Genomic DNA, 47,492 nt, shown 5'->3' with positions numbered 1-47,492 from the left:
TGCCGGGCGACAATATCGAAATGAATGTCGAACTGATCGTACCGATCGCCATGGAAGAGAAGCTCCGCTTCGCTATCCGTGAAGGTGGCCGCACTGTCGGCGCCGGCGTCGTGTCAAAGATCATCGAATAGACTACGCAATCCGATCGGGGCGGTGGCTGAACCTGCCGCCCCGGTTTGCTCTTTTTGAAAGTTAAGAAACGGGATCGGTTTGATGGAACGTCAAAACATCCGCATTCGCCTTAAGGCGTTCGATCACCGGGTTCTGGATAATTCCACCCGGGAGATCGTTTCGACAGCCAAGCGCACGGGCGCCAACGTCCGTGGCCCGATTCCGCTGCCGACGCGCATCGAGAAATTCACGGTGCTGCGCTCGCCGCACATCGACAAGAAGTCGCGCGAGCAGTTCGAAATCCGGACGCACAAGCGCCTTCTCGACATTGTCGACCCCACCCCGCAAACCGTGGACGCGCTGATGAAGCTCGACCTGTCGGCCGGTGTGGACGTCGAGATCAAGCTGGGAGCGTAGGATTATGCGCCAGGAAGATCGCAGAACAGGCGTGATCGCCCGCAAGCTGGGCATGACGCGTATTTTCGCCGAAGACGGCTCGCACGTGCCCTGCACAGTGCTGCACATGGACAACGTCCAGGTCGTGTCTCACAAGACCGCTGAGCGGGACGGCTATGTGGCGCTCCAGCTGGGTGCCGGGGAAGCCAAGGCCAAGCGGACGCCGAAGGCGCTGCGCGGTCACTTCGCCAAGGCCAAGGTTGCGCCCAAGCGCAAGATGGTCGAATTCCGCGTCGCCGAAGACGCGCTGATTGAAGTCGGCTCCGAGCTGACCGCGGACCATTTCGTCCCCGGGCAGAAAGTGGATGTTGCCGGCATCTCGATCGGTAAGGGTTTTGCAGGGGCCATGAAGCGCCACGGTTTTGGCGGCCTTCGAGCCACGCACGGTGTGTCAATCTCGCACCGTTCGCATGGTTCGACCGGCCAGTGTCAGGATCCGGGCAAGGTCTTCAAGGGCAAGAAAATGGCCGGTCACATGGGCGCTGTCCGCGTGACCACGCAGAATATCGAAGTCGTTCGTGTTGACGTCGAGCGCGGCATTGTCCTGGTCAAGGGCGCCGTTCCCGGATCAGCTGGCGGCTGGGTCGAGCTTCGCGACGCGGTCAAGGGTCATGGCGATGCTGAACTCCCGGTTCCGGGCAAGTTCCGTACGCTGGACGAGCTGAACGCGCCGGCGCCGACCGAAGTGGTTGGGAATGAGGCTGCTCCGGCTGACGCCGACAACGCGGCCCCGGAAGCTGCGGCTGACGGTGAAGAAGGAACGCAAGCATGAAGATCGAGGTCAAAACCCTCGCGGCGAAGGACGCCGGTGCCATCGATCTCGACGATGCCGTCTTCGGCATTGAAGAGGTGCGCTCCGACCTCCTGCAGCGCGTTGTGAAGTGGCAGCTGGCAGCCCGCCAGCAAGGCACGCACAAAACGCTCGGCCGCTCCGAGATTGCCCGCACGAAGAAGAAGTTCGGTCGCCAGAAAGGCGGCGGCGGGGCCCGTCACGGTGCCCGGTCCGCTCCGCAATTCGTTGGCGGCGGCAAGGCACACGGTCCGCGCGTCCGCAGCCATGCTCACGAGCTTCCCAAGAAGGTCCGCGCGCTTGGCCTGCGCCATGCGCTGTCGGCCAAGCTCGGCGCCAAGTCGCTCATCGTCATCGACGATGCTGCACTCGACGCCCCGCAGACCAAGGCGCTTCGCACGTCCTTTGAAGGTCTGGGCATTTCCAATGCCCTGGTCATCTCGGGCGCCGAAGTAAACGAGAATTTTGCCAAGGCGGCTCGCAACCTGCCGTGCATTGACGTGCTGCCCGCCCAGGGTCTCAACGTCTATGACGTGCTGCGTCGCGACACCCTGGTGCTGACGAAGGCTGCCGTGGAACAGATCCACGCCCGCCTCAGCGCGAAGGAGGCATAAGATGTCGGCTGCTGCGCACCATTACGACACGATCCTGAGCCCGGTGATCACCGAAAAGTCGACCCTGCTCTCGGAAGAGAACAAGGTGGTCTTCTTCGTGCCGCTCTCCGCCAACAAGGCCGAGATCGCTGATGCGGTCGAGAAGCTCTTCAAGGTGAAGGTGACGGCTGTGAACACCACCAAGGTTCACGGAAAGAGCAAGCGCTTCCGGGGTGTGCCCGGTCGCCGCAATGACCAGAAGAAAGCGGTCGTGACTCTCGAAGAGGGTCACTCGATCGACGTGACGACGGGTCTGTAAGATGGCGTTGAAAACATTCAAACCGACCTCTCCGGGCCGCCGTGCCCTCGTGCTGGTGGATCGTTCCGCCCTGCACAAGGGACGCCCTGAGAAAACACTGGTCGAAGGCCTCACCAAGAGCGGTGGGCGCAATAATATGGGTCGCATCACGGCCCGCCGGCGTGGCGGTGGCGCGAAGCGTCTTTATCGCCTGGTCGATTTCAAGCGTCGCAAGTGGGACATGCCCGCGACCGTCGAGCGCCTGGAATATGATCCGAACCGGACGGCTTTCATCGCCCTCATCAAGTATGAGGACGGCGAAAAGGCCTATATCCTGGCTCCGCAGCGCCTTTCCGAAGGCGACACGGTAATCGCGTCTGCCAAGGCCGATGTGAAGCCGGGCAATGCCATGCCGCTGAAGGCCGTGCCGGTTGGTACGATCCTTCACAATGTCGAGATGAAGCCGGAGAAGGGTGGTCAGATCGCTCGTTCCGCCGGTGCCTATGTGCAGCTGGTCGGCCGCGATGCCGGCTACGCCCAGATCCGTCTGGCATCTGGCGAACTGCGCATGGTCTCGGACAAGTGCATGGCGACGGTCGGTGCGGTTTCCAACCCGGACCACCTCAACATCAACCTCGGCAAGGCCGGTCGCAATCGCCATCTCGGCAAGCGTCCGTCTGTTCGCGGCGTTGTCATGAACCCGGTCGACCACCCGCATGGTGGTGGTGAAGGCCGCACCTCTGGTGGTCGCCATCCGGTGACCCCGTGGGGCAAGCCGACCAAGGGTGCCAAGACGCGCAAGAACAAGTCGACCGACAAGTTCATCATCCGCTCGCGCCACGAGCGCAAGAAGCGATAGGGAGCAGACGATGCCTCGCTCTGTCTGGAAAGGTCCGTTCGTCGACGGCTATCTGCTGAAAAAAGCGGAAAAGTCGCACGAGGGCGGACGCAAGCAAGCGATCAAGACCTGGTCGCGCCGTTCTACCATCATGCCGCAATTCGTGGGCCTGACCTTCCAGGTTCACAACGGCAACAAGTTCGTGCCTGTGCTCGTGACCGAAGACATGGTCGGCCACAAGCTCGGTGAATTCGCCCCGTCGCGGACCTATTACGGTCACGCTGCGGATAAAAAAGCCAAGCGGAGATAAGCGATGGGACAGTCTGCCAATCCCCGTCGCGTCGCTGACAATGAAGCGCGCGCCAAGCTGCGGATGATCCGCACCAGCCCGCAAAAGCTGAACCTTGTTGCTGCGCTCATCCGCGGCAAAAAGGTCGAGCGTGCCCTGGCCGATCTGGAATTTTCGCGCAAGCGGATCTCCAAGGAAGTCAAGAAGACCCTCGAGTCCGCGATTGCCAATGCCGAGAATAATCACGGCCTCGACATCGACAGCCTTGTCGTGTCGGAAGCCTTTGTCGGCAAGAACCTGGTCATGAAACGCTTTCGGGCTCGGGCACGCGGTCGCGGCGCCAAGATCCTGAAGCCGTTTTCCGAGCTCACCATCGTGGTGCGCGAAGTCGAGGAGGCCGCCTGATGGGTCAGAAAGTCAATCCGATCGGTCTGCGCCTCGGCGTCAACCGCACCTGGGAGTCCCGTTGGTATGCCGGCGCTGGTGAATACGCCAAGCTGCTCCACGAGGACATCAAGATCCGGAAGATGCTCAAGCAGCGTCTGAAGAATGCCAGCGTGTCGAAGATCGTCATCGAGCGCCCGCACAAGAAGTGCCGCGTCACCGTCCACACGGCTCGTCCGGGTGTGGTGATCGGCAAGAAGGGTTCGGACATCGAGACTCTCCGCAAGGAGTTGTCGAAAATGGTCGACGGCGAGGTTTTCCTGAACCTCGTTGAAGTGCGCAAGCCGGAAATCGACGCGACCCTGGTCGCCGAGTCCATCGCCCAGCAGCTCGAGCGTCGTGTGGCTTTCCGCCGCGCAATGAAGCGCTCGATGCAGTCGGCGATGCGCATGGGCGCCAAGGGCTGCAAGATCGTCTGCGGTGGTCGTCTCGGCGGTGCGGAAATTGCCCGTACCGAGCAGTATAATGAGGGCTCCGTGCCGCTTCATACGCTGCGCGCCGACATCGATTACGGAACCGCCGAAGCCAAGACCGCGATGGGTATCATCGGTATCAAGGTCTGGATTTACAAAGGCGAGATCATGGAACATGACCCGAATGCCCAGGAGCGTCGTCTCCAGGAGTCGGGTGAGCAGCGCGCCCGTTCGGGCCGCCAAGCCGCGTAAGGAAATCAGCCATGCTGCAACCGAAACGCACGAAATTCCGCAAGGCGCACAAAGGCCGTATCAAGGGTGCTGCGAAGGGTGGCTATACGCTGAACTTCGGCTCCTACGGCCTCAAGGCGCTCCAGCCGGAACGCGTTACCGCGCGTCAGATCGAAGCCACGCGTCGGGCGATTACTCGCCACATGAAGCGTGCAGGTCGCGTGTGGATCCGCATCTTCCCGGACGTACCGGTTTCCAAGAAACCGACCGAAGTCCGGATGGGTAAAGGTAAGGGCTCGCCCGAGTTTTGGGCGTGCAAGGTCAAACCTGGCCGCATCATGTTCGAGATCGACGGTGTTCCCGAAAATGTTGCGCGCGAAGCTCTCGAGCTGGGCGCGGCAAAGCTGCCGGTCAAGACCAAAATCGTCGCCCGTTTGGGCGAATAGGGAGAACACAACGATGAAACCCGTTGACGTTCGCGCCATGACCGAAGATCAGCTGAAGGACACGCTCCTGAAGCTGAAGGAAGAACAATTCAAGCTGCGGTTCCAGCAGGCCTCCGGCCAGATGGAAAACACCGCTCGCTATGGCCAGATCCGCCGCGATATCGCGCGTATCCAGACGGTCCAGACCGAGCGTAAATCGCACGTAGAGCAAGGGAGCTAGCGATGCCGAAGCGTATCCTGCAAGGCGTCGTAGTGAGTGACAAAGGTGCCAAGACCATCGTGGTGCGTGTGGAACGGACTTTCCTCCACCCGCTGCTGCGCAAGACGGTCCGCCGCACCAAGCGTTACCACGCGCATGACGAAGCCAATGCGTTCAAGGTGGGTGACCAGGTCCAGATTCAGGAATGTGCACCCAAGTCGAAACTGAAGCGGTGGGAGGTGGTCCCGGTCGCGGCCTAGGCCCGACAAGGAGACCCATCCTTTCCTAAGGAGGATCTGCGATGATCCAGATGCAAACCAATCTGGACGTGGCTGACAATTCTGGCGCCCGCCGTGTGCAGTGCATCAAGGTGCTCGGCGGTGCCAAGCGTCGCTATGCCCACGTCGGCGACATCATTGTCGTCTCGGTCAAGGAAGCTATCCCGCGTGGTCGCGTGAAGAAGGGTGATGTCCGCAAGGCCGTCGTCGTTCGCGTGGCCAAGGACATCAAGCGCAAGGACGGTTCCGTCATTCGCTTCGATGGCAACGCGGCTGTGATTATCAACAACAATAACGAGCCGCTCGGCACGCGTATCTTCGGGCCGGTTCCGCGCGAACTGCGTGGCAAGAACCACATGAAGATCGTGTCGCTGGCGCCGGAGGTGCTGTAATGGCTGCCAAGATCAAGAAGGGCGACAAAGTCGTCATTCTCGCCGGCCGTGACAAAGGCAAGACCGGCGAAGTCACCAAGGTGCTGCCGACCGAGGATCGTGTCATTGTGTCCGGCGTGAATGTGGTTAAGCGCCACACCCGCGCGACGCAGACCGACCAGGGCGGCATCAAGGAAAAGGAAGCCTCCATCCACGTGTCGAACGTGGCTGTGGCTGATCCGAAAACCGGCGAGGCGACACGTGTCGGCTTCAAGACTGAAGACGGCAAGAAAGTGCGCGTCGCCAAGAGCTCGGGCGAGGTTATCGATGTCTGATACCGCCACCTACACACCGCGTCTTCGCGCCAAGTATAACGAAGCAATTCGTGCGGCGATGAAGGAAAAATTCGGTTATGCCAACGACCTGCAGATCCCGCGTCTCGACAAGATCGTGATCAATATGGGTGTTGGTGAGGCCTCCCAGGACTCCAAGAAGATCAAGGGTGCCCTGGAAGACCTCGAAGCCATTTCCGGCCAGAAGCCGGTCAAGACGGTCGCCAAGAAGTCCATCGCGGGCTTCAAGCTCCGTGAGGAGCAGGTGATCGGCGCGAAAGTGACCCTGCGCCAGGATCGTATGTACGAATTCCTGGATCGCCTGATCACGATCGCCCTGCCGCGTGTGCGTGACTTCCGTGGGCTCAATGGTAAGAGCTTCGATGGTCGCGGCAATTACGCGATGGGTCTCAAGGAACATATCGTGTTCCCGGAAATCGACTACGACAAGGTCGAGAAAATCCGGGGTATGGATATCGTTGTCTGCACCACCGCCGACAATGATGAGGAAGCGAAGGCCCTGCTGGCCGAGTTCGATTTCCCCTTTACGAACTAACGCAGCAGGAGAGCAAAGCCGTTCGGGCTTTGCACGCAGGAGGACTTAAATGGCGAAAACTTCCGCAATCGAGCGCAACTTGAAACGTGCGCGCCTGGCCAAGCGTTATGCGGCCAAGCGTGAACAGCTCAAGTCGATCGCACGTAACAAGGAATTGCCGGTTGAGGAGCGTTTTGCTGCTCAGCTGAAGCTGGCTGAACTGCCGCGCAATTCTGCAGTCACGCGTATCCGGAACCGGTGTGAGATCACCGGCCGTCCGCGCGCATTCTATCGCAAGCTCCGCATGTCGCGTATCGCGCTGCGTGATCTGGCCAGCCAGGGAATGATCCCGGGCATGGTCAAGTCGAGCTGGTAAGAGAGGAGACCAGGACATGTCTGTGAACGATCCTCTCGGCGATATGCTGACCCGTATCCGCAATGCGCTCATGCGCAACAAGCGGAACGTCAACACGCCGGCCTCGGCCCTGCGCCGCCGCGTGCTCGACGTCCTCAAGTCGGAAGGCTACATCCGCGATTATGCGGAAGTTGAAATGCCGACCGGCCTGAAAGAGTTCGAGATCGAACTGAAGTATTTCGAAGGTGACTCGGTGATTTCGGAGATCAAGCGTATCTCCAAGCCGGGCCGCCGCGTCTATTCCGGCGTCAAGGATCTTCCGCTCGTCCAGAATGGCCTCGGCATCGCAATCCTCTCCACGCCCAAGGGCGTGATGTCGGATTCGACTGCTCGTGAGTCCAATGTGGGCGGCGAGATCCTCTGTCACGTCAGCTAAGGGAGCGAACCAATGTCACGTATCGGTAAACTCCCGGTCGCCGTTCCCGGCGGCGTCACTGCGACGCTCACGGACTCGGATCTGACCGTCAAGGGTCCCAAGGGCGAACTGTCCATGACCTTTGTTGACGAGGTGAATGTCGAGCAGGGCGAAGATGGCATTGTCATCAAGCCGCGCGACGAGACCAAGAAGGCCCGCGCGATGTGGGGCATGCAACGTGCCCTGGTCGCCAATCTGGTCCAGGGTGTCTCGGCTGGTTACGAGAAAAATCTCGAACTGGTGGGCGTTGGTTACCGCGCGCAGATGCAGGGTACGTCCCTGAAGCTGTCGCTCGGCCTGTCGCATGACGTCGTCTATGACGCACCGGAAGGCATCACCATCGCCGTCGGCAAGCCGACCGAGGTGAAGATCACGGGCGCTGACAAGCAGCGCGTTGGCCAGGTGGCCGCCGAGATCCGCCGCTTCCGTCCGCCGGAGCCCTACAAGGGCAAGGGCATCAAATATGTCGGCGAGTATATCCGCCGCAAAGAAGGCAAGAAGAAGTAGGGCGAGCGATGAAAACTCAACGCGAAAAATCGGTCCGCCGCGCCCAGCGCACCCGGATCCGTCTGCGCAAGTTCGCCAACGGCCGTCCGCGGCTGTCGGTCTACCGGTCTTCGAAGAACATCTATGCCCAGCTCATCGACGATGTGTCGGGCAAGACGATCGTCGCCGCCTCTTCCCTCGAGGAAGCCGCTCAAAAAGAGCATGGCAAGGGTTGCGACACGAAGGCTGCCGGGATCGTCGGCAAGCTGATCGCCGAGCGCGCAGTCAAGGAAGGCGTCAAGGACGTCGTCTTCGACCGTGGCGGTTACATCTTTCACGGGCGTGTCAAAGCGCTCGCAGAGGCGGCCCGCGAGGGCGGCCTGAACTTCTAAGGGAGCGGACGTATGGCTCATCAGAACGAGCAGCGCGGTGACCGCGGCGATCGTGGCCGCGGCCGCGGCCGTGGCCGGGACCGCGACCAGGAACGCGATGACGAACTTGTCGACAAGCTCGTCCACATCAACCGCGTCGCCAAGACGGTGAAGGGTGGCCGGAACTTCCAGTTCGCAGCCCTCGTCGTCGTCGGTGACACCAAAGGCCGCGTCGGCTTCGGACAGGGCAAGGCACGCGAAGTGCCGGAAGCCATCCGCAAGGCCACCGACGAAGCCAAGAAAAACATGATCCGCGTGCCGCTTCGCGAAGGCCGGACCCTGCACCATGACGGCAAGGGCCGTCACGGTGCCGGCAAGGTCGTCCTGCGGGCAGCGCCTCCGGGTACCGGCGTCATCGCCGGTGGTCCGATGCGCGCTGTGCTGGAAACCCTCGGGATCCAGGACGTGGTCGCCAAGTCGGTTGGCACGTCCAACCCGTACAACATGATCCGCGCCACAATGGACGCGCTGAAGTCGCAGTCGAGCCCGCGCTCGGTTGCTGCCAAGCGTGGTCTGAAGGTTGGTGATCTGGTGAACCGCCGTGATGACGGCGCGTCTTCGCCGGAAGCGATCGAAGCGTAAGGACCGGATATAATGGCCAAAACCACGATCCGCGTGCGCCAGACGGGCAGCGCCATTCGCCGCCCCAAAGATCAGCGCGCCACGCTTGTCGGCCTCGGTCTCAACAAGATCGGTCGCGAGCGCGAGCTGGAAGATACACCGTCTGTCCGCGGCATGATTGCCAAGGTCAGCCACATGGTGGAAATCGTCGAGGAGTAGGTCCCCACGAGGGAAACCGCTCCATCGAATGGAGAACGACATGCGTCTCAATGAACTGCGCGACAATGACGGTGCTGCCAAGCTCCGCACCCGCGTCGGCCGTGGTATCGGTTCCGGCAAGGGCAAGACTGGCGGCCGTGGCGTCAAGGGCCAGAAATCCCGTTCGGGTGTGGCCATCAAGGGTTTCGAAGGCGGTCAGATGCCGCTTCACATGCGTCTGCCGAAGCGGGGCTTCAACAAGCCGAACCGCAAGGCATGGGCAGAAGTGAATCTCGGCCGTCTCGAGAAGGCGATTGCTGAAGGCAAGATCGACGCGAAAAAGCCGATCGACGCCGATGTCCTGATCGCGGCGGGCCTGGTCCGTCGTGCGCTGGACGGCATCCGCCTCCTTGCGAAGGGCGAGCTGAAGTCCAAAGTAGAGATCACCATTGCCGGTGCCTCCAAGACTGCGATTGCTGCGGTCGAGAAGGCCGGTGGCAAGGTGACCCTCACCGCCGTGGCTGACGACGCCGCGGAATAAGCGACTTAACGCCGACCTTTTAAGGACGTCTTCATGGCTTCAGCTGCCGAACAGCTTGCTGCGAACATGAACTTTAGCTCCTTCGCGAAAGCGAAGGAGCTGCAGCAACGCATCCTGTTCACGATCGGGATCCTGGTTGTCTACCGGATCGGTACTTTCGTGCCGATTCCGGGGATCGATCCGGAGCAGTATGCCCGTGTGTTCGATTCACTGGGCGGGCAGGGGCAGGGTATCCTGTCCATGTTCAACATGCTTGGCGGCGGTGCCGTCGAACGCATGGCGATTTTCGTGCTCAATGTGATGCCGTACATCTCGGCCTCGATCATCATGCAGTTGATGTCAGCCACCATTCCCAGCCTTGAAAAGCTGAAGAAGGAAGGTGGCGAGCAGGGACGTCAGCAAATCAACCAGTATACCCGTTATCTGACGGTGGTCCTGGCAACCGGTCAGGCCTTTGCCATCGCCATGGGCATGAATACGCCCAATAGTGACGGTGTGGCGCTGGCCCTGAACCCCGGTCCCTTCTTCATTGCCTCGACCGTGATTACCCTGGTGGGGGCCACCATGCTGCTTCTGTGGCTGGGTGAGCAGATCACCGCACGCGGTGTCGGCAATGGCGTTTCGCTGATCATCTTCGCCGGCATTATCTCGGCGGTACCGGGGGTCATCGGCGGGGCGTTGTCCCAGGCTTCGTCCACCGGTAATGGCACGGTGCTTCTGGTCGGTGGCGCGCTGATCCTGATCGGCCTGGCCCTCGTGGTCTTCGTCGAGCGCTCGCAGCGCCGCCTCCTGGTCCAGTATCCGAAACGTCAGCAGGGCAATCGCATGGTCGGGGGCGACACCTCCTTCCTGCCGCTCAAGCTGAACACGGCCGGCGTCATTCCGCCGATCTTCGCCTCTTCCCTGCTGCTGCTGCCGGCCACGGCTGCGAGCTTCCAGTCCCAGACCGGACCGGATTGGCTGCAGACGATGGTGGCCTATCTCGGGCCGGGCGCGCCGCTCTTCATGCTGCTTTATGCGGCCATGATCATCTTCTTCTGCTTCTTCTACACCTCGGTCGTCTTCAATCCTGAGGACACTGCCGAAAATCTGCGGAAGTATGGTGGTTTTCTGCCCGGCATCCGTCCGGGCAAGCGGACCGCTGAATATATCGACTACGTCCTGTCCCGCCTGACCCTGGTTGGAGCGCTGTACCTGACACTGATCTGCATGGTGCCCATGCTCCTGAGCCCGCAAACGGCTCTCGGCGGCACCTCCCTGCTGATCGTCGTGTCAGTGACAATGGACACGGTTTCCCAGATCCAGTCCCACCTGCTGGCACACCAGTATGAGGGCTTGATCAAGAAGTCGAAACTGCGGGGACGCAAACGATGAACATTATCCTGTTCGGACCGCCAGGCTGCGGCAAGGGCACCCAATCCAAGCGTCTCGTCAGCGAGCGCGGCTGGGTGCAGCTCTCCACCGGAGACATGTTGCGTGAAGCCAAGGCTGCCGGAACAGAATTGGGGCAGCGTGTCTCCGCGATCATGGATGCCGGCAATCTGGTATCCGACGAGATCGTGATTGAGCTGATTGAGGAAAGACTGCCGGAGGCCGAGGCGGCCGGCGGTGCCATCTTTGACGGTTTCCCGCGCACGGTTGCCCAGGCTGAAGCCCTTGATGCGGCGCTGGCAAAGCGCGGCTCGAAGGTTGATGCGGTTGTTCGCCTGCTGGTGGATGACAAGGAATTGGTCGCACGTATGGAAAAGCGTGCGGCGGAAGAGGGGCGGGCCGATGACAATATCGACGCGTTCAAAGTACGACTGAAGAACTACCAGGATCAGACCGCGCCGCTGATCCCGTTCTATGCTCAATCGGGCAAGATGCGGGAAGTCCCCGGCATGGGATCCATGGACGAGGTTGCAGCGGGAATTGCTGCAGCGCTCGAAGAGAAGTGATACGCACCTGTTGCAACCCCATTGACGGGGTGGCAACGCTGACTGTAGATAGCGCCCTTCGCGAAACGGGCGAGCTGATGCGGCGACCGAAAGGTTGCCTGTTGGGTCGTCCGTGAATGGCGTTCAGAATTTGGGAGATGGAAAGTGGCCCGTATTGCCGGCGTCAATATTCCGACGAATAAGCGCGTAGAGATCGCGCTTCGCTACATCCACGGCATTGGCCCGGCCAAGGCGAAGGAGATCTGCGAGCAGGTTTCCATCACGCCCGAGCGTCGTGTCAGTGAGCTGACGGATGCAGAAGTCCTGCAAATCCGCGAAGTGATCGATCGTGATCACATGGTGGAAGGGGATCTGCGCCGTGACGTGGCTGTGAACATCAAGCGCCTCATGGACCTGGGCAACTACCGTGGCCTGCGCCACCGTCGTGGCCTGCCTGTCCGTGGCCAGCGCACTCACACCAATGCGCGTACGCGCAAAGGTCCCGCCAAGCCGATTGCCGGCAAGAAAAAGTAGGGCCCTGACCAATGGCTAAGGAAACAGGCCGCGTGAAGCGGCGTGAACGCAAGAACATCACGTCGGGTGTCGCCCACGTGAGTGCCAGCTTCAACAACACCATGGTGACCATCACGGACGCCCAGGGAAATGCAATTTCCTGGTCCTCCGCCGGTCACATGGGCTTCAAGGGTTCGCGCAAGTCGACCCCTTATGCCGCCCAGATGGCTGCTGAAGATGCCGGCAAGAAGGCGATTGAACACGGCATGAAGACCATCGAAGTGAAGGTCTCCGGTCCGGGTTCGGGGCGCGAAAGCGCGCTGCGTGCGTTGCAGTCGGTGGGTTTCACCATCACCACCATCCAGGACGTCACACCGATCCCGCACAACGGTTGCCGTCCGCCGAAGCGCCGTCGCGTCTAGTACGCGGCTCGCATTTCGCCTGTTGAACGCGCCGGCGGTGTCTACCGTGCGGCTGATGAAGGGGCAGTAAGAACGTGATCGAGAAGAACTGGCAAGAACTCATCCGCCCGATGAAGCCGGAAATCGAACCGGGACACGATCCCGCGCGCCAAGCCAAGATTGTCGCCGAGCCGCTGGAGCGTGGCTTCGGCATGACGCTGGGCAATGCGCTGCGTCGTGTGCTGCTGTCCTCGCTTCAGGGCGCGGCGGTGACCAATGTTCACATTGACGGCGTCGTCCACGAGTTTTCGTCGATCGACGGCGTGCGTGAAGACGTCACCGACATCGTGCTGAACATCAAGCAGATCGCCCTGCGCATGCATGGCGAGGGCCCCAAGCGCGTCGTGCTCAAGAAGTCCGGCCCCGGCATCGTCACCGCTGGCGATATCGAGGAAAGTGCGGATGTCGAGATCATCAACAAGGATCTTGCCCTGTGCACGCTGGACGAGGGTGCGGAAATCCGCATGGAGTTCACCATCAATACCGGCAAGGGCTATGTCCCGTCCGAGCGTAATCGCCCGGAAGATGCCCCGATCGGTCTGATCGGCGTTGATGCGCTCTACAGCCCGGTCAAGCGCGTGTCCTACAAGGTCGAGAACACCCGTGAGGGCCAGGTTCTCGATTATGACAAGCTGACGCTTGAAGTTGAGACGGACGGAACCGTCACCCCGGAAGATTCGGTGGCCTTCGCCGCGCGCATCCTCCAGGACCAGTTCCAGATCTTCATCAATTTCGAGGAAGCCGTCGAGGCGCGTCCGGCCGAGGACGACAAGCCCGAGCTCGACTTCAACCCGGCGCTGCTGCGCAAGGTCGACGAGCTGGAGCTGTCCGTGCGTTCGGCGAACTGCCTGAAGAACGACAATATCGTCTACATCGGCGACCTGATCCAGAAGTCCGAGGCGGAGATGCTCCGTACCCCGAATTTCGGACGCAAGTCGCTTAATGAGATCAAGGAAGTTCTCGCCCAGATGGGTCTCCATCTTGGCATGGAAGCGCCGAACTGGCCGCCGGAGAACATCGAAGATCTCGCCAAACGTTTTGAGGATCACGTCTAGGCAGCCGCCGGGAGGCGCCTGAACCGGACTGAGGAGAAATAGTCATGCGTCACGGCATCGCACACCGCAAGCTTAACCGCACCCATTCGCACCGCAAGGCGATGCTGGCCAATATGGCTGCCTCGCTGATCGAGCACGAACAGATCGTCACCACCTTGCCGAAAGCCAAGGAACTGGCCCCGTTCGTGGACAAGCTCATCACGCTCGCCAAGCGCGGCGACGTCCATGGCCGCCGCCAGGCGATGTCCAAGGTCCGTGATGAGGGCCAGGTCAAGAAGCTGTTCGACACGCTCGGCAGCCGCTATTCCGAGCGCGATGGTGGTTACACCCGCGTGCTCAAGGCCGGTTTCCGTCATGGTGACAACGCCCCGATGGCGGTCATCGAGCTGGTTGACCGCGACCCGTCGGCAAAGGGCGCAGCTGATCGCGCCCGCGTCGAAGCGGAACAGGGTATGACTGAGGAGTAAGATTCCAGTCAGCAAAAGTTCAGGGAAAGGCGGCTTTGCTTCAGCAGGGCCGCCTTTTTCGTGCCCGTAATCCAGCCTATATGGGAATCATGATCAGACACGTCTTCCTTGCCTGCCTCCTCGCGGCCGCGCCAGCCGCCGCCCAGGAGATCGACCTTGCCGGTGCCGCGGATGATCGGGTCATCCCGGAAAGCCGGGCCGAGATGCAGATGTCTTTTGCGCCGCTCGTGCGCGAAGTCACCCCGGCCGTTGTGAATGTCTTCTCGCGACGCGTGGTCAATAACCAGCACCCCTTTGCCAATGACCCGTTTTTCTCGCGCATGTTCCGCAGCCAGCCGCGCGAGCAGAACTCGTTGGGCTCCGGTGTGATCGTGGATGCGTCCGGAGTCATCGTGACCAATAATCACGTCGTCGCCGGAGCGACCGAATTGCGCGTCGTGCTGGCGGACCGCCGCGAATTCGAGGCCGAAATCCTGCTCACCGACGAGGCGACCGACCTGGCCGTGCTTCGGGTCCATACAGACGAACCGCTCCCCGTCCTGCCGTTTGACCGGACCGGTGATATCGAGGTCGGCGATCTCGTCCTGGCCATCGGCAACCCCTTCGGCGTTGGCCAGACCGTCACATCCGGAATCGTGTCCGCTCTGGCGCGCACCGATGTCGGCCAGACCGATTATGCCTCTTTCATCCAGACCGATGCGGCGATCAATCCGGGCAATTCCGGCGGGGCGCTTGTTGATATGGACGGCGAGCTGGTCGGCGTGAACACGATGATCTTCTCGCGTTCGGGCGGTTCGAACGGGATCGGCTTCGCCATTCCGGTGGAGATGGTTTCGCGCGTTGTTGATACCGCGATGAGCGAGGGCGAGCTGATCCGGCCCTGGCTGGGCGCCCGCCTGCAGCCGGTCGACAGTGACATCGCCGATGCCTTTGGCCTCAATCGCCCGCGCGGCGCATTGGTCAATGAGATCTACCCGCTGGCAGCCGCGGATGATGCCGGCCTGATGCAGGGTGATATCGTGCTGGCGATCGATGGGCAGCCTGTGAACAATCAGGCCGGTGCGCGCTTTCGCCTGGCGACGCGGGCCGCGGGTGATGATGCCGTCTTCACGATCCTGCGCGATGGTGAGGAAATGACGCTCGAGGTCGCGGTCCAGCCGGCACCGGGCATTTCTGATCCGGCGCCGTTTGAGGTCGCAGGGCGTAATCCGTTGTCGGGCGCCGCGCTGGTCACGCTCTCACCGGCTTTCAATGAGCGCGTCGGCCTGGATCCCTTCCAGGGCGGGATCGTTGTCAGCGGCGTCGGGCGACGCTCAGTGGCTGGCCGTTTCGGCTTCCGTCCCGGTGACCGGCTGATCGAATTGATGGGGCTTCCCGTCACCTCGATCGATGATGTCTCCGAGATTCTTGTCCGGTATGACGGCGAACAGGTCTGGCCGCTGGTGGTGGAGCGGCGCGGGCAGCGCTTCGAGACCTCGGTGCGTCTCTACTAGGCCGCAGCGGGCGCGTCGTGCGGTTTCAGTGCGACGAAGCTCCAGACATGGCCGAACGGGTCGCGCACCTTGCCGTGGCGCCCGAAGAATTCATCGCGGCAGGCGCGGACTTCCTCTGCACCGGCCGCGATGGCCCGGTCGTACCAGCTGTCGGCATCGGTGACATAGAGATTGAGGGTGAAGGTCGTGCGATTGCCCAGGCTGGCCGGGGCGACATTGCCGATCATCGCCTCATGCTCGGGGAATTCGTCCGCCAGCATGACGATGCCCTCATTGATCTGCAGCGTAGCGTGGCCGAGCTTGCCCTCGAAATCATAGCGTTCGAGCAGCTGAGCTGCGAAGGCGCGCATGTAGAAATCGATGGCGGCGCCACCGTCCCGTACACTCAGATAGGGCGCCACACCCGAGCTTGGCGGGGCGTAGGTGTCGTCGGTCATGCCGTCTCTCCGGATGTGTTGGCAGACGAAGCGAGGCTCCAGACATAGCCCCACTTGTCCTTCAGTTGGCCATAGCGATCCCCCCAGAACATGTCCTCGAGCGGCATCAGAATCTCGGCTCCGGCTTCAACGGCGCGGGCCCACCAGACATCAACATCTGCCACCTGCATGTGGAGCGCCATGCCCGCGGGCGTCGGCGCCGGACTGCCACCGCGATATTCCGGGAAATCATCATGCAGAAAGACTGATCCGCCATTGATGAGAAGATGGGCGTGCATGATGCGCTTATTGTCCTCGGCCATCTGGCAGAAGGCGAGCTCGGCGCCGAAGGCCGCTTCGTAGAAGCGGATGGCCGCCTGGGCGTCCTTCGTCGTCAGGTGCGGTGTGACTCCGCTGGCCATGGGCGGACCCTGGTGGTCATTGGCGGGCTGTCCCAGTGTTGCTGGATCGTTCATCTCAGCCTCCCTCGCTGGGCTGCAAGTCTATCACGCCCGCTCTTCTGCGTAACCGCGAACACGCCTAGGCTCCGCAACCATGACAAGCCTGTTTGAAGCTGCCGGCCTCGATGCCGACGCCCCGCGCCCCCTGGCCGACCGATTGCGGCCTCAGACCCTGGAAGAGGTTGTTGGCCAAGGCCATCTTCTGGCCGGGAAGGGGCCGATTGCCCGCATGCGCGCCCAGGGGCGTCTGGCCTCCCTGATCCTGTGGGGACCGCCCGGTGTCGGTAAGACAACGATTGCCCGCCTGCTCGCCGAGGACAGTGACCTGGAATTCGAGCCGCTCTCGGCCGTCTTCTCCGGTGTCGCCGATCTCAAGAAGGCCTTTGAGCGTGCGCGCGCCCGTCGCCAGCAGGGGCGAGGCACGCTGCTCTTCGTTGACGAGATCCACCGCTTCAACCGCGCCCAGCAGGATGGCTTTCTGCCGGTGGTGGAGGAGGGGACTGTGACTTTGGTGGGGGCGACCACCGAGAACCCGTCCTTCGAGCTCAATGCCGCTCTCCTGTCGCGCTGTCAGGTCCTGGTCCTCAAACGGCTCGATGATGACGGGCTGGACCTCCTGATGCAGCGTGCCGAAGCCGAAATGGATCGCAAGCTGCCGCTCGACAGCGAGGCCCGGGCCGCCTTGCGTTCGATGGCGGATGGGGATGGCCGCTACATGCTCAATCTGGTCGAGGAGGTTTTCACCTTCGACCCGGAGACCGAGGTCAGCGCCGATGACCTGTCTGTTCTGCTCAACAAGCGGGCCACGGCCTACGACAAGGACCGAGAGGAGCACTACAATCTCATCTCGGCCCTGCACAAATCCATTCGCGGCTCAGACCCCGATGCCGCGCTCTACTGGTTTGCCCGCATGCTGGAAGGCGGCGAGGATCCGCTCTTTCTGGCGCGCCGCCTGGTGCGCATGGCGTCCGAGGATATCGGCCTGGCCGATCCGACCGGCTTGATGATCGCCAATGAGGCGGCCCGGACCTATGAACGCCTCGGCTCACCGGAGGGCGAGCTGGCCCTGGCCCATGCCGTCGTGCATCTGGCGACGGCCGCCAAGTCGAATGCTGTCTACGTCGCCTACAAACGGGCCAGGAAGGCCGCGAAGGCGACGGGCTCCCTCATGCCCCCGGCGCACATCCTCAACGCCCCGACCGCCCTGATGAAGGACCAGGGCTATGGCAAGGGCTATGAGTATGATCATGACGCGGAAGGCGGCGTCTCCGGGCAGGACTATTTCCCGGACGACATGCCCGACCGCCCGGTTTTCTACGAGCCGCGCGACAGCGGCCGCGAAGCGGCGATTGGCGAGCGATTGGCACGCTGGCGGCAGGTTCGAGATCGCCGGCGCTCATAATGCGAACCTTGCCAAGCGACGCAGAACGCAGAATTCTCCCGGCCTGACCAACTCTGGGGGGAGTTCACATGAAACCGGAACGCATTCACCTGACGCTTGGCCTCATCTGGCTCATCATCGGCATGCTGCTGGGTGAGCACATGGGACGCTCGGGCGATCACACCCAAATGCCGACCCATGCCCACATGATGCTGCTAGGCGGTGTCCTGCCCATCCTGTGGGCCATTCTCTATCGGGTGTTCCGGCTGGGCAGCGGATTGCTGGCCTGGGCCCAGGTCGCACTGCACCATGTCGCCGTGCTGGTGATGATCCCGTCACTCTATCTGATGTATGGGCAGCTGGCCGAGAGAGCGACTGTGGGACCATTGTTGGGGATAGGCGCCGTATTGGCGATCGTGTCCGCGGCGTTGATGCTGGTGCTGAGCCTGCGCGCGAAGGGCTGAGGGCTAGTTTGAGCAGCTCGACCCGTAAAACGCCGTACTGGTTTCGCGATACGTGGCGAGTGGCTCCATACCGAGCTCGGCTCTCATTGCGTCAACCGTTTCTGGATCCTCCAGCGGCGGATAGACCTGTTCGCCGTCTTCGCAGCGAAACTGAGACCCGTAGCGCTGTGGTCGACCCTCTGCCAAGGCCACCCGGTCATAGAGCAGGGCATAGCGCTGCCCGTTGAACTCACCCGCCAGTGCGAGTGGTTCCACGAGAGTCAGCAATCGTTGTTGGGCGGCGAGGTCGCCGTGCTGGACCAACGCCGCGATGTCACTTGCCAGCGATGGCATGGCGGCATTGAGCGCGGCAAAGTCATACGCATCTAGCAGGCCGATTGCCCATTCCGTATTGTCGCCATCGACCGCGGCGAAGGTATCCGATGTTTCTGCGATTATTTCCGGGCGCGCGCCGGCGTCGAGATCGGTGCGGGAAATCCGCGACAGGAGCAATTGCCGGATATATCGGTCGCGTGCCTTGCGCGCCGCCATCTCCGCGACGAGGTCGCCCCATTGCTCATAGGCGCTATCAAACTCTGCGATCAGTGTCGGCGCGTCAGTGGGAAGGGCGGGTTGGGCTTCAGCGATAACTCCGGGGTCTGACGTCGGTGTCGCATCCTCAACCGGCGGCTGGGCCCCGGCGTCCTGCAGGACAAGCATGGCGGCCAGAATGAATACAGACATGAGGCGACTCCCTGAAGCTGTCAGGCAGTCTAGCGTGGCGTGTGGCGTATCCAAGGCGCTCGGTGGCAAGAAGACGGTCAGGCAAAACAAAAGCGGCAGTCCTGGGGAAGACTGCCGCTTTCATTTGGGGACGGGTGCGATCGGGACGGGGGACTGTGGGGCGTGTCGCCGGTGCCGATCGGATGCCGCTCTGGTTGAACCCTTTTGGGACAGGTTCGACCTAAGCAAGAGTGCCGGTCAGGGCAATCGTCATGGCACCAAACACACCGGCCACGAAAAGTACGTTGATCACGGTCGAGAGGGAGTTCGAAACGCGGTTCATCATGGGGGAGATCCTTATCTTCTTGGCGGCCGGGCCTTCCCGGTTCGCACGTTGGTAAATAAGGACTTAGCGCCGTCACACAATTGACATTACACCAAACCACCCTTGCATAAATGCATGGGTTACGGCATATGAAATGAAATTAAGGATTGGTTAGGGTGGCGTTAATGCGCCGGACAGACCGGTGTCGATGCTTGCCAAGCGGGTCGCATGACCCTATCGAGCCGGAATGATCCATTATCTTCTCGTTGGCGCCGGGGGCGCACTCGGTGCCGTGTCACGCTACCAGGTCGGCCGGCTCACCTTTCGCTGGTTCGGGCCGGAGCAGGTCTGGGGCACGTTCGCGGTCAATATCGCGGGCGGCCTCATGATGGGCTTGCTGATCGGCTGGCTTGCCGCGACGGACCGCGCCGACCAGCAATATATCCGCCTGTTCGGCGCCGTCGGCTTTCTCGGCGGCTTCACGACGTTTTCTGCCTTCTCTCTGGAGATGGCGAACATGGTCGAGCGCAAGGCGCTCCTGCCGGCCTTTGGCTATGCGGCGAGCTCGGTCATTGTGGCCCTCGCGGCCGTCTTTGTCGGGCTGTGGATCATTCGGAAGGGCTTCGCATGAGCGGCGTTCAGACCCTGAAGGTTGAAGCCACCGAAGACGGATCGCGCGTGGACCGCTGGTTCAAGCGCCGCTTTCCGCACGTCTCGGCGATCATGGTCCAGAAATTGTGCCGCAAGGGGCAAATCCGGGTCGACGGGGGGCGGGTGAAGGGCGATAGCCGGGTCCATGAAGGCCAGGAAATCCGCGTCCCGCCACTGCCCGAGCCGGGCGAGCGGCCGCCGTCGGCGACGCTGTCGGACCAGGACATCGCCTATGTGAAATCACTCGTCATTTATGAGGATGACGAATTGATCGCCTTCAACAAGCCCGCGGGCCTCGCCGTGCAGGGCGGTTCAAAAACCACGCGCCATCTCGACGGACTTCTGGACGCTTTCGGTGAAGGCCTCGACCGGCCGCGCCTGGTGCACCGGCTCGACAAGGACACGTCGGGCATCCTCATTGTTGGCAAGGGCCCGAAGGCCACCTCGCGTCTCGCCAAGGCCTTCCAGTCGCACAAGACCCGAAAGACGTATTGGGCAATCGCGATCGGTGTGCCCAAGCCCAAAATGGGGGAGATCAAGGGCTTCATGCGCAAGGCCGCCGCCGTCGGTGTCGACAGTGAACGCGAGACCATGGTCGCGGCCAGTCACGGCGATGATGGCGCCCTGCACGCGCTGACCCGCTATGTCGTGATCGGTGAGGCCGGGCAGAAGGCCTCCTGGGTCGCCCTGCGCCCCGTTACCGGCCGGACACACCAGCTGCGCGTCCATCTCGCCGCCATGGGCACGGCCATTCTCGGTGACAAGAAATATACCTGTCACCGACCGGCGCCCGAGGATTTGGGGCGGCGTCTCTGCCTGCATGCGCGTCGCCTGGAGGTGCCGCGCCCTGGCGGCAAGTCGCTCGTCCTGACCGCCGATCTGCCGCCTGCGTTGAAGAAGATTTACGACACGCTCGGCTTCTCGGTGAAGGAGATCAACGAGGCGGATATCGAGGAGGATCTGGCCTAGGCTGGCGCGGGCCGGACCTGGTTCAGCCGTTCTTCAGCACCTGCTTCGCTTTGAACGCAGCGATTTTCTCCGGGCTGGTCTCGGTCTGGTATTGCGCCTTCCAATCGGCTGGCGGCATGCCATAGACCCGCTCGCGGGCCTGGTCCTTCGTCACGTCGATACCGCGCTCGGCGGCCGCTTCGCGCCACCAATCGCCCAGACAATTGCGACAGAAATCGGCGAGCAGCATGAGATCGATATTCTGAACCTCCTTGTGAGCGTCCAGATGCGCGACGAGACGGCGAAAGGCCGCGGCATCCAGCGCCGTGCGTTCAGTCTCGGTGATATTTTCCGGCAGGGTCATGAAAGGGCGTGCTCCGCTTGGCCTGTGACGCATAGCTAGCATGAGGCGGGGCCTGCTTGCCAAGCCGCGCGCAGCCGCCTATGTCGCGGCCAAGCAGACGGAGCCTCGCGGCGTGAGCACACCCCTGAAACTTGCCATCTGGGATATCGACGGCACGATTGTCGACAGCCGCCAGGTGATCCAGACTGCCATGGACCGCGCCTTTCGCCGGGCCGGGCTGGGCGGGATCGAATATGACCGCACCCGCACCATTGTCGGCCTGGAATTGACCGAGGCCGTCACTCGGCTCGCGCCGCCAGATTATTCGGCGGAGAAGGCTGTGCAACTGGCCACCTACTACAAGGAAGCCTTCGTCGAGCATCGCGCCGAGGCCGGTTTTCAGGAACCACTCTATGAGGGGGCCCGCGAGACAATCGAACGCCTGGCCGATGAAGGCTGGCTGATGGGGGTGGCGACAGGCAAGGCACGCCGGGGCCTCGACATTGTCTTCGGTCATCATGACCTGCATCGCTATTTCGATACGGTGCAGACCGTTGATGGTGGTGCCGGCAAGCCGCATCCGCGCATGGTTCTGGACGCGATGCGCGAAACCGGGACGGACGCCTTCCAGGCGGTGATGATCGGCGATACCCGCTTCGATATGGAAATGGGCCGTAATGCCGGTGTCCATACTCTCGGCGTCAGCTGGGGTTTTCACACACCCGAGGAAATTGAGGCCGGCGGCGCCCATTCCATCCATCATGATTTCGCCGCCCTGGACGCCGAACTCGACGCCTTCGCCGCGCGGGTGGGCAGCGGCGAGGCGGCAGGCCGAATCACAGGAGTTGAGGCGTGACCGAGAATTACGAGACCAAGCCGGGCGTGAAAATTCCCGAACGCGAAAACGCGCTCCCCAAGCGTTTCTACAAGGCGGTCAGCTTGACCGAGGCCGAGGGCGGTCACGCGGTCCTGCTCGACGGGCGTCCGGTGAAGTCGCCGGCCAAACAGCCCCTGACCCTGCCGAACCGGGCGCTGGCCGAGCTGGTCGCGGCGGAGTGGGATGCCCAGGGCGAGCGTATCGATGCGCCGTCCATGCCGGCGACCCGCCTCTGCTTTGTTGCTATCGACCTCATCCCCAATGCCCGCGAGGCGACGGTGGCCGAAGTGACCAAGTATGCGACCACGGACCTTGTCTGCTTCCGCGCGCCCGAACCGCCGGAGCTGGCGGCGGCACAGGCGGCGTCCTGGGATCCGATCATTGCCTGGGCCCGTTCGAAACTCGATGCGCATTTCGTCCCGGCTCCGGGGGTTATGCCGATCGACCAGGACCCGGTCGCACTGCAGCGCGTGATGCAGCGCACGAGCGAACTGGATGATTGGCGCCTGACGACGCTGGCACATGTGACCGCTGTCTGCGGATCGGCTCTGCTCGGCCTGGCCCTGCTCGAAGGCGAGATTGATGGCGAGCAGGCCTTCGTCCTGTCCACGCTCGACGAGCATTTCCAGATCAGCCAATGGGGCGAAGATCACGAAGCGGCGGCCCGGCTGGCCCGGCTGCGCACGGAATTGCGTGTCATGCATGAGGTCCTGCGCGCATTGGACGCGGCGCCGGCGGCTTGAAGCCGGGCGTCAGTGCAGTAGGCTGCGCGCATCAAGTCTCGGAGACGGACCATGGCGGATACGGCGACCACACAGAGCGGCAAGACCGGCCCCGGCGGCCTCTTTGATTTCGACGCCTTGCGCAATGCGAATGTGCGCACAGAGCCGTATAACTATTTCGTGGCCGACGGTGCGCTGAGCCCGGACGAGGCGGCGGATGTGCGCCGTGATTATCCGGCCATCGACAAGCCCGGCTATCTGCCGCTGTCCAAGCTGGAAGCGAGCGGCGAATTCCAGCGTCTGATGGAAGACCTCAATTCAGCCGAGCTGGCCCAGGTCCTGACCGACAAGTTCGGTGTCGACTTCACCGAGAAGCCGCGCATGATCACCGTGCGCAAGCTGTCCCAGCTCTCCGATGGCCCGATCCACAACGACTCGAAGTCGAAAATCCTGACCATGCTGACTTATCTCAATGCCGAATGGGACGGGACGGGAGCCGGCTGTATCCGCGTACTCAACGGTCCCAAGGATTTCGAGGATTTCACCGAGGAAGTCCCGCCGCTCGCCGGTTATGTCTTCGCCTTCCTGCGCGCTGATAATTCCTGGCACGGGCATCTGCCCTTCGAAGGCGAGCGTTATGTTGTCCAGACGACCTTCCTGACCTCCCAGGAAGAACTTGACCGCAAGGAAAACCGCGGCGGCCTGCAGTATTTCCTGAAAAAGCTGAACCCGTTCCAATAGGCGGCGTGGCGGTTACCGTCCGGGCCTATGACGAGACTTGGCCTCAACGCTTCGAGGTCGAGCGAGCGCGCCTGTCTGCTTTGCTGGGGGGATCCGTGAGCCGCATCGAGCATATCGGCAGCACGTCCGTTCCGGGCCTGGCGGCGAAGCCAATCATCGACATACTTGTGGGCACAGACCGTCTGGACCGGCTCGATGCCTGCAATGCCGCCATGCGGGCAGCGGGCTATCAGGTGAAGGGCGAATACGGTCTGCCCGGCCGGCGCTATTTTCGTCGCGATGCGGCCAACGGAGTACGCCTTGTGCATATCCACGCCTACCAGACCGAAAGCGACGGCTTTCGCCGCCACCTCGTCTTTCGCGATTATCTGAGAGCCCATCCCGATGAGGCCGCGCGCTATGGAGACCACAAACTCGGTCTGGCGGGTTCGGGCGCACTGGACGGTGCGGGGTACCAGTCAGCGAAGTCCGCGATGGTCGAGCAGATCGAGGTGCGGGCGCTGCTCTGGGTCCGGGAACGCGATCAGAAGGCGTGAACGGCGGCCCACTTGTCGAGGCGGCGGAAGGCTTTTCCGGGCCAATGAGAGACGCGTCCCAGCGGCAGCGCCCGGGCGGTCCTGTCGACCAGCTGGCCGGCCCGCACCATGGCGTGGGCGAAGGAGGGGCGCTCCAGTCGGCCACTCACCACGCCGAAGGCGGCATTGGAGAGGCGGCGCTTGAAGTCGTAATCGCCCGGCCCGAGATGGATCTCCTTGACCCCTTGGGCTTCCAGGAAGCGCGCGATCTCGAGATAGAGCGTCAGGCCAGGGCCCAGCTTGGAGAATTCCGGCCAATAGACCGGGAACCAGTAGTGCAGGGCGCGATCCGAGCGCATGCCGAAATGCGCGGCTGCGAGCTCGCCATTGATTTCTACCGTCGACAACAGGCCGGCGAAGGCCGGCGTGTCCGTGTCGAAGAGGTCTTCGATCAATTGCCGCGCCCAGCTGGCCACGAAGACGTCGAGCGCGCCCGTGCGGCGATACTGCGCCCGCTTGGTCTCGATGACGGCGCGTAGCGCTTCAGGACGGCGGTCGTCGAGACGGAAGACGACATCACCGCCCATCTCGGCCAGCTTGCGCTGACGGGCGCGGATATTGCGCATCGCCTTGGCGTCTTCGCGGGCACAGTCTTCCAGAAAACTGTCATAGCCCGCGGACAGGTCGGAGACCCAGGATAACTCGGCCGGTTGCGAACTGGCGCGCGCGAAACTGGCCTGGTCGGCGAGGGCGCCATGAAAATTGAATATCCCGAATCCGCTTCCCGCCAGCGCCGCCTCGATGTCGAGGTCCGGCGTGTCCGTGATCAGGCCGTGATGGTCGCCCAACGGGCCGCCAATGGGTCGCGCCACGCCCGAACGGGACAGATGGAGCGGCAGGAAGCCGGCAATTGTGCCATTTCGGTGCAAAATTGCGATGCGCGTGTCCGAGCGGGTGCGGGCGACGGCGCGGGTGAAGTCGACAGTAAAATAGGGCGAGCCGAGCGATGGGGTGGACGCGCGAAAGGCGTTCCACGCCTCGCATTCCGACGCACCAAGCCCGTCAATGCTCACAATCTCGGTCTGCATATTGTGGCTGCCCATGCGCCCGTCCCCAATCCGGTTCTCCGTGATCGGCTGCAATCCTTGCGCCGCCCGGCCTGTGACTGGCGCACCGGCTTGATTGCGAAAGCGTTCGCGGGTCTGCTATCTGGCGCATAACAAGAATCCCGACGGGGGAAGGATTGGCCATGAAAGACGTGATCGAACAGCTCGAAGCCAAACGGGCAGCGGCGCGCATGGGCGGTGGCGAGAAGCGGATCGCCGCTCAGCACACCAAGGGCAAGCTGTCGGCGCGCGAACGGATCGAACTCCTGCTGGATGAAGGCTCCTTTGAGGAGTGGGACATGTTCGTCGAGCATCGCTGCGTCGATTTTGGCATGGCCGACAAGAAGATCCCGGGCGATGGCGTGGTCACGGGCCACGGTACGATCAATGGCCGTCTCGTCTATCTCTTCTCCAAGGATTTCACCGTCTTCGGCGGTTCCCTGTCGGAGACCCACGCCCAGAAGATCGTCAAGGTTCAAAAGGCCGCCATCCAGAATGGCGCCCCGGTGATCGGCATCTTCGATGCGGGCGGGGCCCGGATCCAGGAAGGCGTCGCCTCGCTGGGGGGCTATGCCGATATTTTCCTGCAGAACACGCTGGCCTCCGGTGTCGTCCCGCAAATCTCCATGATCATGGGGCCGTGCGCCGGCGGTGATGTCTATTCACCCGCCATCACCGACTTCATCTTCATGGTGAAGGACACGTCCTACATGTATGTGACCGGCCCTGACGTGGTGAAAACGGTCACCAATGAGACCGTCACCCATGAAGAACTCGGGGGTGCGTCCATCCATGCCAAGAAGTCCGGCGTGGCTGATGGCGCCTTCGAAAATGATATCGAGGCCCTGGTGCAGCTGCGCCGCCTGATCGATTTCCTGCCGCTCTCCAATCGCGAGACGCCACCCAAGCGCCCGACCCATGACAATGCCGATCGCCTGGAGCCCAGCCTCGACACGCTGGTCCCGTCCAATCCGAACAAGCCCTATGATATCAAGGAGCTGATCGAGAAGGTCGCGGATGAGGGTGATTTCTTCGAGATCGCGCCCGACTATGCCGCCAATATCGTTACCGGCTTCGGCCGTCTCGACGGTCAGCCGGTCGGCTTTGTCGCCAATCAGCCCATGTCTCTGGCCGGTGTGCTCGACAGCGATGCCAGCCGCAAGGCCGGCCGCTTCGTGCGTTTCTGCGATGCCTTCAACATCCCGCTGGTGACCTTCGTCGACGTGCCCGGCTTCCTGCCCGGCACCCGGCAGGAATATGGCGGGCTGATCAAGCATGGCGCCAAACTCCTCTTCGCCTATGCCGAGGCCACCGTGCCCAAGCTCACCGTCATCACCCGCAAGGCCTATGGCGGCGCCTATGACGTGATGAGTTCGAAACATCTGCGCGGCGACGTCAATTACGCCTGGCCGTCAGCCGAGATCGCCGTGATGGGCGCCAAGGGCGCTGCCGAGATCATCCACCGCAAGGATGCCGACAATCCGGAAAAAATGGCCGAACACGCCAAGGAATACGAAGACCGCTTCGCCAACCCCTTCGTCGCCGCCGGTCGCGGCTATATCGACGACGTCATCATGCCCCACGGCACCCGCAAACGCCTGATCTCGGCGCTTAGAACGCTGAAGAACAAGAAAGCGGAGAACCCCTGGAAAAAGCACGATAATATTCCGCTTTAGGGGGGCGCCCGGCGCCTTCGCCGCCGCCCCTCCGTCTCACCGCTACGCGGCGACCCACCTCCCCACGATGTGGGGAGGAAAAGCCAGACTGTCTTTCTTCCCCACGCGTCGCGAAGTGGGCCGCAGCGCCGCTGCGGGTTGATGAGGTGGCCGCAGGCCATCTCACCTCAATAATGCCGCCGACACTGCACCACCTCCACCCGCTGCCCATCCCCGGCCCCCACAACCCGATAGACCAGCCTGTGCTTGCTATCGATCCGTCGTGACCACCAGCCTGACAGCTCGCCTTTCAGCGGTTCCGGTTTGCCCAGGCCTTCGAACGGGTTGCGGCGGATGTCTTCGATGAGTTGGAGGGCGCGTTTGGCGAGGCGGGCTTCGTGGCGGACCAGCCAGGCAAGATCGTCGAGCGCCTGGGGCGTCAGCTCGACATTCATGACGCCGGGGCAGGACCGGTTTCGTCCTCGGCCCAGCCGATGAAGGCGGCCGGGTCTTCCGCGAGGCGGCGCAGCGTGTCCGGCGTCAGGGAGCGGGTCTCACCGGCTTCGGCGGCGGCGATACTGTCACGCAGGCGGCGGGCATTGGCCGGGCTTTCCAGCAGGTAATTGGTTTCCTGCAAGGCTTCCCATTCCGACAGTGCCACCATCACCACCGGCTCGCCGCCCTGACGGGTGATGATCGCCGGCGCCTTGTCGGCGGTGACACGCTCGACCAGGTCCTTGAGCGTCGCGCGCGCTTCGGAAATGGAGAGGATGCGGGGGAGTTTGGTCATGGACTGATTGTACAAATTTTCGTACGTTTATCAAGCGGGCGCCTGCGCTCACTCGCCCATAACTCGCTTGCCGAGAGTTCGCCGTACCCAGTTCTTCAGGTCAAGGGCGGCGAAGCCGCCGCTTCGCGGTTGTACCCTTGACCTGAAGAAGTGGGTGCGGCCTGCTGGCTGACAAGCGATGTATGGCTCAGTCCACGCGCGCGACTTTCCAACAGTCACCATTTTTCCCGGGCGAAGACCCGGGACCGACCGCACCCGCTTTGAAGCGCTGAGCCGCCCGTTGGTCCCGGATAGCGCTGGCGCGCTTCCGGGAAAAATGTTGTGGAACTGGGGCGAGGCAAGCGTTGCTAGCCCGCCCGCACCGCCTTCTCCAGCATCGCCGGATAGCCGCGCGTGATGCAGGTATGGCCCTCATAATAACCGCGCTCCGCCAGCAGTTTGTGAAGGCGGGGCAGGTTATAGGGCGGGACGGCGGCGAACATGTGGTGTTCGAGGTGGTAGTTCACATTGTTGGGCGCCACCAGCAGCCGCTCGAACCAGCGTGCGATCGTCGTGTGGGTGTTGAGGCGCGGCTCTGTGTCATAGCGGTCGATGGCCACGCCATGCTCGCCGATATTCCTCAGCCGCATGATCGCCGGATAGACAAAGAGCCGGGCCACCCACCACAGGGCGTAGGCCCAGACGGCACCGGCAGCGGCGAGGGCGATGATCAGCACCAGCTGGAAGGCGAGGAAGGGCAGCTTGGCCCGCCAGTCCGGGGCCTTCCAGGCCATCACCATTTCCTTGAACCCGGTCTGGCCGGTGAGGTCGCGGGTGAATTTGCGGCGCAGACTGTCGCGCGTCACCGGATAGGCTTTCACCAGGCCCTGGTCGGGGTCCTGGTCCGTTCCGGCATGGCGGTGATGATCGAGATGATAGTCGCGATAGAGCTGCAGCGGCACATCGACCGCCGCGCCGCCAATCCAGCGGCCGACGAACTCATTGAGCCAGGGCGTGCGGAAGAGCGCCTTGTGAGCACAGTCATGCAGCACAATGGACAGGCCGAGCTGACGACCCGCGATCAGCAGGATAGCAGCGAGGAAAGTCAGCGGGTTGGGCCAGACAATGGCCAGCGCGAAGGCCGCCGCCAGCAGCGCGATATTACCGCCGAGCATAAGCGCGCCCTGCCAGTTCGTGGACCGCGAGAGCGCGCGCAATTCCTCGCGGCTGACGCAATCGGACAGCTTGCGGTCATTGCCGACCGGATGGGGTCTGGCTGTGGATGTCTCGCTCATATCGTCCTGCCGTTTTCACGCCCGTTGCCCGGGTCTGCTTGTGCCATTCTCACGCAGAATGCCGGGCGGGAAAAGGGGGCTCAGTCGGCGGCCCTGGCAGCGCGGCGCGGCAGCAGGCCGACGATAAAGGTCACCAGCAACACGCAGCCGATCGGGTAGAGGTCGTGGGCGGGGGCATTTCCTTCGGCCATGCCGACGAGCAGGGTGAGGGCGAGGATTACGCGCCCGCCGCGCACACGGGCCCGGCTGAGCGGTTCGCCGCGGGCATCGCAGACACTGTCGGGTTTCGGGCAGAGCAGGGCGCTGGCCAGGCCGATCACGACCAGACTGCCAATGATCGCCATCAGCGTCGGCGAAGCGGTTTCCGGCCAGAGCAGGGCGGCGAAATCGCCTTCCAGCGTGATCAGCTGCCAGACGGTGAAGGACAGCGCGATGAGTGCTGCAATGAGGGCGAGGGTGCGCGAGCGATCGAGCTGGACATCGATGGCGATGGCAATGGCCGCCACCAGGCCCATCAGAGCATAGCCTTCGGCAAAGACCGAGAAGCCGGCCAGGATCAGCACCATCACCAGATCGCCGGGCTTGGCGGGCTGGCCGACCGTGCGGTTGACGGTGCGGGTGGCCATCAGGGCGAAGGCGAGGGTCCACACCGCGACCGGCAGGCCCATGACCAGCGCATAGAGAATGAGGCCGGCGCTGGCGAAGGCGGTGAGATTGCGGTCGGGATCGGCTTCCCGGCCCAGCGCCCAGACGAGGAAGCTCACCAGCATGCCTTCCAGCCCCGTGATCACGGCATTCACGGCACCGCCGCCGGCCGAGACATAGGCATAGGCGCCCAGGGCGAGGCCGATGATCGGCAGGGCAATCAGCACGGCGCGATTGGTGGGATATTTCGCTTCCAGCGGCCGGGCGATGGAGGACAGGCGGTAAACGGATTTGCTCATTGATCGATTCCTCTTTGCACCGGAGACTAGGACGACTCGCGCCTGGTGCCAGCCTCGGAGGGATTGCGAATGATGGATGCCATGCTTGTCTCGACCGGAATGGCGGTCTGGACCGTGCTCGTACACATGGTCGGCCTGGGCTCTTTGCTCGCTGTGGCCCGTTTTCGTAGCAGCCGAATCGACCCGCATGGCTCCATCCTGCGGCAGGCCTTGTTCATCCTCATCATCGTACTGGGTTTGTTTGTCGTTCACGCGGTGGAGATCTGGAGTTTCGCCTTGGTCTATCTCGCGCTGGGGGCGGTGTCGGGCCTGGAGGAGGCGCTTTATTTCTCCACATCAACCTTCACAACGCTGGGTTATGGCGATGTCATCATCGACAATGAATGGCGACTGGTCTCGGCGATGGAGGGCTTTACCGGCTTTTTGATGATCGGCTGGTCGACTGCCTTCCTCGTCTCCATCGTGGGCAAGTTGCGCGCCCTGGAAGCCGATTGGCTCGACCGCCCGCGCCGCGATGACTGACGCAAGCCGTCGCCGCCGCTTGCCGCCCCCGGGCAAGCCACGCTAAACCCGTGACAATCGTGCGGTATCCACCCGCACACGGATCAAGGGGCCAGCATGTTCAAGAAGATCCTGATCGCCAATCGCGGTGAGATCGCGGTGCGTGTCATCAAGACCTGCCAGCGTCTGGGGATTGCCACGGTGGCGGTCTATTCGGAAGCCGATGCCGACAGCCTGGCCGTGGAAATGGCCGACGAGGCCGTCTTCATCGGACCTTCGGCGCCCGGCGAGAGCTATCTGGTGCTTGAGAAAATCCTCGATGCGGTGAAGCAGACCGGCGCCGATGCCGTGCATCCCGGTTTCGGCTTCCTGTCCGAGAACCCGGCTCTGCCCAAGGCGCTGGAAAAAGCCGGTGTCGGCTGGATCGGTCCGAATATCCACGCCATTGACGCGATGGGCGACAAGATCCGCTCCAAGCAACTCGCCGCCAAGGCGGGCGTGTCGACCATTCCCGGTGCCGATGGCGAGATCGCGGATGCCGACACGGCGCTCGCAGCCGCCAAGGCGATCGGCTATCCGGTCATGCTCAAGGCCTCCGCCGGCGGTGGCGGCAAGGGCATGCGCATTGCGCGCAGCGACACCGAGGTCAAGGAAGGCTTCAAGGCAGCCCGCAACGAGGCCAAGTCCTCCTTCGGCGATGACCGCATCCTGATCGAGAAATTCATCGAGGAGCCGCGCCATATCGAGATCCAGGTGATGGGCGACAAGCATGGCCATGTCATCCATCTCAATGAGCGTGAGTGCTCGATCCAGCGCCGCAATCAAAAAGTCCTCGAGGAGGCGCCATCGCCCTTCCTCGACAAGAAGACCCGCGAGGCCATGGGCGCCCAGGCCGTCGCGCTGTCGGCAGCGGTTGATTATGACAGCGCCGGCACCGTCGAATTCATCGTCGACAAGGACAAGAATTTCTACTTTCTCGAGATGAATACCCGTCTCCAGGTCGAGCATCCGGTCACCGAGCTGACCACCGATGTCGACCTGGTCGAGCTGATGATCCGTTCGGCCTATGGCGAGAAGCTGGGCCTGACCCAGCGCGATGTGCCGATCAAGGGCTGGGCCGTTGAGGCGCGGCTTTATGCGGAAGATCCCTATCGTGGCTTTCTGCCCTCCATCGGGCGCCTGAAGCGCTTCCAGGAGCCCGCCGAGGGCAAGCTGGGCAAGGGCGAGCTGCGCATCGATTCCGGTGTGCGCGAGGGCGATGAAATCTCGCTCTTCTATGACCCGATGATCGCCAAGGTGATCGGCTATGGCAAGGATCGCGAGACCGCGATCGACACGCTGGCTGCCGCCCTGGACCGTTTGCATGTGGAGGGCCTGCAGTCCAATGCCCCCTTCCTCTCGGCGGTGCTCGACGAAGCCGATTTCCGCTCTGGCCGTATCCACACCGGCTATATCGGCGAGCATTATCCCGAAGGTTTTCACGGCACCGCGCCGCGCGAGGAACAACTTGTCGCGATGACCTGCGCCGCCGCCTTCGTGCACGAGACGTTCGTGCGCCGGGCCAGCGAGATCGAGGGCCGCATGCGTCCCGCTGCCGAGCCGAGTGTCCGCGAATGGGTCGTGTTGCTCGACAAGCGTCGCATTCCGATCGAGATCGAGATGACTGGCTCGGGCCGCGCCTCCATCTGGGCCCCGTCCCTGGCTTCGGAGCGCCTTGAACTCGACACGGAATGGCGCGCCGGACAGCATTTGTTCGAAGCCAATATCAATGGCGAGACCATTGCCCTTGAATTTGCTGACCGCACCGAAGGTTACAAACTGCGCCACCGTGGTTTTTCGGCCGTGGCCCTGGTGTGCACGGCCCGTGCGGCCGAGCTCCACGCCCTGCTGCCGGAGAAGGAAAAACCGGACATGGCCAAGCTGGTCACCTCGCCCATGCCGGGCCTGGTGGTCTCGCTGGAAGTCGAGCAGGGCCAGTCGGTGAAGACCGGTGAGCCGCTGGTCATCGTCGAGGCCATGAAGATGGAAAACGTGCTGCGTGCAGAAACCGATGGCACGATCAAGTCAATCAAGGTCGAGCCTGGCGCGTCTGTCGCGGCGGATGAACTCCTGGTGGAGTTCGACTAGACGACGCCCCGCCGCCGAAAGGACCGCAGCGATGGACTGGCAGTTTCTCCTCTTCAATCCCAACGGCCGCATCGGTCAGAAGGACTTCTGGATCGGTGCCGCCATCCTATTGGGTGGCAATATTCTTGCGAACATTCTGCCGATTCTGGGTGGCCTCCTGTGGCTCCTGCTGATCTGGGTCGGGATTTGTGTTTATGGCAAGCGGCTGCACGATATCGGGCAGACTGCGCTGATTCACCTCATTCCGTGGGCGCTGAACTTCCTGGTCTTCATTCTGGCAGTCATGATGGTCGGTGGCGCAATCATTTCAGCCTGGATGTCCGGCGGAGATGTCGGTCCCGGCCTGATCCTGTCAGCGGGCGGCGGCCTCTTCTCTCTTATGTCTCTGAGTGTTCTGATCTGGGCCGGTTACACAATCTGGCTGGGTCTGGCGCTGGGGGAAAACGGTGCCAATCAATACGGTCCCAAGCCGGCGATAGAGATGAAGCCGGCATTCGGCGATGGCCCGAAACCCCAATCTCGACAGGCGAATGACGATACAGGCCCCGGCGGGTCCGACATCTCCCGCTGAACCGGCTTCGCCTCTTGCGCGAAACAGAGGTGCTGGTTTCGCGGAATCCGCGTAGACTTCCCTCGTTCATCACAGGGGAGGGTCAAGGCCATGTCGTTCGACAATTTCATTCTCAAGCCCGCGGAAGCCAAACGAATCCTGTTCGGTTCATCGGGAAAGCTTTCGCCGCAGGACTTTGCCAAGGGCATTATCGCCATCGTGGCGGTCAATCTGGTGATTCAGTTTCTCACATTGTTGCCGGGACTTGGCGCCTTGATCGCCCTGGTCGGATTGGTGGTCGGCCTGGTTTCGCTCTACGCGTGGGTGTGCGTTTATTCCAAGCGCTTCCATGATGCCGGCAAGTCCGGATGGATGACGGTCGGCGCCATAGTCGGTGTTGTCATTGTCGCGGTGGCTGTCAGTTTTGTTCTGACTCCGCTCCTGAGCGGTGGAGCCACAACCACGACGACCGGCATGGCGATCACGCTCGGGGGAGTCCTGGCGTCCAGCCTGGCCGGCCTGATCGGGAATGGCGTTGTCGGCTACATCGTCTACAAGATGTAGGGGTGCTGCTAATCGTGCGGGGCAGGGCGGGTTTCGTGCCGAATCCTGCTTGAATTGCGGCTGATCCCGAACATATTCGGGGTCGGCCCTTTTCGCGTCCAGGATGACCGCCATGAACCCGTTTGCACTTGCGCTTCCCAATCATCGAGCATCAGTCTCCGCCTTTGTGCTCGGCCTGCTGGTATTGGCAGCACTTGACGCCTTGCGCTTGTCCTTCGGGACGGCTCCGATACCCGGGATTATTCCGCTCGCGGCGATCTGGTTTGTCTCTTATTCGCTCTTCGCCAATCGCCGCCGCCATGCGCGGCGACAGACCGGGCTTGCCATCCTCCCCGTCATACTCGCCATCCTGGCCAAGGGTGTCGGTGCGATGGTTGGAATCGGTATGCAGGTCTTCGATGCCATGTTGACCTTTGCCGAGGCGCAGGGCGTCGACACGTCGGATCAGGCGGCCTTGAACGAGGCCATGATGGACCCCGGATTTCAGCCGGCATTCCAAGCCTGGCTCGAGTCGGACGAGGCGCGTCTTCTTGAAATGCTCACTGCCGGCGCCTGGCCGTCCTTCATCGCGTTCTGGGGTGTTGTCGGTGTGTTCGGCTTCTGGTTTGCGACCTTGCAACGCAATGGATCGGCGGACGCCTAGGGCCGCTCTTTCGCAAGTGCGGGCGCCTCGACCCGCCGGACATCGCCGAAGGCCTCTGTCCAGGCTAGGTGCAACGCCACATCGAAATCCGCCATCGAGACCTGATGCCCGAGATCGGCCAGTGAGGTGACGCCGTAAAGCGGATTGGAAATCCCGCACGGTGTGATTCCCGTGAAATGGTCAAGATCCGGATCGACATTGAAGGCGATGCCGTGGAAGGACACCCAGCGGCGCAGGCGCACGCCGATGGCGGCGATCTTGTCCTCGCGTCCGCCGCTGCGATTGACCCACACACCCACGCGACCTTCGCGAATGCCGGCCTCGACGCCGAATTGGGCGGCGGCACCGATCAGCCAGTCTTCCAGCGACTGGATGAATTTGCGCACATCGCGGCCGCGGCGGGTCAGGTCGAGCATGACATAGGCCACGCGCTGGCCCGGCCCGTGATAGGTGTATTCCCCGCCACGTCCGGTCTCGAAAACCGGGAATCGGTCTGGCGCGAGCAGGTCATCGGCCTTCGAGCTGGTCCCGGCCGTATACAGCGGCGGGTGTTCCAGCAGCCAGACAAGCTCCTTCGCCTCGTCGGCCGCGATCGCGGCCGCACGCGCTTCCATGAAGGCGAGAGCCGGTTCATAGGGCGTCAGACCGGGCGAGATCGCCCATTCGACGTTTTGTAATGTCATATCCTGAAGTCTTAACGCTGCGGAAACCGTATTGGCCAAACATCAGCCTCGCGATGATGATCCGCAAGTCCTGGAGTGCGACGTGAGTCAGATCAGTTCGGTGGAAGTGGAAATTTCAGTCCTGTTGGGCCGGTCGAAGATGCCGATCCAGCAATTCCTCCGCATGGGACGCGGTGCGGTGATCCCGCTCGATTCGGGTGAGGACGACCAAGTGTGGATCCTGGCCAATAATCATCCCATCGCCCGCGGTGATGTTGTCATCCAGGGCGATCGCATCGCCGTGTCCATAACGGGACCGGCAGATGCCAATGAATTCTTCGCAGCTGCATAAAGCGTTGCAATACCCTCTTCACAAGGTGCGGGGATGTTGCTATCTCCCGCGCCTCCATGACGTGCGGTCGTGGCGGAATTGGTAGACGCGCAGCGTTGAGGTCGCTGTGGGGTAAAACCCGTGGAAGTTCGAGTCTTCTCGACCGCACCATCACTCTCCGGAGCGAGAGCGATAACTCTACTGAATAGCTGAGAATCCACTGGTGGCGGCTCGCATCTTGCGGTCGGTCAGCTTGGTTTAATCCCGGGTTTATCGCTGTCGCGGTCCAGAACTGCCAGTCGGTAGGCCGCCGAGACGCAGGCGATACTGCCCAGGCAATAGGCGACAATCAGCAGGTTGAGCGGCAATTCCTCGAAAACCAGTGTTGCCCAGTAGCGTGCGGTGCCGAAATCACCCGGCAACTCGCCGGGGCTGGCCGGCAGATTCGCGGCGATCAGATCGACCAGCGCGCTTGACCACAGCATGACCGGGATCACCAAGGCTGTCGCGGCCAGGGCGAAGATCCACAAACTGGCCGCCAGGCCGGGTCCCATACCGACCGAGCGCTGCAAGGCACCGCCAAACCAGTCGCGCTGTCCCAGTACACTCGCCGGATAGAGGAAGCTCAGCCGCGCGAAAAGCACGCTCAGGCGGATCGCGGTGACGCCTGCCAGGGCGCCGACGACGTGAAGGGGCGCCTCGCCGGTGATACCGGCATAGCTGGCAAGGGCGACCAGGAGCGCTGCCACGAGAAAGACCATACCGGCTGTGGCCAGGCCCAGCAGACCAAACACGATCGACCGAAGCAGGATGCGCCAATAGCCGGCTTCCGGCATCTCAATGCCCACCGCCCGCGCCGGGCTTTCCAACAATGCGCGGTGTCCAAGGAAGATCAGGACGGCGGTCATCATGGCATCGAACACGGAGGTCGAGCGCCCGATCAGGCTGTAGAGAAGGCTCACGACCGTGTAGCCGGCACTGACACCGATCCACAGCAGGATAAGGCTTCCGGCCCGCTCGCTTGCCGAGCGGATCGCGAGCGAGAGGACAGTCCGCGCCGATGCGCCGTGACCGGTGCCGGCGCTGCGCAGGAAGCTGCTCATCAGAAGGCTCAGCAGGGCGATGCCACCGCCCACACCCAGTCCGATCAGGACCGGCCAGTTTTCTTCAAGAAACAGATTGAACACGCAGCGCCCCCGCAAACCCCGACTTTGTGTTTATCGAGTCATCCCGGGGCGTCAATGTGGCGCCTGGCGCTGCACAAGGCGGCAATGACGCCTGAAATTCGCCATTGAGTGCGTCTAGATGCGGTTTTCCCGACCGGTCGATTGAGCTTGTACGGACAGGCGGTTAAGACTGCCGGGTAAGGGCGCTGACAGCGAGCGGCCCGATCATCGAACTCCCACGGAGGCCTGCATGGGCGAAGCCGCTTTTGATGACGACGTCCTGATCGATTCGCCTGCCCGGGCGGATACGGATCCGGAATTTGTCGCCAATCTGCGGCAGGCCATCGCGGATGGCGCGGACGACCTCGTCCGGCGCATGCTGACCCCGCTGCACGAAGCCGATATCGCCGACGTGCTGGAACAGCTCTCGGCCAGCCAACAGGGTGCCCTGGCAGAGCTGGCTCCGGACATCATCACCGGTGAGGTCCTGGCCGAGCTCGAACCGGATTCGCGCGAAGTCGTGATGGAATACCTGGATACCGCCCATCTGGCAGCGGCGATCCAGGAACTCGACTCCGATGACGCGACGGAAGTCGTCGAGGAGATGGATGACGAGACGCGCGCCGCCGTGCTCGCGGAGATCTCCGACAGCGAACGCGAAGCGGTTGAGCAGAGCCTGTCCTTCGAGGATGAGACGGCCGGTCGTCTCATGCAGCGCGAATTCGTCGCGGCCCCGGAATTCTGGTCTGTCGGCCACGCGTTGGATCATATGCGCGATGCCAGCGAGGACCTGCCGGACAAATTCCACGACCTGTTCGTGATCGATACCGGCTTTCGCCCCGTTGGCGAAATCCCCGTCTGTCGCCTTCTGAGCGCGCGCCGCGATGTTGCGCTGAGCGATCTGATGGAAACGCCGCGCATCCTGGTCGAGCCGGAAACCGACCAGGAAGAGGTCGCTTATCTCTTTCAGAAATATCACCTGGTTTCGGCGCCGGTCGTCGACACGGCCGGACGCCTGACCGGTATGTTGACACTGGATGATATCGTCCACGTCATCCAGGACGAGAACAAGGAAGACATGCTCGCCCTGGCCGGCGTCAACGAGGCCGGCCTGGCCGATACTGTCTACCGCTCGGTGCGCTCGCGCGCGCCCTGGCTGCTGGTCAATCTGGCGACGGCCATCCTGGCGTCCGGCGTAATCGCGCTGTTTGAAGGTGCCATCTCGCAGGTCGTGGCCCTGGCCGTTCTGATGCCGATCGTCGCGTCCATGGGCGGCAATGCCGGTACCCAGTCCCTTGCTGTGGCCGTGCGGTCGATCGCCGAACGCGATCTGACCGCAGCCAACGCCTTGCGGGTGGTCTGGCGCGAACTGGCCACCGGCATGGTCAATGGCATCATTTTCGCCATCGTCATGGGCGCGGTGACGGTCTTGTGGTTCCAGGATTGGCAGCTTGCGGGGGTTATCGCAGTCGCAATGGTACTCAATCTTGGCTGCGCCGGCCTGTCCGGGATCCTCATCCCGCTGGGCATGGTGCGGGCCGGAGCGGACCCGGCGGTCGCGTCATCGGTTTTCGTCACCACGGTCACCGATGTCGTCGGCTTTCTGGCATTCCTGGGACTGGCGACGCTCGTCCTCTTGTGATGATATTCCCGACCGGGTCGGCAAGGGCCTGATCAATCGAATGGTGAAGACGTGCGTTTTATTGCCCTCATGCTAACCCTGCTGGCCTTGGTGCCCGGTCCTGCGTCCGCCCAGGGCGGGTGGGGCAGTGCAGCCCGACTTGATGCCTCCCGCGCCGGACTGGGTGTCGTGGTTCATGAAGGCCGGATTTATGCGGCGGGGGGAGCCGGACTGACCGATCCGCGCGACGAGTTTGAAAGTTATGATCTGGCGCTGGATCGCTGGTATCCGGAGACGCCCCTGCCGCGCGGGCTGGAGCGCTTCGGCATGGCCTCGATCAATGATCGCATCTATGTCGCTGGCGGCTATTCGCGCGGCGAAGATGGTGTCGCGCCAAGCGCCGGAGTGTGGTCCTGGTCTTTCGCCGGTAATATCTGGCAAAGCGAGGCGGCCATGCCGGCAGCCAAGGCAGACTTGGTCTTGGTGGCCTTCGGTGAAGCCCTCTATGCCTTTGGTGGCTTGAGCGATGATGGCAGCGTCTTTGTGTTCGATCCCGAGGCGCGCAGCTGGGAGACGCTCGCCGCGCCCGAAGGGCTCACCCGTCGGGGCATGGCGGCCGCGGTTCTCGATGGACGGATTTATCTGGCCGGAGGTCGCCTTGACGGGGTCACCCAGACCCGCTTCGACGTGTTTGATCCCGAGACCGGCCAATGGTCGCGTGGACCTGAACTGTTATCCCCGCGCTCCGGCGCCGCGATGGCCGTGCTGAACGGGCGTCTTCATCTTCTTGGTGGGCGGGGCGATAATGCCCGCGAAACTCTACAGACGCATGTTTCCTGGCAACCGGGCGAAACGACCTGGCGAGAGGAATTGGTCTTACCGGCACCGCGTACCGGCGGTGGAGCGGCCGTGCTCGATCAGAGAATTTACCTGATAGGCGGCGGGTCCGGCGGTGGATTCCTGGCACCGTTCACAGCGCTCGATTCCACTGATGTCTTTGATCCGGGGCATGAATAGGGCTCCGGCGTCAGGCTTGCAGAGGACCGGTCATTCCTTGACGCGCTGTCCTGAAACGGAACACGCATGAAACCGCGATTGAAAACTTCTCCGGCTGCCCGCGAACTGATCAAGCGGTTTGAGCCGTTCCGAGCTGAGGCAGTCCAGAGCGAGGATGGCCGCTGGGTTGTCGGCTATGGTCATCGCGCTGCCGCCAAGGCAGGCGTGAAAGTGACTGAAGATGAAGCGGCACTCCTGCTCATCTATGATGTCATGCGTGCCGAGGAAGTCGTTGATGACAGCATTACCGGCCCGCTTTCGCGCAGCCAACGGGATGCGCTGACCTCCTTTGTCCATGATATTGGTGTCGACCGCTTCCGGGGGTCCGACGTCGCCCGCTATCTGTTCGAGGGCCGGGCACGCGCGGCCGGCGAGGCCCTGGCCTTGTTCGGCGATGGCGCATCCGCCCGTCGGGAAGCAGAAAGCTCGCTATTCCTCGATGCGCTCATGCCGGCGAAGCCGGGGCAATCCCGCAAGCCCCAGTCAGTCGAACTGGTCATCAAGGTCGAGCATCCCAGTGAGGAGCGTGTGCTGGAGGGCGCGATTGATGGCGATGAAGCGCCGCCACCGCCAAAAGCCTATTCCGATCTGCCGCCGCCACCACCGCCGCCCGATGCCGGGTTGGCGCGTCGGCGCGAAGCCGAGGACGAGATTGCCCGTATTCTGGCTGCCGTGGAGGCATTGCCGCCGGAAGTGCGACAGGACCTGACCGAAACCGCCATGGCACCGGTGGCCGACGCTGTTTCCGACATGCGCGACGACCCGATCGATGTGGACTACAAAGCTGTTGAGCCCGGGGACGCGGAGCTTGAGGCCGCGTCCGATGCAGCCGCGTCCGATGCAGCCGCCTCTGATGAGGCAGAAGCCGCAGGCCCTGATGACGGGGCGATCGCGCCGGTCGAGGCCGGTGCTGGGGAAGAGACAGACGCCCAGCCAGGCGACCCGTCCGCAGCCGACGCGGACCCGGAAGCTGCCGCCAATCGCGTGATCGCGCGAATGGACGAGGAGATTGGAGAGACCGGTACGGCGCTTGAGGAGGCGCCGGTCGGTCCAGCCGCCTGCGATGAGCCAGATGGCGAGCCGGAGCGCCCGAAGATGGCCGCGCCCATAGCGGCCTTTGATCTACCGGACGGCATGGGGCTGGGCTTCGTGCTGGCCAATTGCGAGCCGATCGCCGCGTCGGAATCCGCGGCATCAGAGACCGGTGCCACGCTTGCGCCGGATGCTGCCCCCGTTGAAATGGCGCCAACCCTGCCAGACCATTATGCGATGGAGCTGCCCAAGGGCATGGGCCTGGGCTACGCCCTGACCAGCGTCATGGAAGGGCGTTTGCAAACGGCCGATACAGCGGCGGCCCGGCCCGCGCCGACTGACGAGGTTCGCGCCCCTGCCACGTCTGGCGCGAACGCTGAAAGCGAACCGGATACGGTCACCGGCGAGGAGCTGGAAGCCAGTACCGACGCGGCGCCTGCGGAAATTATTGAGCGTGCCGTCAGCCTTTCCGGCGATGATACGCCGCCCCCGCATCCCGCCGAAGCCCCCGCCGAGGCAGTCGGGGCAGTGGGTGAGGTCGAGGGGGAACCCGCTGACCCGGCGCACTCTGTCGAACCCGGTACGGATGCCCTCGCAGGTGATGATCCGTTGATGGATGGTGCAGACCCGATGTCCGATGTCGAGGCAGATTTTTCGCCGCGTGACCTGGCTGCTGATGTCCATACGACGGAAGATCGTCCGGGCCCGCGCTCTGACGACGGCATGTGGACCTTCCTGGCGGTCCTGATCGCCGGTGGATTGCTGGCGGGCTTTGGTAGCGTGCTCGCGGCAGCCGAGTGGGATCACATCATCGCTCAGCGCGAATTGACGCTGAATTTTGGCATGGCGATCGCGGGATTTTTCCTCGTCATTGTGGCTGGATGGCAACTCGCTTCGATTTGGCTGTCCAAGTTGAAACAAAAGGCCGGCAACTAGCCGTTTTCGCGCCATTCTGTTTCACGGCCCGCACCGGTCTCTCTTGACCCGGTCGCGGGCCGTGATACATCGCCCGGCATGATACCGAACCAATACCCCTCGCTTGATTTCAACCTCGGTGACACGGCCGAAATGATCCGTGACACTGTCCGTTCCTTTGCCAGTGACGAGATCGCGCCACGCGCGGCCGAGATAGACCAGACCGATGTCTTCCCGGCTGACCTCTGGCAGAAGATGGGAGAGCTCGGGCTTCTGGGCATCACCGTCGGTGAAGAGGATGGCGGCACCGGGCTGGGCTATCTCGAGCATGTCATCGCGATGGAGGAAATCTCCCGCGCCTCGGCATCGGTCGGCCTGTCCTACGGCGCCCACTCCAATCTCTGCGTCAACCAGATGCGGCGCTGGGGCAATGCCGAGCAGAAGACGAAATACCTGCCCAAGCTGATTTCCGGCGAGCATGTCGGATCGCTGGCCATGTCCGAGCCGGGTGCCGGGTCCGATGTTGTCTCGATGAAGCTGAAGGCCGAACGCAAGGGTGATCATTTCGTGCTCAATGGCTCGAAAATGTGGATCACCAATGCCCCGGCCGCCAATACGCTGATTGTCTACGCCAAGACCGATAGCAGCGCCGGTTCGCGCGGCATTTCCGCCTTCATCATCGAGCGCGGCATGAAGGGCTTCTCGGTCGCCCAAAAGCTCGACAAGCTGGGCATGCGCGGGTCCGAGACCGGTGAGCTGGTCTTCGAGGATTGCGAAGTGCCGGCCGAGAACATGATGGGTGATGAGGGCAAGGGCGTCGAAATCCTGATGTCCGGCCTCGACTATGAGCGCGCCGTCCTGGCCTCCGGCCCGGTCGGCATCATGCAGTCCTGCATGGACGTCGTGATGCCCTATATTCGCGAGCGCAAGCAGTTCGGAAAATCGATCGGCGAATTCCAGCTCGTCCAGGGCAAGCTCGCGGACATGTATGTGCGGATGAATGCGACGCGCGCCTATGTCTATGCCGTGGCCCAGGCCTGTGACCGGGGCCAGACCACGCGCAAGGATGCCGCCGGCGCGATCCTTTATGCCGCCGAGGGCGCGACCCAGATGGCGCTGGACGCGATCCAGCTGCTGGGCGGCAATGGCTATATCAATGAATACCCGACGGGCCGTCTCCTGCGTGACGCAAAGCTCTATGAGATCGGCGCGGGTACGTCGGAGATTCGCCGCTGGCTGATCGGCCGGGAATTGTTCGACGAGACGAACTAGCCTCCTGGTCAGCGCGCCATTCATGCTAGGCTCCGGGCAGTTGCTGCCTGGAGCCTTTTTCATGGCTGGTTACGCCGACCTCACGGCCGTTTTCGTGAATTGCACACTCAAACGTTCGCCCGAGACCTCCAACACCGAGGGCTTGATGGCTGTTTCGCGTGCCATCATGGAGGCGCAGGGCGTCACGACCGATCTCATGCGCCTGGTCGATCATGATGTCGCCTATGGTGTCTATCCGGACATGACCAGGCATGGCTGGCCGAGCGATGACTGGCCGGAACTTTGGGCGCGGATCGACACCGCGGATATCCTGGTGGTCGGCACACCGATCTGGCTGGGAGAGGAAAGCTCGGTGGCGCGCGTCCTTATCGAACGCCTCTATGCGCAGTCCGGCGGCATGAATGAGAAAGGTCAGTACGGCTTTTACGGCAAGGTGGGCGGCTGCCTGGTGACCGGCAATGAAGACGGCATCAAACACGTCGCCATGAGCGTGCTCTACGCGCTCCAGCATGTGGGCTACACCATCCCGCCCCAGGCCGATGCGGGCTGGATTGGTGAGGCAGGGCCGGGGCCATCCTATCTGGACGAAGGCTCCGGTGGACCGCAGAATGATTTTACCCAGCGCAACACGACCTTCATGAGCTGGAATCTGGTGCATTTGGCGGCTTTGCTGAAGCGCTCGGGCGGATTGCCGGCGACAGGAAATTCGCGGCGCGCCTGGGATGAGGGTGACCGGTTCGACCATCCCAATCCGGAATACCGATAACGCACCCAAAACCGATTCGATGAGAGGCAATCTGATGAAAACTGGCATAATCACCCTGATCGCCGGGGCGCTGCTTGCTGCCTGCGCCAGCGACAATGTCGACGCTCAGCCCGGTGGCATGGATCGCCTGTCGGCCTATGACACGATTGACGCCTGCTTGTATCGCGAGACTGGCCCGGTCGAGCGTCGGGCCTGTATCGGCGAGTACAGGGCGGCTTGTGAGACGCTGTCGGAGAATGGCGAGACCATGACCGGCATGATGATGTGCGCCGGTGAGGAGTATGAAGCCTGGGATCGCTGGCTCAATGAAGCCTACCGGGATTTGCGCGAAAGCCTGCCGGAAGATGCCGTCATCAACCTGCGTGAGGCCCAGCGTAGCTGGATCGCGCATCGCGACCAGGATTGTCTCTTTCTGTCAGGTCTTTATGCGGGCGGGTCGATGGAAGGGCTCGAGCGAGCGGGCTGCCTGACCAGCAAGACGGCCGAGCGCGCGATCGAGCTGATGTATTGGGACCGTGTCTATCCGCCGTTCTGAGGCGCGGCCTTCAGGCCCAGCGTGACCCGCATTTCGTCATCGATACCGGCCAGCATGCCCTGCGCGGCGTCATAGCCGGCATCGCGGACTTCTTCGAACTTTTCCCATTCGCGGATATCGATCGAGGTTTCCGGCAGGATGAGCAAGTCGGCGGCCTCGCGGCCGATATCGCGATGATCAGCCACGCCGATCGTCGCCGCGCGCATCAGCAGCGAGGCAATGGGTGGTGGTGATTTCAGCCCGTTCTTGCGCACCCATTCGATGAATCCGGGCGGGTTTTCAAAATCGGCCGGATTGAGACCCTGGGCGCGGGTGACGTCGACGCCGACCACCGGTCCGCGATGGAATGCGCGCATCTCACGCGCCGGGAAGTTCGTGAAGACCGCTCCGTCGACCAGGATCTGGCCGTGAACGACGACAGGCGGCAGCAGGCCCGGGATAGCGATAGAGGCCCGCAGGGCATGTCGTAATGAGCCAGTGCGATGCACTTGCGGCCGACCGCTGGCGAGGTTGGAGGACAGGCAGAAGAAGGGTCGCACCATTTCGGCAATCTCGACATCGCCGAAATGTTCCTTCAGGCGCGCATCGACCTTTTCGCCCTTGGCCAGTGAGACCACGGGCAATGTCCAGTCATCGAGCGGGTTGCTGTCGACGAAAGCCTTGCGGATGCGTCGTTCCAGCTCGTCATCGGACCAGTCCAGCGCGATCCCCGCAGCAATGATCGCGCCCATCGAGGCGCCGCCGACAAAATCAAACGGCATGCCGGCTTCACGCAGCGCCCGGATGGCGCCCATATGAGCATAGGCACGGGCACCGCCGCCGGAGACCACCAGGCCGACCGAGCGTCCGGCCAGGGTTCGGGCAAGGCGCGCCGTATCGGCCACATGCTGGTTCTGGCGCCAGTGGAAGACCCGGGCGGCGTCCGCTGCATTGGCCCAGTCCTGGGGACGTGAGGCCGCACTGACACCGCCCGGATGCAAAAGGACGACGTCGAGCAGTTTCAGTCGCATGGCCGGCGACGGGTCGTCGGGCAGCAACGGCGTGGACGGTCGTGCATCAGCGCGGGCAAACAGCCACATGCGGTCCGCCCGACCCATGGCGCGCCGGGCCCAGGCCGGATCGGAGAAGCGGGCTGTGAGCAGGACGATGTCGTGTTCCTGCTCCAACACGTCCAGTTTCTGGCCGCTCCAGTCGGCGCAGCTTTCATCGGCGATACCGCAGCTCACGCCCATGCCCTGCAGCGTGGCGGCGAGTTCCTTGGCCCGATAGTCGATATCGATGGTGGGCGAGGTGCTGATCAGCGCGAAGACCTTGGGCTCGGATCCCGCGGCCCGACGCGGGCCACGAAGCCGGGCCAACATCATGCGCGACAATTCCCGCATCAGACTGGCATGTTTGTTGGTCAGGCGTTCGAAACTGGCCTTCGGCAGTCGCACCAGCTCGCTGTCACGCAGGGCGTAGACGCTGGCCTGGTGTGGCGTTTCGTCCAGCATCGACATCTCGCCGACGGGCTCGCCCGCCCGGATGTAGCCGATCAGGTCTGATCGCCCGAGCGCGCCATTGCGGAAGGCGGCCAGGGCGCCCGAGCGCACGAGGTAGATGGCGTCCGCCTCATCGCCTTCGCGAAACAGGAGTTTGCCCGCGGGCAGGCAGAACCATTCGACCTCGTGCTCGACGGCATCGAGCACGGATTTCTCGACCCGGTTGAGAAAGGGCAGAAAGGAAAGGTTGAGAGGCATGGGTCCGCCGACGACTTGAATCGTCGTCCAGTCTAGGGCTGCTCGGCGAGCTTGGGAAAGGGGGATGGACCGCGCGCGGCTCTCCCTGGCGATTGCCGATCAGAAGCGTCGACGCAAGACAAGGTGGCCGACCGGGCGAACAGTCCGCGATTGGCTTTCGCCAATGGCGTCCGCATCGATGCGGTCAAGGTCCTCGAGAAGCGGCATGTGCTCGCCGGTCTCCGGATCGAAGAGGATCATCTGATCTTCACCGGAATCCTGGAAATAGGCGCCGCCTTCCATCGTGATGCTCCACGCATTGATCGTCCGCACGGTGATGCCGGCGCCGAAATAACGGGTGAGGGCATCCAGATTGGAGCGCGTGAGCTCTTCGGACAGCTCGGCATGGGGGAAGGCTGACCACGCCGGCGCATTCGCCTGGCGCATCCAGGCCGGGATGGCTCGGTCGCCGCGCGGCGAGATGGTTCCGGCCGACAGAAAGAATTCGTCACCGAAAGGATGGACGTCAATTTGGCCAGCCAAAGCGGAGATTTCGGACAGGTCGGCCCGGTCGCTTCCGATCAGGACCGGGGCGCTCGTGGCATTGGAAGTGCTAACCCGCCAGCGCAGGACAGAGGCCTCGCCAGCCTCACTGATTCCCGCAATCCAGGCCGCCGAATCATCGACGGCCTGAGCCGAGGTGTGGCCCGTTGTTGCGGCAAAAAGCGCAGCAATGACAACTGTTTGTACGCGCATGCGCACCTCCCACATGAAGCAGAAACACTGTAGCGCATTCCGGCCCCGATCCCCATCAGCCTGTGAGGGAGGACTGAATCATATCTTAACCCGGCACGGGATTCATTAAGAATCCAGACCTTCGGTTCGACATCGCAACCATACGCGGCTGCGTCCTCACTGCCAAGGAGAGTCGGGCCCGTTTCGGGCTATTCCGTGGCAGCGTCGGCATCCGTCACGAGATAATCAAGCGGTTCCACCCATGTGATATTCGGTGCGCCCTGGAGATACGCGTCCAGCAAGGCCTTGTGACCGGCCCCATAGATAACGAGGACACGCTCGCCTGGTTCCGCAATGCGGGCGATATTCGCGAAAATATGCAGGTTGCGGCCCCACCAGCGGGTCATTTCGCGGGCGCCGGCCGGATCATCCGCGCCGCCCATCTGGGCCAGGATGAGATAGAGATTGTGCAGCTCACGCGTCTCTTCGGAGTTTTCCGAAATGATGCGGTCGAGAATGCTCCGGTCCAGCGAGTCCATGTCGTCGAGATAGGCCTGGACCTCACCGATATAGCTTTGCCATTCGGCCAGGAGCGCCGATTGTCCGGCGGTTGAAGCCGCCGCCATCATGGCCTCGAAATCCATGCCGCCCTCGGCGTCGACCGCATAGAGCCGATCATGTCCGAGTCGGGCTGCGAGCCGCATGCCGAGCTGCTGGCGCTCATTCACGCCAAGGTCGCGCGTGCCGGCCCGGTATTCGTCATAGCGCGCATTGAAGTCCGCCTCATGCACGGGCATCAACTCGACCGCGATCCGGGTCGGAGCGAAGGCCTCCAGCCGATCCAGGACTTCGGCGATCTCGGCCTGCCGCGCCGGGGCAAGGAAGTCGTCAACTTCCGGATTGATCATGTCCTGGCCGCCACCGCTGAAATGGAACGTGCCCAGCACCATGACTTCGGCGCGCGGCGGCGCGTCCGCGTCCTGCGCCTGGCCAGGCGGGGTCAGGCTGAGTCCGGCAATGAGGCTGATGGCGGTCAGTATGGCGCGCATGATTTTCTCCCCTGAGTGTCAGTTCCAGGCATCAGGATGCGACAGGTGTTGGATTCGGATGCATGATTGTTTGCGTTCAACGCGGTGTGCGGGTTAATCAGCCAGCACGATTGCAGTTTTCGGGGCCTCCATGACCAAGATTGTTTCCGCGCTCGATACCCAGTCTGCCAGCTTCCAGGAGAATGCGGCAGCCATGGAAGGCCTGGTGGCGGACCTGCAGGTCCGCACGGCAGCTGCGGCGGTCGGCGGCTCGGAGCGCTCGCGCGAGAAGCATTTGTCGCGGGGCAAGCTCTTGCCGCGGGATCGTGTCGAACGTCTCCTCGATCCGGGTTCGCCCTTCCTCGAGATCGGCGCTCTT

64 protein-coding genes, 1 tRNA gene and 1 pseudogene (1 of these 66 only partly in view) are annotated in these 47,492 nt (G+C 62.6%); 52 read left to right on the top strand and 14 right to left on the bottom strand.

The window, feature by feature from the left end; genetic code table 11:
- The 29 genes and pseudogenes from tuf to Q0X62_RS07080 all read left to right on the top strand — a co-directional run.
- Positions 1 to 131: pseudogene (gene tuf, locus Q0X62_RS07220) on the top strand (elongation factor Tu); the annotation flags it as partial.
- Positions 132 to 213: 82 nt separating this feature from the next.
- Positions 214 to 528, top strand: a complete 315-nt coding sequence (gene rpsJ / locus Q0X62_RS07215) for a 30S ribosomal protein S10 (protein ID WP_011643734.1) — start codon at positions 214 to 216, stop codon at positions 526 to 528.
- A gap of 4 nt (positions 529 to 532) precedes the next feature.
- Entirely contained in the window at positions 533 to 1,339 is an 807-nt protein-coding gene (gene rplC, locus Q0X62_RS07210) for a 50S ribosomal protein L3 (protein WP_297733357.1), read from the top strand.
- Positions 1,336 to 1,971 carry a 50S ribosomal protein L4 gene (rplD, locus tag Q0X62_RS07205; protein WP_297733354.1) on the top strand — a complete coding sequence of 212 codons (636 nt, stop codon included), beginning with the start codon at positions 1,336 to 1,338 and terminating at the stop codon, positions 1,969 to 1,971. Before rplC ends, rplD begins: the two co-directional genes overlap by 4 nt.
- 1 nt (position 1,972) lies before the next feature.
- Positions 1,973 to 2,269 (top strand): 50S ribosomal protein L23, encoded by a 297-nt coding sequence (locus Q0X62_RS07200; protein ID WP_297733333.1) that lies wholly within the window; start codon positions 1,973 to 1,975, stop codon positions 2,267 to 2,269.
- A 1-nt stretch (position 2,270) separates the two neighbouring features.
- Positions 2,271 to 3,107: a 50S ribosomal protein L2 gene (gene rplB / locus Q0X62_RS07195; RefSeq protein ID WP_297733330.1), complete on the top strand. Its 837-nt coding sequence runs from the start codon at positions 2,271 to 2,273 to the stop codon at positions 3,105 to 3,107.
- 10 nt (positions 3,108 to 3,117) lie between these two features.
- Positions 3,118 to 3,396: a 30S ribosomal protein S19 gene (gene rpsS, locus Q0X62_RS07190; protein ID WP_271185310.1), complete on the top strand. Its 279-nt coding sequence runs from the start codon at positions 3,118 to 3,120 to the stop codon at positions 3,394 to 3,396.
- A gap of 3 nt (positions 3,397 to 3,399) precedes the next feature.
- Positions 3,400 to 3,780 carry a 50S ribosomal protein L22 gene (gene rplV / locus Q0X62_RS07185; RefSeq protein ID WP_297733327.1) on the top strand — a complete coding sequence of 127 codons (381 nt, stop codon included), beginning with the start codon at positions 3,400 to 3,402 and terminating at the stop codon, positions 3,778 to 3,780.
- Positions 3,780 to 4,484, top strand: coding sequence for a 30S ribosomal protein S3 (rpsC, locus tag Q0X62_RS07180; protein WP_297733323.1), 705 nt, complete (start codon positions 3,780 to 3,782; stop codon positions 4,482 to 4,484). The genes rplV and rpsC overlap by 1 nt, the downstream gene beginning before the upstream one ends.
- Positions 4,485 to 4,495: 11 nt before the next feature.
- Entirely contained in the window at positions 4,496 to 4,909 is a 414-nt protein-coding gene (rplP, locus tag Q0X62_RS07175; RefSeq protein WP_297733321.1) for a 50S ribosomal protein L16, read from the top strand.
- Positions 4,910 to 4,922: 13 nt separating this feature from the next.
- Positions 4,923 to 5,129 carry a 50S ribosomal protein L29 gene (rpmC, locus tag Q0X62_RS07170; RefSeq protein ID WP_297733318.1) on the top strand — a complete coding sequence of 69 codons (207 nt, stop codon included), beginning with the start codon at positions 4,923 to 4,925 and terminating at the stop codon, positions 5,127 to 5,129.
- 2 nt (positions 5,130 to 5,131) lie between these two features.
- Complete coding sequence (rpsQ, locus tag Q0X62_RS07165) at positions 5,132 to 5,368, top strand: 30S ribosomal protein S17 (RefSeq protein ID WP_295691634.1); 237 nt, start codon at positions 5,132 to 5,134, stop codon at positions 5,366 to 5,368.
- Between the two features lie 41 nt (positions 5,369 to 5,409).
- Positions 5,410 to 5,778, top strand: coding sequence for a 50S ribosomal protein L14 (gene rplN, locus Q0X62_RS07160; RefSeq protein ID WP_295691636.1), 369 nt, complete (start codon positions 5,410 to 5,412; stop codon positions 5,776 to 5,778).
- Positions 5,778 to 6,092, top strand: a complete 315-nt coding sequence (gene rplX / locus Q0X62_RS07155) for a 50S ribosomal protein L24 (RefSeq protein ID WP_297733313.1) — start codon at positions 5,778 to 5,780, stop codon at positions 6,090 to 6,092. Before rplN ends, rplX begins: the two co-directional genes overlap by 1 nt.
- Positions 6,085 to 6,645 carry a 50S ribosomal protein L5 gene (rplE, locus tag Q0X62_RS07150; RefSeq protein ID WP_297733310.1) on the top strand — a complete coding sequence of 187 codons (561 nt, stop codon included), beginning with the start codon at positions 6,085 to 6,087 and terminating at the stop codon, positions 6,643 to 6,645. Before rplX ends, rplE begins: the two co-directional genes overlap by 8 nt.
- Positions 6,646 to 6,694: 49 nt before the next feature.
- On the top strand, positions 6,695 to 7,000 hold the full coding sequence (gene rpsN / locus Q0X62_RS07145; RefSeq protein WP_297733307.1) for a 30S ribosomal protein S14: 306 nt from the start codon (positions 6,695 to 6,697) through the stop codon (positions 6,998 to 7,000).
- Positions 7,001 to 7,016: 16 nt separating this feature from the next.
- A complete protein-coding gene (gene rpsH / locus Q0X62_RS07140) occupies positions 7,017 to 7,415 on the top strand; it encodes a 30S ribosomal protein S8 (protein WP_295691643.1) in 399 nt (132 codons plus the stop codon).
- Positions 7,416 to 7,427: 12 nt separating this feature from the next.
- A complete protein-coding gene (gene rplF / locus Q0X62_RS07135) occupies positions 7,428 to 7,961 on the top strand; it encodes a 50S ribosomal protein L6 (protein WP_297733302.1) in 534 nt (177 codons plus the stop codon).
- An 8-nt stretch (positions 7,962 to 7,969) separates the two neighbouring features.
- A complete protein-coding gene (gene rplR / locus Q0X62_RS07130) occupies positions 7,970 to 8,332 on the top strand; it encodes a 50S ribosomal protein L18 (protein WP_297733299.1) in 363 nt (120 codons plus the stop codon).
- A gap of 12 nt (positions 8,333 to 8,344) precedes the next feature.
- Positions 8,345 to 8,953 (top strand): 30S ribosomal protein S5, encoded by a 609-nt coding sequence (gene rpsE, locus Q0X62_RS07125; RefSeq protein WP_295691648.1) that lies wholly within the window; start codon positions 8,345 to 8,347, stop codon positions 8,951 to 8,953.
- 12 nt (positions 8,954 to 8,965) lie between these two features.
- Positions 8,966 to 9,151 carry a 50S ribosomal protein L30 gene (gene rpmD, locus Q0X62_RS07120; RefSeq protein ID WP_295691650.1) on the top strand — a complete coding sequence of 62 codons (186 nt, stop codon included), beginning with the start codon at positions 8,966 to 8,968 and terminating at the stop codon, positions 9,149 to 9,151.
- A gap of 40 nt (positions 9,152 to 9,191) precedes the next feature.
- Entirely contained in the window at positions 9,192 to 9,671 is a 480-nt protein-coding gene (rplO, locus tag Q0X62_RS07115) for a 50S ribosomal protein L15 (protein WP_297733296.1), read from the top strand.
- A gap of 33 nt (positions 9,672 to 9,704) precedes the next feature.
- Complete coding sequence (gene secY, locus Q0X62_RS07110) at positions 9,705 to 11,045, top strand: preprotein translocase subunit SecY (RefSeq protein WP_366946114.1); 1,341 nt, start codon at positions 9,705 to 9,707, stop codon at positions 11,043 to 11,045.
- Positions 11,042 to 11,608, top strand: a complete 567-nt coding sequence (locus Q0X62_RS07105; RefSeq protein ID WP_297733293.1) for an adenylate kinase — start codon at positions 11,042 to 11,044, stop codon at positions 11,606 to 11,608. Before secY ends, Q0X62_RS07105 begins: the two co-directional genes overlap by 4 nt.
- 144 nt (positions 11,609 to 11,752) lie before the next feature.
- The gene (rpsM, locus tag Q0X62_RS07100) at positions 11,753 to 12,121 is read left to right on the top strand and encodes a 30S ribosomal protein S13 (protein WP_291844495.1); all 369 of its coding nucleotides are present in this window, start codon (positions 11,753 to 11,755) and stop codon (positions 12,119 to 12,121) included.
- A gap of 11 nt (positions 12,122 to 12,132) precedes the next feature.
- Complete coding sequence (gene rpsK / locus Q0X62_RS07095) at positions 12,133 to 12,522, top strand: 30S ribosomal protein S11 (RefSeq protein ID WP_297733290.1); 390 nt, start codon at positions 12,133 to 12,135, stop codon at positions 12,520 to 12,522.
- Between the two features lie 74 nt (positions 12,523 to 12,596).
- Positions 12,597 to 13,616, top strand: a complete 1,020-nt coding sequence (locus Q0X62_RS07090; RefSeq protein WP_297733288.1) for a DNA-directed RNA polymerase subunit alpha — start codon at positions 12,597 to 12,599, stop codon at positions 13,614 to 13,616.
- 44 nt (positions 13,617 to 13,660) lie between these two features.
- Positions 13,661 to 14,083, top strand: coding sequence for a 50S ribosomal protein L17 (rplQ, locus tag Q0X62_RS07085; RefSeq protein WP_297733285.1), 423 nt, complete (start codon positions 13,661 to 13,663; stop codon positions 14,081 to 14,083).
- An 89-nt stretch (positions 14,084 to 14,172) separates the two neighbouring features.
- Positions 14,173 to 15,576: a Do family serine endopeptidase gene (locus Q0X62_RS07080; protein WP_297733282.1), complete on the top strand. Its 1,404-nt coding sequence runs from the start codon at positions 14,173 to 14,175 to the stop codon at positions 15,574 to 15,576.
- Here the strand turns inward: Q0X62_RS07080 and Q0X62_RS07075 are convergent.
- Both Q0X62_RS07075 and Q0X62_RS07070 read right to left on the bottom strand, forming a co-directional pair.
- On the bottom strand, positions 15,573 to 16,013 hold the full coding sequence (locus tag Q0X62_RS07075) for a VOC family protein (protein WP_297733279.1): 441 nt from the start codon (positions 16,011 to 16,013) through the stop codon (positions 15,573 to 15,575). The genes Q0X62_RS07080 and Q0X62_RS07075 overlap by 4 nt on opposite strands.
- Positions 16,010 to 16,468, bottom strand: a complete 459-nt coding sequence (locus tag Q0X62_RS07070) for a VOC family protein (protein WP_297733276.1) — start codon at positions 16,466 to 16,468, stop codon at positions 16,010 to 16,012. The genes Q0X62_RS07075 and Q0X62_RS07070 overlap by 4 nt, the downstream gene beginning before the upstream one ends.
- Before the next feature lie 79 nt (positions 16,469 to 16,547).
- On the opposite strand from Q0X62_RS07070, the gene Q0X62_RS07065 reads away from it, so the two are divergent.
- Together Q0X62_RS07065 and Q0X62_RS07060 are read left to right on the top strand one after the other, a co-directional pair.
- The gene (locus Q0X62_RS07065) at positions 16,548 to 17,855 is read left to right on the top strand and encodes a replication-associated recombination protein A (protein ID WP_297733273.1); all 1,308 of its coding nucleotides are present in this window, start codon (positions 16,548 to 16,550) and stop codon (positions 17,853 to 17,855) included.
- Between the two features lie 68 nt (positions 17,856 to 17,923).
- Positions 17,924 to 18,298 (top strand): hypothetical protein, encoded by a 375-nt coding sequence (locus tag Q0X62_RS07060; protein ID WP_297733271.1) that lies wholly within the window; start codon positions 17,924 to 17,926, stop codon positions 18,296 to 18,298.
- Between the two features lie 3 nt (positions 18,299 to 18,301).
- On the opposite strand, the gene Q0X62_RS07055 is transcribed toward Q0X62_RS07060, so the two are convergent.
- On the bottom strand, positions 18,302 to 19,021 hold the full coding sequence (locus Q0X62_RS07055; protein ID WP_297733269.1) for a DUF6624 domain-containing protein: 720 nt from the start codon (positions 19,019 to 19,021) through the stop codon (positions 18,302 to 18,304).
- 551 nt (positions 19,022 to 19,572) lie between these two features.
- On the opposite strand from Q0X62_RS07055, the gene crcB reads away from it, so the two are divergent.
- Entirely contained in the window at positions 19,573 to 19,956 is a 384-nt protein-coding gene (crcB, locus tag Q0X62_RS07050; protein WP_297733266.1) for a fluoride efflux transporter CrcB, read from the top strand.
- Entirely contained in the window at positions 19,953 to 20,945 is a 993-nt protein-coding gene (locus Q0X62_RS07045; protein WP_297733264.1) for an RluA family pseudouridine synthase, read from the top strand. The genes crcB and Q0X62_RS07045 overlap by 4 nt, the downstream gene beginning before the upstream one ends.
- Positions 20,946 to 20,967: 22 nt before the next feature.
- On the opposite strand, the gene Q0X62_RS07040 is transcribed toward Q0X62_RS07045, so the two are convergent.
- Positions 20,968 to 21,288: a DUF1244 domain-containing protein gene (locus Q0X62_RS07040; RefSeq protein ID WP_297733261.1), complete on the bottom strand. Its 321-nt coding sequence runs from the start codon at positions 21,286 to 21,288 to the stop codon at positions 20,968 to 20,970.
- Between the two features lie 112 nt (positions 21,289 to 21,400).
- On the opposite strand from Q0X62_RS07040, the gene Q0X62_RS07035 reads away from it, so the two are divergent.
- Genes Q0X62_RS07035 through Q0X62_RS07020 form a run of 4 tightly spaced genes read left to right on the top strand, consistent with a single transcriptional unit; the run spans position 21,401 to position 24,143 of the window.
- The gene (locus tag Q0X62_RS07035) at positions 21,401 to 22,123 is read left to right on the top strand and encodes an HAD-IA family hydrolase (RefSeq protein ID WP_297733257.1); all 723 of its coding nucleotides are present in this window, start codon (positions 21,401 to 21,403) and stop codon (positions 22,121 to 22,123) included.
- A complete protein-coding gene (locus Q0X62_RS07030; RefSeq protein ID WP_297733253.1) occupies positions 22,120 to 22,887 on the top strand; it encodes an ATP12 family chaperone protein in 768 nt (255 codons plus the stop codon). The genes Q0X62_RS07035 and Q0X62_RS07030 overlap by 4 nt, the downstream gene beginning before the upstream one ends.
- Before the next feature lie 51 nt (positions 22,888 to 22,938).
- A complete protein-coding gene (locus Q0X62_RS07025; RefSeq protein WP_297733250.1) occupies positions 22,939 to 23,607 on the top strand; it encodes a 2OG-Fe(II) oxygenase in 669 nt (222 codons plus the stop codon).
- 5 nt (positions 23,608 to 23,612) lie between these two features.
- Positions 23,613 to 24,143, top strand: a complete 531-nt coding sequence (locus tag Q0X62_RS07020; RefSeq protein WP_297733247.1) for a GrpB family protein — start codon at positions 23,613 to 23,615, stop codon at positions 24,141 to 24,143.
- On the opposite strand, the gene Q0X62_RS07015 is transcribed toward Q0X62_RS07020, so the two are convergent.
- On the bottom strand, positions 24,131 to 25,225 hold the full coding sequence (locus Q0X62_RS07015) for a GNAT family N-acetyltransferase (protein WP_297733244.1): 1,095 nt from the start codon (positions 25,223 to 25,225) through the stop codon (positions 24,131 to 24,133). The two genes, Q0X62_RS07020 and Q0X62_RS07015, sit on opposite strands and share 13 nt — an antisense overlap.
- 146 nt (positions 25,226 to 25,371) lie before the next feature.
- Here Q0X62_RS07015 and Q0X62_RS07010 point away from each other — a divergent pair, with 146 nt between their 5' ends.
- On the top strand, positions 25,372 to 26,904 hold the full coding sequence (locus Q0X62_RS07010; protein WP_297733241.1) for an acyl-CoA carboxylase subunit beta: 1,533 nt from the start codon (positions 25,372 to 25,374) through the stop codon (positions 26,902 to 26,904).
- Between the two features lie 167 nt (positions 26,905 to 27,071).
- Here Q0X62_RS07010 and Q0X62_RS07005 read toward each other — a convergent pair whose 3' ends face one another.
- The 4 genes from Q0X62_RS07005 to Q0X62_RS06990 form a co-directional block, all read right to left on the bottom strand.
- Positions 27,072 to 27,338, bottom strand: a complete 267-nt coding sequence (locus Q0X62_RS07005) for a Txe/YoeB family addiction module toxin (RefSeq protein WP_297733238.1) — start codon at positions 27,336 to 27,338, stop codon at positions 27,072 to 27,074.
- Positions 27,335 to 27,673, bottom strand: coding sequence for a type II toxin-antitoxin system Phd/YefM family antitoxin (locus Q0X62_RS07000; RefSeq protein WP_297733235.1), 339 nt, complete (start codon positions 27,671 to 27,673; stop codon positions 27,335 to 27,337). Before Q0X62_RS07000 ends, Q0X62_RS07005 begins: the two co-directional genes overlap by 4 nt.
- Positions 27,674 to 28,020: 347 nt before the next feature.
- The gene (locus Q0X62_RS06995; RefSeq protein ID WP_297733232.1) at positions 28,021 to 28,947 is read right to left on the bottom strand and encodes a fatty acid desaturase family protein; all 927 of its coding nucleotides are present in this window, start codon (positions 28,945 to 28,947) and stop codon (positions 28,021 to 28,023) included.
- A gap of 80 nt (positions 28,948 to 29,027) precedes the next feature.
- Positions 29,028 to 29,891: a hypothetical protein gene (locus tag Q0X62_RS06990; RefSeq protein ID WP_297733229.1), complete on the bottom strand. Its 864-nt coding sequence runs from the start codon at positions 29,889 to 29,891 to the stop codon at positions 29,028 to 29,030.
- A 69-nt stretch (positions 29,892 to 29,960) separates the two neighbouring features.
- On the opposite strand from Q0X62_RS06990, the gene Q0X62_RS06985 reads away from it, so the two are divergent.
- From Q0X62_RS06985 to Q0X62_RS06965, 5 genes are all read left to right on the top strand, one after another.
- Entirely contained in the window at positions 29,961 to 30,413 is a 453-nt protein-coding gene (locus Q0X62_RS06985; RefSeq protein WP_297733226.1) for a potassium channel family protein, read from the top strand.
- Positions 30,414 to 30,509: 96 nt separating this feature from the next.
- Positions 30,510 to 32,519, top strand: coding sequence for an acetyl/propionyl/methylcrotonyl-CoA carboxylase subunit alpha (locus Q0X62_RS06980; protein WP_297733223.1), 2,010 nt, complete (start codon positions 30,510 to 30,512; stop codon positions 32,517 to 32,519).
- A gap of 31 nt (positions 32,520 to 32,550) precedes the next feature.
- The gene (locus tag Q0X62_RS06975) at positions 32,551 to 33,090 is read left to right on the top strand and encodes a DUF805 domain-containing protein (protein ID WP_297733220.1); all 540 of its coding nucleotides are present in this window, start codon (positions 32,551 to 32,553) and stop codon (positions 33,088 to 33,090) included.
- Positions 33,091 to 33,180: 90 nt separating this feature from the next.
- Entirely contained in the window at positions 33,181 to 33,633 is a 453-nt protein-coding gene (locus tag Q0X62_RS06970; RefSeq protein ID WP_297733217.1) for a DUF805 domain-containing protein, read from the top strand.
- Positions 33,634 to 33,745: 112 nt separating this feature from the next.
- Complete coding sequence (locus tag Q0X62_RS06965) at positions 33,746 to 34,276, top strand: hypothetical protein (RefSeq protein ID WP_297733214.1); 531 nt, start codon at positions 33,746 to 33,748, stop codon at positions 34,274 to 34,276.
- Here Q0X62_RS06965 and lipB read toward each other — a convergent pair.
- Positions 34,273 to 34,959: a lipoyl(octanoyl) transferase LipB gene (gene lipB, locus Q0X62_RS06960; protein WP_297733211.1), complete on the bottom strand. Its 687-nt coding sequence runs from the start codon at positions 34,957 to 34,959 to the stop codon at positions 34,273 to 34,275. The two genes, Q0X62_RS06965 and lipB, sit on opposite strands and share 4 nt — an antisense overlap.
- Before the next feature lie 82 nt (positions 34,960 to 35,041).
- Between lipB and Q0X62_RS06955 the strand changes: the two genes are divergently transcribed.
- Entirely contained in the window at positions 35,042 to 35,290 is a 249-nt protein-coding gene (locus tag Q0X62_RS06955) for a FliM/FliN family flagellar motor switch protein (protein WP_041637474.1), read from the top strand.
- Positions 35,291 to 35,353: 63 nt separating this feature from the next.
- Positions 35,354 to 35,440: transfer RNA gene (locus Q0X62_RS06950), tRNA-Leu, on the top strand.
- Between the two features lie 77 nt (positions 35,441 to 35,517).
- On the opposite strand, the gene Q0X62_RS06945 is transcribed toward Q0X62_RS06950, so the two are convergent.
- The gene (locus Q0X62_RS06945) at positions 35,518 to 36,456 is read right to left on the bottom strand and encodes a hypothetical protein (protein WP_297733208.1); all 939 of its coding nucleotides are present in this window, start codon (positions 36,454 to 36,456) and stop codon (positions 35,518 to 35,520) included.
- 229 nt (positions 36,457 to 36,685) lie between these two features.
- Here Q0X62_RS06945 and mgtE point away from each other — a divergent pair, with 229 nt between their 5' ends.
- The 6 genes from mgtE (at position 36,686) to Q0X62_RS06915 (ending at position 43,632) form a co-directional block, all read left to right on the top strand.
- Positions 36,686 to 38,077, top strand: a complete 1,392-nt coding sequence (gene mgtE / locus Q0X62_RS06940; protein WP_297733206.1) for a magnesium transporter — start codon at positions 36,686 to 36,688, stop codon at positions 38,075 to 38,077.
- Positions 38,078 to 38,128: 51 nt separating this feature from the next.
- Entirely contained in the window at positions 38,129 to 39,073 is a 945-nt protein-coding gene (locus tag Q0X62_RS06935) for a hypothetical protein (RefSeq protein WP_297733204.1), read from the top strand.
- Between the two features lie 78 nt (positions 39,074 to 39,151).
- On the top strand, positions 39,152 to 41,080 hold the full coding sequence (locus Q0X62_RS06930; RefSeq protein WP_297733201.1) for a lysozyme: 1,929 nt from the start codon (positions 39,152 to 39,154) through the stop codon (positions 41,078 to 41,080).
- A gap of 78 nt (positions 41,081 to 41,158) precedes the next feature.
- Positions 41,159 to 42,331 (top strand): isovaleryl-CoA dehydrogenase, encoded by a 1,173-nt coding sequence (locus tag Q0X62_RS06925; protein ID WP_297733198.1) that lies wholly within the window; start codon positions 41,159 to 41,161, stop codon positions 42,329 to 42,331.
- Between the two features lie 61 nt (positions 42,332 to 42,392).
- Entirely contained in the window at positions 42,393 to 43,097 is a 705-nt protein-coding gene (locus Q0X62_RS06920; protein ID WP_297733195.1) for a flavodoxin family protein, read from the top strand.
- A 34-nt stretch (positions 43,098 to 43,131) separates the two neighbouring features.
- Positions 43,132 to 43,632 (top strand): lysozyme inhibitor LprI family protein, encoded by a 501-nt coding sequence (locus Q0X62_RS06915; RefSeq protein WP_297733193.1) that lies wholly within the window; start codon positions 43,132 to 43,134, stop codon positions 43,630 to 43,632.
- Here Q0X62_RS06915 and Q0X62_RS06910 read toward each other — a convergent pair.
- The 3 genes from Q0X62_RS06910 to Q0X62_RS06900 all read right to left on the bottom strand — a co-directional run bounded on the left by Q0X62_RS06910 (position 43,617) and on the right by Q0X62_RS06900 (position 47,134).
- Positions 43,617 to 45,371, bottom strand: coding sequence for a patatin-like phospholipase family protein (locus tag Q0X62_RS06910; RefSeq protein WP_297733190.1), 1,755 nt, complete (start codon positions 45,369 to 45,371; stop codon positions 43,617 to 43,619). The genes Q0X62_RS06915 and Q0X62_RS06910 overlap by 16 nt on opposite strands.
- Positions 45,372 to 45,470: 99 nt before the next feature.
- Entirely contained in the window at positions 45,471 to 46,106 is a 636-nt protein-coding gene (locus Q0X62_RS06905) for a hypothetical protein (RefSeq protein ID WP_297733187.1), read from the bottom strand.
- A gap of 188 nt (positions 46,107 to 46,294) precedes the next feature.
- Entirely contained in the window at positions 46,295 to 47,134 is an 840-nt protein-coding gene (locus Q0X62_RS06900; RefSeq protein ID WP_297733184.1) for a DUF5694 domain-containing protein, read from the bottom strand.
- Positions 47,135 to 47,264: 130 nt separating this feature from the next.
- Between Q0X62_RS06900 and Q0X62_RS06895 the strand changes: the two genes are divergently transcribed.
- A protein-coding gene (locus Q0X62_RS06895) for a carboxyl transferase domain-containing protein (protein WP_297733181.1) crosses the window boundary here: on the top strand, positions 47,265 to 47,492 show its 5' end (the start). Its footprint extends 1,380 nt past the window's final position; 228 of the gene's 1,608 nt are visible here — the first part of the coding sequence; the start codon lies at positions 47,265 to 47,267; its stop codon lies off the right edge, out of view.

The organism is uncultured Maricaulis sp. (genome assembly GCF_947259345.1).
Lineage (GTDB): Bacteria > Pseudomonadota > Alphaproteobacteria > Caulobacterales > Maricaulaceae > Maricaulis.
The sequence above is the reverse complement of the archived record's forward strand: the minus strand, read 5'-3'. Positions and strand labels throughout refer to the sequence as shown.

Coding starts and splice junctions, on each gene's coding strand:
- rpsJ (WP_011643734.1), top strand. CDS start 214: ATGGAACGTCAAAACATCCGCATTCGCCTTAAGGCGTTCGATCACCGG.
- rplC (WP_297733357.1), top strand. CDS start 533: ATGCGCCAGGAAGATCGCAGAACAGGCGTGATCGCCCGCAAGCTGGGC.
- rplD (WP_297733354.1), top strand. CDS start 1,336: ATGAAGATCGAGGTCAAAACCCTCGCGGCGAAGGACGCCGGTGCCATC.
- Q0X62_RS07200 (WP_297733333.1), top strand. CDS start 1,973: ATGTCGGCTGCTGCGCACCATTACGACACGATCCTGAGCCCGGTGATC.
- rplB (WP_297733330.1), top strand. CDS start 2,271: ATGGCGTTGAAAACATTCAAACCGACCTCTCCGGGCCGCCGTGCCCTC.
- rpsS (WP_271185310.1), top strand. CDS start 3,118: ATGCCTCGCTCTGTCTGGAAAGGTCCGTTCGTCGACGGCTATCTGCTG.
- rplV (WP_297733327.1), top strand. CDS start 3,400: ATGGGACAGTCTGCCAATCCCCGTCGCGTCGCTGACAATGAAGCGCGC.
- rpsC (WP_297733323.1), top strand. CDS start 3,780: ATGGGTCAGAAAGTCAATCCGATCGGTCTGCGCCTCGGCGTCAACCGC.
- rplP (WP_297733321.1), top strand. CDS start 4,496: ATGCTGCAACCGAAACGCACGAAATTCCGCAAGGCGCACAAAGGCCGT.
- rpmC (WP_297733318.1), top strand. CDS start 4,923: ATGAAACCCGTTGACGTTCGCGCCATGACCGAAGATCAGCTGAAGGAC.
- rpsQ (WP_295691634.1), top strand. CDS start 5,132: ATGCCGAAGCGTATCCTGCAAGGCGTCGTAGTGAGTGACAAAGGTGCC.
- rplN (WP_295691636.1), top strand. CDS start 5,410: ATGATCCAGATGCAAACCAATCTGGACGTGGCTGACAATTCTGGCGCC.
- rplX (WP_297733313.1), top strand. CDS start 5,778: ATGGCTGCCAAGATCAAGAAGGGCGACAAAGTCGTCATTCTCGCCGGC.
- rplE (WP_297733310.1), top strand. CDS start 6,085: ATGTCTGATACCGCCACCTACACACCGCGTCTTCGCGCCAAGTATAAC.
- rpsN (WP_297733307.1), top strand. CDS start 6,695: ATGGCGAAAACTTCCGCAATCGAGCGCAACTTGAAACGTGCGCGCCTG.
- rpsH (WP_295691643.1), top strand. CDS start 7,017: ATGTCTGTGAACGATCCTCTCGGCGATATGCTGACCCGTATCCGCAAT.
- rplF (WP_297733302.1), top strand. CDS start 7,428: ATGTCACGTATCGGTAAACTCCCGGTCGCCGTTCCCGGCGGCGTCACT.
- rplR (WP_297733299.1), top strand. CDS start 7,970: ATGAAAACTCAACGCGAAAAATCGGTCCGCCGCGCCCAGCGCACCCGG.
- rpsE (WP_295691648.1), top strand. CDS start 8,345: ATGGCTCATCAGAACGAGCAGCGCGGTGACCGCGGCGATCGTGGCCGC.
- rpmD (WP_295691650.1), top strand. CDS start 8,966: ATGGCCAAAACCACGATCCGCGTGCGCCAGACGGGCAGCGCCATTCGC.
- rplO (WP_297733296.1), top strand. CDS start 9,192: ATGCGTCTCAATGAACTGCGCGACAATGACGGTGCTGCCAAGCTCCGC.
- secY (WP_366946114.1), top strand. CDS start 9,705: ATGGCTTCAGCTGCCGAACAGCTTGCTGCGAACATGAACTTTAGCTCC.
- Q0X62_RS07105 (WP_297733293.1), top strand. CDS start 11,042: ATGAACATTATCCTGTTCGGACCGCCAGGCTGCGGCAAGGGCACCCAA.
- rpsK (WP_297733290.1), top strand. CDS start 12,133: ATGGCTAAGGAAACAGGCCGCGTGAAGCGGCGTGAACGCAAGAACATC.
- rplQ (WP_297733285.1), top strand. CDS start 13,661: ATGCGTCACGGCATCGCACACCGCAAGCTTAACCGCACCCATTCGCAC.
- Q0X62_RS07080 (WP_297733282.1), top strand. CDS start 14,173: ATGATCAGACACGTCTTCCTTGCCTGCCTCCTCGCGGCCGCGCCAGCC.
- Q0X62_RS07075 (WP_297733279.1), bottom strand. CDS start 16,013: ATGACCGACGACACCTACGCCCCGCCAAGCTCGGGTGTGGCGCCCTAT.
- Q0X62_RS07070 (WP_297733276.1), bottom strand. CDS start 16,468: ATGAACGATCCAGCAACACTGGGACAGCCCGCCAATGACCACCAGGGT.
- Q0X62_RS07065 (WP_297733273.1), top strand. CDS start 16,548: ATGACAAGCCTGTTTGAAGCTGCCGGCCTCGATGCCGACGCCCCGCGC.
- Q0X62_RS07060 (WP_297733271.1), top strand. CDS start 17,924: ATGAAACCGGAACGCATTCACCTGACGCTTGGCCTCATCTGGCTCATC.
- Q0X62_RS07055 (WP_297733269.1), bottom strand. CDS start 19,021: ATGTCTGTATTCATTCTGGCCGCCATGCTTGTCCTGCAGGACGCCGGG.
- crcB (WP_297733266.1), top strand. CDS start 19,573: ATGATCCATTATCTTCTCGTTGGCGCCGGGGGCGCACTCGGTGCCGTG.
- Q0X62_RS07045 (WP_297733264.1), top strand. CDS start 19,953: ATGAGCGGCGTTCAGACCCTGAAGGTTGAAGCCACCGAAGACGGATCG.
- Q0X62_RS07040 (WP_297733261.1), bottom strand. CDS start 21,288: ATGACCCTGCCGGAAAATATCACCGAGACTGAACGCACGGCGCTGGAT.
- Q0X62_RS07025 (WP_297733250.1), top strand. CDS start 22,939: ATGGCGGATACGGCGACCACACAGAGCGGCAAGACCGGCCCCGGCGGC.
- Q0X62_RS07015 (WP_297733244.1), bottom strand. CDS start 25,225: ATGGGCAGCCACAATATGCAGACCGAGATTGTGAGCATTGACGGGCTT.
- Q0X62_RS07010 (WP_297733241.1), top strand. CDS start 25,372: ATGAAAGACGTGATCGAACAGCTCGAAGCCAAACGGGCAGCGGCGCGC.
- Q0X62_RS07005 (WP_297733238.1), bottom strand. CDS start 27,338: ATGAATGTCGAGCTGACGCCCCAGGCGCTCGACGATCTTGCCTGGCTG.
- Q0X62_RS07000 (WP_297733235.1), bottom strand. CDS start 27,673: ATGACCAAACTCCCCCGCATCCTCTCCATTTCCGAAGCGCGCGCGACG.
- Q0X62_RS06995 (WP_297733232.1), bottom strand. CDS start 28,947: ATGAGCGAGACATCCACAGCCAGACCCCATCCGGTCGGCAATGACCGC.
- Q0X62_RS06990 (WP_297733229.1), bottom strand. CDS start 29,891: ATGAGCAAATCCGTTTACCGCCTGTCCTCCATCGCCCGGCCGCTGGAA.
- Q0X62_RS06985 (WP_297733226.1), top strand. CDS start 29,961: ATGATGGATGCCATGCTTGTCTCGACCGGAATGGCGGTCTGGACCGTG.
- Q0X62_RS06980 (WP_297733223.1), top strand. CDS start 30,510: ATGTTCAAGAAGATCCTGATCGCCAATCGCGGTGAGATCGCGGTGCGT.
- Q0X62_RS06975 (WP_297733220.1), top strand. CDS start 32,551: ATGGACTGGCAGTTTCTCCTCTTCAATCCCAACGGCCGCATCGGTCAG.
- Q0X62_RS06970 (WP_297733217.1), top strand. CDS start 33,181: ATGTCGTTCGACAATTTCATTCTCAAGCCCGCGGAAGCCAAACGAATC.
- Q0X62_RS06965 (WP_297733214.1), top strand. CDS start 33,746: ATGAACCCGTTTGCACTTGCGCTTCCCAATCATCGAGCATCAGTCTCC.
- lipB (WP_297733211.1), bottom strand. CDS start 34,959: ATGACATTACAAAACGTCGAATGGGCGATCTCGCCCGGTCTGACGCCC.
- mgtE (WP_297733206.1), top strand. CDS start 36,686: ATGGGCGAAGCCGCTTTTGATGACGACGTCCTGATCGATTCGCCTGCC.
- Q0X62_RS06925 (WP_297733198.1), top strand. CDS start 41,159: ATGATACCGAACCAATACCCCTCGCTTGATTTCAACCTCGGTGACACG.
- Q0X62_RS06920 (WP_297733195.1), top strand. CDS start 42,393: ATGGCTGGTTACGCCGACCTCACGGCCGTTTTCGTGAATTGCACACTC.
- Q0X62_RS06915 (WP_297733193.1), top strand. CDS start 43,132: ATGAAAACTGGCATAATCACCCTGATCGCCGGGGCGCTGCTTGCTGCC.
- Q0X62_RS06910 (WP_297733190.1), bottom strand. CDS start 45,371: ATGCCTCTCAACCTTTCCTTTCTGCCCTTTCTCAACCGGGTCGAGAAA.
- Q0X62_RS06905 (WP_297733187.1), bottom strand. CDS start 46,106: ATGCGCGTACAAACAGTTGTCATTGCTGCGCTTTTTGCCGCAACAACG.
- Q0X62_RS06900 (WP_297733184.1), bottom strand. CDS start 47,134: ATGCGCGCCATACTGACCGCCATCAGCCTCATTGCCGGACTCAGCCTG.